General features: G+C 34.7%; 55 protein-coding genes, 3 pseudogenes, 1 CRISPR repeat array and 1 riboswitch (1 of these 60 running past the window's edge). Of the genes and pseudogenes, 15 read left to right on the top strand and 43 right to left on the bottom strand.

Going from position 1 to position 57,671, the window contains the following annotated elements:
- Window positions 1-320 (top strand): annotated as a pseudogene (locus tag BVF91_RS13465) (transposase); the annotation flags it as partial.
- 512 nt (window positions 321-832) lie between these two features.
- Here BVF91_RS13465 and BVF91_RS13600 read toward each other — a convergent pair.
- Window positions 833-958, bottom strand: a complete 126-nt coding sequence (locus BVF91_RS13600; RefSeq protein WP_350353825.1) for a putative holin-like toxin — start codon at window positions 956-958, stop codon at window positions 833-835.
- A 309-nt stretch (window positions 959-1,267) separates the two neighbouring features.
- A CRISPR array of direct repeats spans window positions 1,268-1,696; the repeat unit is 30 nt; unit sequence GTTTCAATTCCTCGTAGGTAGGCTAAAAAC.
- 342 nt (window positions 1,697-2,038) lie between these two features.
- Here BVF91_RS13600 and BVF91_RS13650 point away from each other — a divergent pair.
- Window positions 2,039-2,176, top strand: a pseudogene (locus tag BVF91_RS13650) (IS701 family transposase); the annotation flags it as partial.
- Window positions 2,177-2,222: 46 nt separating this feature from the next.
- On the opposite strand, the gene BVF91_RS05025 reads toward BVF91_RS13650, so the two are convergent.
- The 4 genes from BVF91_RS05025 to yabQ form a co-directional block, all read right to left on the bottom strand.
- On the bottom strand, window positions 2,223-3,128 hold the full coding sequence (locus tag BVF91_RS05025) for a Ppx/GppA phosphatase family protein (RefSeq protein WP_085112385.1): 906 nt from the start codon (window positions 3,126-3,128) through the stop codon (window positions 2,223-2,225).
- A 41-nt stretch (window positions 3,129-3,169) separates the two neighbouring features.
- Window positions 3,170-3,592, bottom strand: a complete 423-nt coding sequence (locus BVF91_RS05030) for a S1 domain-containing RNA-binding protein (protein ID WP_085112386.1) — start codon at window positions 3,590-3,592, stop codon at window positions 3,170-3,172.
- A 95-nt stretch (window positions 3,593-3,687) separates the two neighbouring features.
- The gene (locus tag BVF91_RS05035; RefSeq protein WP_085112387.1) at window positions 3,688-3,987 is read right to left on the bottom strand and encodes an FtsB family cell division protein; all 300 of its coding nucleotides are present in this window, start codon (window positions 3,985-3,987) and stop codon (window positions 3,688-3,690) included.
- A gap of 65 nt (window positions 3,988-4,052) precedes the next feature.
- Window positions 4,053-4,529, bottom strand: a complete 477-nt coding sequence (gene yabQ, locus BVF91_RS05040) for a spore cortex biosynthesis protein YabQ (RefSeq protein ID WP_085112388.1) — start codon at window positions 4,527-4,529, stop codon at window positions 4,053-4,055.
- A gap of 153 nt (window positions 4,530-4,682) precedes the next feature.
- On the opposite strand from yabQ, the gene BVF91_RS05045 reads away from it, so the two are divergent.
- Window positions 4,683-6,302, top strand: a complete 1,620-nt coding sequence (locus tag BVF91_RS05045; protein ID WP_085112389.1) for a putative manganese-dependent inorganic diphosphatase — start codon at window positions 4,683-4,685, stop codon at window positions 6,300-6,302.
- On the opposite strand, the gene BVF91_RS05050 is transcribed toward BVF91_RS05045, so the two are convergent.
- From BVF91_RS05050 to yabN, 6 genes are all read right to left on the bottom strand, one after another.
- Complete coding sequence (locus BVF91_RS05050; RefSeq protein WP_085112390.1) at window positions 6,294-6,935, bottom strand: MtnX-like HAD-IB family phosphatase; 642 nt, start codon at window positions 6,933-6,935, stop codon at window positions 6,294-6,296. The genes BVF91_RS05045 and BVF91_RS05050 overlap by 9 nt on opposite strands.
- A 69-nt stretch (window positions 6,936-7,004) precedes the next feature.
- Complete coding sequence (yabP, locus tag BVF91_RS05055; protein WP_085112391.1) at window positions 7,005-7,298, bottom strand: sporulation protein YabP; 294 nt, start codon at window positions 7,296-7,298, stop codon at window positions 7,005-7,007.
- A gap of 78 nt (window positions 7,299-7,376) precedes the next feature.
- Window positions 7,377-8,351: a SpoIID/LytB domain-containing protein gene (locus BVF91_RS05060; RefSeq protein ID WP_085112392.1), complete on the bottom strand. Its 975-nt coding sequence runs from the start codon at window positions 8,349-8,351 to the stop codon at window positions 7,377-7,379.
- A 70-nt stretch (window positions 8,352-8,421) separates the two neighbouring features.
- Entirely contained in the window at window positions 8,422-8,661 is a 240-nt protein-coding gene (locus BVF91_RS05065) for an RNA-binding S4 domain-containing protein (RefSeq protein ID WP_085112393.1), read from the bottom strand.
- A gap of 44 nt (window positions 8,662-8,705) precedes the next feature.
- Entirely contained in the window at window positions 8,706-8,981 is a 276-nt protein-coding gene (gene hbs / locus BVF91_RS05070) for a non-specific DNA-binding protein Hbs (protein ID WP_013296814.1), read from the bottom strand.
- 74 nt (window positions 8,982-9,055) lie between these two features.
- Complete coding sequence (gene yabN / locus BVF91_RS05075) at window positions 9,056-10,543, bottom strand: bifunctional methyltransferase/pyrophosphohydrolase YabN (protein WP_085112394.1); 1,488 nt, start codon at window positions 10,541-10,543, stop codon at window positions 9,056-9,058.
- Between the two features lie 196 nt (window positions 10,544-10,739).
- Here yabN and BVF91_RS05080 point away from each other — a divergent pair, with 196 nt between their 5' ends.
- Both BVF91_RS05080 and BVF91_RS05085 read left to right on the top strand, forming a co-directional pair.
- The gene (locus BVF91_RS05080) at window positions 10,740-12,056 is read left to right on the top strand and encodes a tetratricopeptide repeat protein (RefSeq protein ID WP_085112395.1); all 1,317 of its coding nucleotides are present in this window, start codon (window positions 10,740-10,742) and stop codon (window positions 12,054-12,056) included.
- A 12-nt stretch (window positions 12,057-12,068) separates the two neighbouring features.
- A complete protein-coding gene (locus BVF91_RS05085; protein ID WP_085112396.1) occupies window positions 12,069-13,334 on the top strand; it encodes an MFS transporter in 1,266 nt (421 codons plus the stop codon).
- Between the two features lie 13 nt (window positions 13,335-13,347).
- Here the strand turns inward: BVF91_RS05085 and hydF are convergent, their stop codons facing one another.
- Together hydF and BVF91_RS05095 are read right to left on the bottom strand one after the other, a co-directional pair.
- On the bottom strand, window positions 13,348-14,583 hold the full coding sequence (hydF, locus tag BVF91_RS05090; RefSeq protein ID WP_085112397.1) for a [FeFe] hydrogenase H-cluster maturation GTPase HydF: 1,236 nt from the start codon (window positions 14,581-14,583) through the stop codon (window positions 13,348-13,350).
- On the bottom strand, window positions 14,580-15,995 hold the full coding sequence (locus BVF91_RS05095) for an aspartate ammonia-lyase (RefSeq protein WP_085112398.1): 1,416 nt from the start codon (window positions 15,993-15,995) through the stop codon (window positions 14,580-14,582). Before BVF91_RS05095 ends, hydF begins: the two co-directional genes overlap by 4 nt.
- Window positions 15,996-16,183: 188 nt before the next feature.
- On the opposite strand from BVF91_RS05095, the gene BVF91_RS05100 reads away from it, so the two are divergent.
- Window positions 16,184-16,564, top strand: coding sequence for a desulfoferrodoxin (locus tag BVF91_RS05100; protein ID WP_085112399.1), 381 nt, complete (start codon window positions 16,184-16,186; stop codon window positions 16,562-16,564).
- Window positions 16,565-16,636: 72 nt separating this feature from the next.
- On the opposite strand, the gene BVF91_RS05105 is transcribed toward BVF91_RS05100, so the two are convergent.
- On the bottom strand, window positions 16,637-17,926 hold the full coding sequence (locus BVF91_RS05105; protein ID WP_085112400.1) for an Nramp family divalent metal transporter: 1,290 nt from the start codon (window positions 17,924-17,926) through the stop codon (window positions 16,637-16,639).
- A 110-nt stretch (window positions 17,927-18,036) separates the two neighbouring features.
- On the opposite strand from BVF91_RS05105, the gene BVF91_RS05110 reads away from it, so the two are divergent.
- From BVF91_RS05110 to BVF91_RS05125, 4 genes are all read left to right on the top strand, one after another.
- Window positions 18,037-18,516 carry a metal-dependent transcriptional regulator gene (locus BVF91_RS05110; RefSeq protein WP_240495815.1) on the top strand — a complete coding sequence of 160 codons (480 nt, stop codon included), beginning with the start codon at window positions 18,037-18,039 and terminating at the stop codon, window positions 18,514-18,516.
- A 96-nt stretch (window positions 18,517-18,612) separates the two neighbouring features.
- Window positions 18,613-19,242, top strand: a complete 630-nt coding sequence (locus BVF91_RS05115; protein WP_085112402.1) for a VTT domain-containing protein — start codon at window positions 18,613-18,615, stop codon at window positions 19,240-19,242.
- A 152-nt stretch (window positions 19,243-19,394) separates the two neighbouring features.
- Window positions 19,395-21,863, top strand: a complete 2,469-nt coding sequence (locus BVF91_RS05120; protein ID WP_085112403.1) for a CoA-disulfide reductase — start codon at window positions 19,395-19,397, stop codon at window positions 21,861-21,863.
- 3 nt (window positions 21,864-21,866) lie between these two features.
- Window positions 21,867-22,181 carry an ArsR/SmtB family transcription factor gene (locus tag BVF91_RS05125; protein WP_085112404.1) on the top strand — a complete coding sequence of 105 codons (315 nt, stop codon included), beginning with the start codon at window positions 21,867-21,869 and terminating at the stop codon, window positions 22,179-22,181.
- Window positions 22,182-22,225: 44 nt separating this feature from the next.
- On the opposite strand, the gene argH is transcribed toward BVF91_RS05125, so the two are convergent.
- From argH to argC, 8 genes are read right to left on the bottom strand one after another with little or no spacing between them, the layout of a single operon-like run.
- Window positions 22,226-23,554, bottom strand: a complete 1,329-nt coding sequence (gene argH / locus BVF91_RS05130) for an argininosuccinate lyase (protein WP_085112405.1) — start codon at window positions 23,552-23,554, stop codon at window positions 22,226-22,228.
- Entirely contained in the window at window positions 23,535-24,773 is a 1,239-nt protein-coding gene (locus BVF91_RS05135; protein WP_085112406.1) for an argininosuccinate synthase, read from the bottom strand. Before BVF91_RS05135 ends, argH begins: the two co-directional genes overlap by 20 nt.
- A 25-nt stretch (window positions 24,774-24,798) precedes the next feature.
- On the bottom strand, window positions 24,799-28,020 hold the full coding sequence (carB, locus tag BVF91_RS05140) for a carbamoyl-phosphate synthase large subunit (RefSeq protein WP_085112407.1): 3,222 nt from the start codon (window positions 28,018-28,020) through the stop codon (window positions 24,799-24,801).
- Window positions 28,007-29,077 carry a glutamine-hydrolyzing carbamoyl-phosphate synthase small subunit gene (gene carA / locus BVF91_RS05145; protein ID WP_085112408.1) on the bottom strand — a complete coding sequence of 357 codons (1,071 nt, stop codon included), beginning with the start codon at window positions 29,075-29,077 and terminating at the stop codon, window positions 28,007-28,009. The genes carB and carA overlap by 14 nt, the downstream gene beginning before the upstream one ends.
- Window position 29,078: 1 nt before the next feature.
- Entirely contained in the window at window positions 29,079-30,263 is a 1,185-nt protein-coding gene (locus BVF91_RS05150) for an acetylornithine transaminase (RefSeq protein ID WP_085112409.1), read from the bottom strand.
- Window positions 30,250-31,149 carry an acetylglutamate kinase gene (gene argB / locus BVF91_RS05155; RefSeq protein WP_085112410.1) on the bottom strand — a complete coding sequence of 300 codons (900 nt, stop codon included), beginning with the start codon at window positions 31,147-31,149 and terminating at the stop codon, window positions 30,250-30,252. The genes BVF91_RS05150 and argB overlap by 14 nt, the downstream gene beginning before the upstream one ends.
- A complete protein-coding gene (argJ, locus tag BVF91_RS05160; RefSeq protein WP_085112411.1) occupies window positions 31,146-32,366 on the bottom strand; it encodes a bifunctional ornithine acetyltransferase/N-acetylglutamate synthase in 1,221 nt (406 codons plus the stop codon). Before argJ ends, argB begins: the two co-directional genes overlap by 4 nt.
- 25 nt (window positions 32,367-32,391) lie before the next feature.
- Window positions 32,392-33,426, bottom strand: coding sequence for an N-acetyl-gamma-glutamyl-phosphate reductase (gene argC / locus BVF91_RS05165; protein WP_085112412.1), 1,035 nt, complete (start codon window positions 33,424-33,426; stop codon window positions 32,392-32,394).
- 241 nt (window positions 33,427-33,667) lie between these two features.
- On the opposite strand from argC, the gene BVF91_RS05170 reads away from it, so the two are divergent.
- The gene (locus BVF91_RS05170; RefSeq protein ID WP_085112413.1) at window positions 33,668-34,168 is read left to right on the top strand and encodes a LiaF transmembrane domain-containing protein; all 501 of its coding nucleotides are present in this window, start codon (window positions 33,668-33,670) and stop codon (window positions 34,166-34,168) included.
- A gap of 12 nt (window positions 34,169-34,180) precedes the next feature.
- On the opposite strand, the gene BVF91_RS05175 is transcribed toward BVF91_RS05170, so the two are convergent.
- The 11 genes and pseudogenes from BVF91_RS05175 to BVF91_RS05225 form a co-directional block, all read right to left on the bottom strand.
- Window positions 34,181-34,843: a hypothetical protein gene (locus tag BVF91_RS05175; protein ID WP_085112414.1), complete on the bottom strand. Its 663-nt coding sequence runs from the start codon at window positions 34,841-34,843 to the stop codon at window positions 34,181-34,183.
- A gap of 214 nt (window positions 34,844-35,057) precedes the next feature.
- A complete protein-coding gene (locus BVF91_RS05180; protein ID WP_085112415.1) occupies window positions 35,058-36,164 on the bottom strand; it encodes a hypothetical protein in 1,107 nt (368 codons plus the stop codon).
- Window positions 36,165-36,202: 38 nt separating this feature from the next.
- On the bottom strand, window positions 36,203-36,763 hold the full coding sequence (locus BVF91_RS05185; protein WP_085112416.1) for a hypothetical protein: 561 nt from the start codon (window positions 36,761-36,763) through the stop codon (window positions 36,203-36,205).
- A 543-nt stretch (window positions 36,764-37,306) separates the two neighbouring features.
- The gene (locus BVF91_RS05190; RefSeq protein WP_085112417.1) at window positions 37,307-37,984 is read right to left on the bottom strand and encodes a hypothetical protein; all 678 of its coding nucleotides are present in this window, start codon (window positions 37,982-37,984) and stop codon (window positions 37,307-37,309) included.
- 23 nt (window positions 37,985-38,007) lie between these two features.
- Window positions 38,008-38,409 (bottom strand): annotated as a pseudogene (locus BVF91_RS05195) (C39 family peptidase); the annotation flags it as partial.
- 136 nt (window positions 38,410-38,545) lie between these two features.
- Window positions 38,546-38,746 carry a helix-turn-helix domain-containing protein gene (locus BVF91_RS05200; protein ID WP_085112419.1) on the bottom strand — a complete coding sequence of 67 codons (201 nt, stop codon included), beginning with the start codon at window positions 38,744-38,746 and terminating at the stop codon, window positions 38,546-38,548.
- Between the two features lie 4 nt (window positions 38,747-38,750).
- Window positions 38,751-39,152, bottom strand: a complete 402-nt coding sequence (locus BVF91_RS05205; protein ID WP_085112420.1) for a sigma factor-like helix-turn-helix DNA-binding protein — start codon at window positions 39,150-39,152, stop codon at window positions 38,751-38,753.
- Window positions 39,153-39,305: 153 nt separating this feature from the next.
- Window positions 39,306-39,629, bottom strand: coding sequence for a hypothetical protein (locus tag BVF91_RS05210; RefSeq protein WP_240495816.1), 324 nt, complete (start codon window positions 39,627-39,629; stop codon window positions 39,306-39,308).
- A 42-nt stretch (window positions 39,630-39,671) separates the two neighbouring features.
- Window positions 39,672-40,751, bottom strand: coding sequence for a hypothetical protein (locus BVF91_RS05215; RefSeq protein ID WP_085112421.1), 1,080 nt, complete (start codon window positions 40,749-40,751; stop codon window positions 39,672-39,674).
- 80 nt (window positions 40,752-40,831) lie between these two features.
- Window positions 40,832-41,569 carry a C39 family peptidase gene (locus BVF91_RS05220; RefSeq protein ID WP_240495817.1) on the bottom strand — a complete coding sequence of 246 codons (738 nt, stop codon included), beginning with the start codon at window positions 41,567-41,569 and terminating at the stop codon, window positions 40,832-40,834.
- 288 nt (window positions 41,570-41,857) lie between these two features.
- Window positions 41,858-45,055, bottom strand: coding sequence for a DEAD/DEAH box helicase (locus BVF91_RS05225; protein ID WP_085112422.1), 3,198 nt, complete (start codon window positions 45,053-45,055; stop codon window positions 41,858-41,860).
- A gap of 356 nt (window positions 45,056-45,411) precedes the next feature.
- Here BVF91_RS05225 and BVF91_RS05230 point away from each other — a divergent pair, with 356 nt between their 5' ends.
- Window positions 45,412-46,386 carry a phosphodiester glycosidase family protein gene (locus BVF91_RS05230; RefSeq protein WP_085112423.1) on the top strand — a complete coding sequence of 325 codons (975 nt, stop codon included), beginning with the start codon at window positions 45,412-45,414 and terminating at the stop codon, window positions 46,384-46,386.
- Window positions 46,387-47,020: 634 nt separating this feature from the next.
- Here BVF91_RS05230 and BVF91_RS05235 read toward each other — a convergent pair.
- From BVF91_RS05235 to BVF91_RS05250, 3 genes are all read right to left on the bottom strand, one after another.
- A complete protein-coding gene (locus BVF91_RS05235; RefSeq protein ID WP_085112424.1) occupies window positions 47,021-47,356 on the bottom strand; it encodes a hypothetical protein in 336 nt (111 codons plus the stop codon).
- Window positions 47,357-47,568: 212 nt separating this feature from the next.
- The gene (locus BVF91_RS05240; RefSeq protein ID WP_085112425.1) at window positions 47,569-48,378 is read right to left on the bottom strand and encodes an AsnC family protein; all 810 of its coding nucleotides are present in this window, start codon (window positions 48,376-48,378) and stop codon (window positions 47,569-47,571) included.
- A gap of 470 nt (window positions 48,379-48,848) precedes the next feature.
- Window positions 48,849-49,355: a ferritin-like domain-containing protein gene (locus BVF91_RS05250; protein WP_085112427.1), complete on the bottom strand. Its 507-nt coding sequence runs from the start codon at window positions 49,353-49,355 to the stop codon at window positions 48,849-48,851.
- Window positions 49,356-49,483: 128 nt separating this feature from the next.
- Between BVF91_RS05250 and BVF91_RS05255 the strand changes: the two genes are divergently transcribed.
- A complete protein-coding gene (locus tag BVF91_RS05255) occupies window positions 49,484-49,921 on the top strand; it encodes a CBO0543 family protein (protein ID WP_085112428.1) in 438 nt (145 codons plus the stop codon).
- Here the strand turns inward: BVF91_RS05255 and BVF91_RS05260 are convergent.
- From BVF91_RS05260 to BVF91_RS05280, 5 genes are all read right to left on the bottom strand, one after another.
- A complete protein-coding gene (locus BVF91_RS05260) occupies window positions 49,911-50,453 on the bottom strand; it encodes a phosphatase PAP2 family protein (RefSeq protein WP_085112429.1) in 543 nt (180 codons plus the stop codon). The two genes, BVF91_RS05255 and BVF91_RS05260, sit on opposite strands and share 11 nt — an antisense overlap.
- A 13-nt stretch (window positions 50,454-50,466) precedes the next feature.
- Window positions 50,467-51,582: an MGDG synthase family glycosyltransferase gene (locus tag BVF91_RS05265; RefSeq protein WP_085112430.1), complete on the bottom strand. Its 1,116-nt coding sequence runs from the start codon at window positions 51,580-51,582 to the stop codon at window positions 50,467-50,469.
- Between the two features lie 201 nt (window positions 51,583-51,783).
- On the bottom strand, window positions 51,784-52,422 hold the full coding sequence (gene thiT / locus BVF91_RS05270; protein WP_085112431.1) for an energy-coupled thiamine transporter ThiT: 639 nt from the start codon (window positions 52,420-52,422) through the stop codon (window positions 51,784-51,786).
- A 57-nt stretch (window positions 52,423-52,479) separates the two neighbouring features.
- A riboswitch (TPP riboswitch) is annotated at window positions 52,480-52,578 on the bottom strand.
- A gap of 36 nt (window positions 52,579-52,614) precedes the next feature.
- Complete coding sequence (locus BVF91_RS05275; RefSeq protein ID WP_085112432.1) at window positions 52,615-53,082, bottom strand: methylated-DNA--[protein]-cysteine S-methyltransferase; 468 nt, start codon at window positions 53,080-53,082, stop codon at window positions 52,615-52,617.
- Between the two features lie 22 nt (window positions 53,083-53,104).
- Window positions 53,105-53,353 (bottom strand): hypothetical protein, encoded by a 249-nt coding sequence (locus BVF91_RS05280; RefSeq protein ID WP_085112433.1) that lies wholly within the window; start codon window positions 53,351-53,353, stop codon window positions 53,105-53,107.
- Window positions 53,354-53,494: 141 nt separating this feature from the next.
- Here BVF91_RS05280 and BVF91_RS05285 point away from each other — a divergent pair, with 141 nt between their 5' ends.
- Window positions 53,495-53,806 (top strand): hypothetical protein, encoded by a 312-nt coding sequence (locus BVF91_RS05285; RefSeq protein WP_085112434.1) that lies wholly within the window; start codon window positions 53,495-53,497, stop codon window positions 53,804-53,806.
- Between the two features lie 43 nt (window positions 53,807-53,849).
- On the opposite strand, the gene BVF91_RS05290 is transcribed toward BVF91_RS05285, so the two are convergent.
- Window positions 53,850-54,989 carry an aldo/keto reductase gene (locus BVF91_RS05290; RefSeq protein ID WP_085112435.1) on the bottom strand — a complete coding sequence of 380 codons (1,140 nt, stop codon included), beginning with the start codon at window positions 54,987-54,989 and terminating at the stop codon, window positions 53,850-53,852.
- A gap of 149 nt (window positions 54,990-55,138) precedes the next feature.
- Between BVF91_RS05290 and ltaE the strand changes: the two genes are divergently transcribed.
- Window positions 55,139-56,176, top strand: a complete 1,038-nt coding sequence (gene ltaE / locus BVF91_RS05295) for a low-specificity L-threonine aldolase (protein ID WP_085112436.1) — start codon at window positions 55,139-55,141, stop codon at window positions 56,174-56,176.
- A 3-nt stretch (window positions 56,177-56,179) separates the two neighbouring features.
- On the opposite strand, the gene BVF91_RS05300 is transcribed toward ltaE, so the two are convergent.
- Window positions 56,180-57,671: the 3' portion of an APC family permease gene (locus BVF91_RS05300; protein ID WP_085112437.1), read on the bottom strand. It continues 374 nt past the right edge of the window; only the last 1,492 of its 1,866 coding nucleotides appear in the window; the start codon falls outside the window, past its right edge — the gene reads right to left on this strand; it ends in the stop codon at window positions 56,180-56,182.

Here is a 57,671-nt window from a genome sequence, read left to right on the forward strand (position 1 = left end):
TATTATCAATAGGGATGGATGCAGTAGTAAGAGTTAAAGACGAAAGATTAAATATAGTTAAAGATGCTCTTGGTTTATTCAAGTGTCGAGAAGCAGATAAAGAATGGACTGTTAAGAAAGAAAGTAACAATTATATTAAAATAAAGGCCTGGGACGAAGACAATTTTCAAATGCCTAATTCCAACATAGAAGTAAGGTTTATAAAATTTATAGAGGAGATACATAGCTCAAGCAAAGTAGAAATAAAAGAATCATGGATAATAACTACCTCTAAAGTTACTTCAGTAGAAACCCTATGGAAAATAATACATAAAAGATAGGAAATTGAAAACAATGCTTTTCATCAATTAAAAACAGAATGGCATTTAAATCACTGTTTTCTGCACAGTCCTGAGGGCGTAGAAACTGTGTTAATGTTTATAATAATAGCATTTAATTTGATGCAATTATATTTCTTCAGGTGTATAAGAAATTTTAGAGAAAAGCATATGTTTCAAATAGATATTATTGAAGATATAAAAGATGAGATATTTATCATAGAAACTGGATGGAGTAATCCACTGTTTGTGAAGACATAATTTGAAACAAAACTGGAAATTCATTATTAAAATTCATGGGGTAAGGGGAAAGTGCAACTTTTTTAGCATCTAAACGGATTTACTATTACCATATATTCAACTAGATGTAAAATATAAAAATTCTTGTAAAGATAAATTTTTTGCTGGAATTTTGATGCGAAATCTCTGGTTAAAATGCTGTTTACTTTTATTCTTATGTGTTATAATATAAGTAAGAGTAATCGGCGCCGCAAAGTGCGGTCGCCCAGCGTAAGTTATAAAGTTATAACCACTCTGGTTGCAGCAGGGTGGTTATTATTTTTTTTGTTAAAACTAAGAATTGCTATGACGAACATTCCAAACATTATCATCAAAGATAATGTTTCATATGTATTCATCATAAGCAACCACCTCCCTTCGTGGGAAAGTGCGACCACACCCTGCTATATCCGATTACTCTATCCATATAATACCACAATTATATAAATATCTACAATATAGAAAAATAGAATATCTAATCTGCTTCTAAACCAGTAACTTTCCAAATAAAACTCTCTTTCTCCGTCTATTGGGCAATACCGGCTTAAGTAGCTCTAAAATAATCGAATCAATATCTTTACCAAAAGATCCTATCATAAGAAATTTTTGAACCAGAATAAAATACATCTTTTTCAGCATAATCTTTTGTTTTTTCCCATATCGAAGGCATATATTAAATTCCTCATAGGTAGGCCAAAAACTGCCTTCTGTTCCTAATATTACTCAAGTTCAAGTTTAGTTTCAATTCCTCGTAGGTAGGCTAAAAACAGCGATGATGTTGCCAAAATTCTTGCGAAAGACGAGTGTTTCAATTCCTCGTAGGTAGGCTAAAAACCTTGCTTATCTAACCCAGACGACATAAAATATATTGGTTTCAATTCCTCGTAGGTAGGCTAAAAACTTTAAAAGTAGCCTCACAAAAAGACGTAGATTGCTGTTTCAATTCCTCGTAGGTAGGCTAAAAACCTGCGACGACTGCTATCGTCGTTATAGTACAATACAGTTTCAATTCCTCGTAGGTAGGCTAAAAACAAATCATGAAACAAGATTTTTAGAAATTGAAGAAAATAGTTTCAATTCCTCGTAGGTAGGCTAAAAACACGTTCACTTCCTCTTATAAAGCCATTCTCTTTTTGCAAGAAAACATATCAATGTCAATCTCTCTTGCTTAATAATTTAATAATCTCTCATTCTTCCTGATAAAAGCTAAAACGTAAATTCCTATATTGCCGTCGATGTCCTGCACTTTTTGCATTATCTAAGGTAGACGACAATTTACTACACAATCTAACAACTTTATATAATATAATTCTACATAATTCTTCAAATTCCTCCTTGCATTTTAACTTTTTATACCTATATTGTATATTTTTATTTTGTTCACAATTTGTTTACAATTTTGTAGTACAATTTAAAAAATATGTATAGATGAGAAAATTCGCATCAGAATTCAGATAAAAGACTTTGCCCAATATATTGAAAAGGACGAAGTTTGCCTCGTTACAGTAAACGGTTTTAATTACTGGGCATATCGTTACGGAGTAGCCTTAAATGGCATAGATAATGCTGTAGTAATATTGTGATGGGCTAAGAAAGCTTTTAAAAATGGAAATGCTCTATATGCATTTATAGTACTGATATATATTTTTCTACTAAAGCACCTTCCAGATTGTCCCATTCGCTTACGGTAATTGAAGTACAGTTCAAAAGTTTTAAAATTGTATAGACTATTATTGTGCCAGCAATGATAATATCAGCTCTTTCAGGCTGCAAGCCATTTAAAAGTTTTCTCTCATCCAAGCTCAACGACATCATTAAATCCAGCAATCTTTTTATTTCGCTTTTACTAAGTACATATCCATGAACTAATTCTCTCGAGTAGATTTCTAAACCCTGTGACATGGCAGCAAGTGTTGTTATTGTACCACCTATGCCAACTATATCTGTAGGTATTTCTTGATTTTCGCTTATAAATGGCGTAAGCATATCTGTTATATAAAGACTTATATTGTTGTACTCATCGATCGTAATAGGATCATTCTTTATAAATTTCTCAGTAAGCCTTAAAGCACCTATATCAAAGCTTTTTTTCACAAGGTTTCCGTTAAGATAAGAAAATTCTGTACTCCCTCCACCAACATCCAAAACCAATACATTTTCTCTTTTTATTCCGTATGAGACACCAATATATCCATAAAGACTTTCAGTTTCACCATCTATTATATCAACGTTTATGCCAAGTTTTGAAAGTTCATTTATAAAGCTGTCAGCATTTTTAGCATCTCTCACTGCAGATGTAGCAAAAGCATATATCTCTTGTACCTTGAGATTTTCAGCATCGTCTAAAAAAGCTTTTATTGCACTTGCTGTTCGTTCAATAGCATCGCTGGCCAATCTCCCATTTTTTGATACAGAATCACCAAGCCTCGTTACTTTAACATCCTTCTTTATGTGTTTAATTTCTTTCCCATCTACATCACACATAAGATAGCGGACAGAATTTGTTCCTATATCGATAACAGAACACCTCATAATAGTCCTCCCATAAAAAATCTTCGGGCTTGCCCGAAGTTTTAATAACTAGCGTTTCTTTTGTAGCCGCCGCCTCTTCTTTTTGAATCAAAATTCTTTTTAAGCTGCTGCTGCCTTTCATCAGAATCCTTTAAAAATTTTGATATCCTTTCTTCAAAAGATATATTATTATTCCGATTGCTATAATTGTCACTGTCATAGCCTTTGTTGCTTTTTGCTTGTTTTGGCTTTGGCAAAGCCTTTTTTATTGATAGGCTTATCCTTCCGCCCTTATCCATAGAAAGAATCTTTACCTTCACCTTGTCGTTTTCTTTCAAAAACTCGTTTATGTCTTTTACATACGTATTAGCAACTTCTGATATATGGACTAGCCCTGTTTTGCCTTCTGGTAATTGAACAAACGCTCCAAAATCTGTGATATTTAGAACAGTTCCTTCAACTACCTCTCCTACCTGAAATGGCATATAAATGTTTATCCTCCCTCTTCTTATTTGATTACTAATATGTTTAATTATATATTAAAAAGTCATTTCTATCAAGCATATTAAAAAAATTCGCCTTAATTCGAGGAATTTTGTGCATCCTTAGCAGTATCTATAAACATTATCTCTCCTTTTTTGATAAGCCCTAATTTTTGCCTGGCTTCATTTTCGATAAATTCATCTGTCTTTATATATTTTATCTGATTGTTTAATTTTTTATTCTCCTCTTCAGCAGCATTTACCTGTGTAATAGCTGCATTCAATTTTTTATCCAACACATTTAATGTTATTTGTTGCTTTACAAGAGTAAATAATATGTACACAACAAAAAGAATCAAAAGAGCAGGTTTTAACTTCATTTTTCTCCTTTGTTTCATGGTTAACATACCTCTCACACATTTTTAGTCTTTTAAATATATTCGACATTTATTAGAAAAATCCTTTATTTTTTTCTCTTAAAAATATTAAAATGTGATATTGTATTATTGATTAACTTACCAGGAATACCCAGTATCCTTGAAATATATCTTACCGGTACCGATAAAATTTTATAAATAGCAACAAATGGATATGACCCAATTTTATATACCCATATCACAGTATTTCTCATGACCTTATAAAAAAATAGCAACAATTTCATCACAATAGGACTTAGAAATATGTTGTACAAAAGTATTCCAATTAAAAGTCCAAGAAATGAGTAAAACCTTATTTCAGCATAATTGCTTACATACAAAAAAAATATAAATACGATTGTAGCCAATATCCAATATATTATATCCCCTATGTCAGTTCCAATCCTCTTTGGTCTTAGTATAAATCTAAACAATTTATATACATCGTATAAAATAGCGATTATTATGCCACCATATAACATGACAAGAAAAGAATAAAGTTGACTCTCAACATTCATTACCATTTACATTATACCTCCTCATATTATATTATATTTATGTAGGAAATTGATATGATTCATTTAATGCGCCAACCGATATTCATTGATAATCTTACACAATCTTCCGTATTAAACTATTTACGAAGTTTAAAAATCTAAACAAAGGAGAAATTGAATATGAGTATTGTATTTGTTTCAGGCCATAAAAATCCAGATACTGATTCCATTTGTTCAGCAATTGCATACGCTAATTTAAAGAGAATAGCCGACAAAATAAATGCGGTACCAGTAAGGCTTGGTCCTATTAACAGAGAAACGCAATTTGTTTTAGACTATTTTAATGTAAATGAACCACTATTGATAGACAATGTATATACTCAGGTTGGCGATATCGCTTATGACAAGCCACTTACTATAAGTGAAAAAGCACCAATGTATGAAGCTTGGAATATTTTATTAAACAACAATTCCAAGACGATTGTGGTAGTAGACGATGAAAATAAATTAAAAGGCATCGCTACTATGGGAGACCTTGCAAAAGCATACCTGACATCATCACACGAGCTGTCAAATTACACTATTCCCGTTGAAAACATCATAAAGACATTAAACGGAAAGCTAATATTAAAAAATGAAGAATTTGTAAGAGGCGACATAATTGTTGCCGCCATGCAAACACAAAGCGTAGTAAGCAGAATAGAACCCGGTATGACGTTAATCGTAGGCAACAGAGAAAACATACAATTAGAATCGATAAAAAAAGGCGCAAAGACTATAATAATCACCGGCGGCGAAGACCCATCTTCCGCAGTCATAGAAGAAGCGAAAAAGTTTGGCTCGACTTTGATAGTAGTACCTTGCGACACTTTTGATACCATAAAGCTTATAAATCAGTGCTTACCTGTGTCATTGATAATGATCAAGGATGACATTGTCACATTTAAAGACAGTGATTACATAGATGATGTAAGACAGACGATGTTAAAATACAGATATAGAAATTTCCCTGTAGTTGATGATGAAGGAAAAATATTGGGTCTATTGGCAAGACGCCACATATTGGACTATGAAAGAAAGAAAATAATACTTGTTGATCACAACGAATTGTCTCAAGCTGTTGACGGGATAGAAGATGCTACTATCCTTGAAATCATTGACCACCACCGAGTTGGCGGCATTGAAACAAATCAACCTATACTGTTTAGAAATCAGCCTGTAGGATGTTCTTCTACAATAATCAATAAGATCTATGAAGAGAGAGGTATAACGCCAGACAAGCGTATTGCAGGACTCATGTGTGCAGCCATATTATCAGACACCCTTGTATTCAAATCTCCAACATGCACACCAGAAGATATAAGGGCAGCAAAAAAATTGGCTGAAATAGCTGAGATAGACATAGAGTCTTTTGGCAAAAAGATGTTTGAAGCTGGCACATCTTTAAAAGGCAAGACAGTTGAAGAGATATTTTACACCGACTTTAAAGAATTTTTAATCGGCAACTTAAGAGTTGGTATAGGACAAGTCAATACACTGTCAAGCATTGGAAATCTTAAAGATGATCTTCTCAAATTTATGGAGGAGGAAAGAAAAAACAAAAGCTTTGATATGCTTTTGCTGATGCTGACAGATATAATCAACGAAGGTTCTTTGTTTTTGTTCGCAGGCAATCACAAGGAGTTATTAGAAAGGGCATTTAACATAAATATCGATGACAATCATTTTTACCTGCCATACGTCATATCGAGGAAAAAGCAAGTTGTGCCTCCAATAGCAAAAGCGATAAACTTAAAATAGTTTATCGCTTTTTTCTAAATATTCTATGATATCTTTAAAATCTTCAAATGGAACGAATGGAATGCCATTGTCTTCACAGTATTTTAATAGCACACCTTTCGCAAACAGCAAATCGGCATATTTTGAAATGCAAATATCGGAGTAACCATCACCAATATAGATAATACGCGTGTTTTTATTCTTATATTTTTTTAAGATGTCCAGCTTGCAAGAACCACATTTATCGCAATCATCAGATGTATTAAATGATGCCACAATTTTGCCGTCGCGAAAATCAAGCTTATTGCTAAAATACTCTATGTCAATATTGTATTTATCTAGGACAGTCCTTATGTTGAAGTCATAACCATCGCTGGCTATTATAACTTTATAGCCTCTATCTTTGCAAAACTCCATGAAATCTTTAAAATATAAATCTATTTCCATCGTCAAAAGCAATGATTTCAATTTTTCTTCATCCATGTCCATAAGCTTAAATGTCTCTAATGCACATTCTTCTGTAGTTATCTTCCCTTCTTCCCAATCTTTCTCTATCTCTTGCCAGCCATCTTTAGCAAAAGCCTTTACCATCGCATAGCACGTATCTTCTTTTGTTATTGTTCCATCAAAGTCTACAAGTACATAAGTATCCATAAAGCATATCCCCTTTAAATCATCTACTATTATAATACACGATTTAAAGGGACACATCAATTCTCAAATTCACCTAAACATCCTGCTTAAAAAACCGCCAGATTTACCCATTAATCCACCTTTATCGCTGTAAACAATACTTATAAGTTCTCCATCTATTGATACATTTCCATCGTCCAAATTCAGCTTATTTATGTGAAGTTCTTGACCTTTAATCGTGAGAATCCCCATTGATGTTTCCAGCACAACAGTTTCATCATCAAAACTTACAACGTTGTCTACGCCTGTTATTTGCATCTTTTCCCTATTTTGAACAGAGATATTTTGCGGTTTATTGATGTTTGTCCCTTTTCTATCATCCATCATAACACCTCCTTTTTTAGAATAATTTTATGTCCACATCAATTTTTTAGAACAAAAAAAGAGAGCTTTTGGCTCTCTTTAATCCCAGAGTTTCACAATATTTATATTTTTGAAATAATGCATTATTATGTCACTGGCTTTAGCTCCATTTTTAGCCATCTGATATGCACCCCATTGAGACATGCCGACACCGTGCCCAAATCCCCTGCCCTTTATTGTAAGATTATTTCCATCGTATTTGACGCTGTCTAACATTGTAGACTTCATCTTTTCACTTCCAATGGCAATCCTGAAATCTGGCGCATTTACAGGTATTTTATCAAAGTTCAGAAGTACCGTCCTGCCAGATATTCCTTTTGCTCCTATCTTCACTGTTTTAAAATCGCTTATTTCTATGCCCATCTTGTTTAAAGCACTTAAAACTTCCTGTTTTGTAAAAGTATATGACCAATTTCTTATATTAGGAGGAGCTACTTTAATATCATCTGATTTTACACTTTCTGTATACGGCGGTTCACTTTTTTTATAATTAAGCCCTTCTTTAGCCAATGCCGTTCTACCTGCGGCATCTGAATGAAACCATGCTTCGATGTATTTTCCATCGTATACGGCTACTAATCCTCTCGTATCATTTACTGCTTTCTTTATATTAGAATTGATATTTGATGGATTCCACGCTTGTGCTTCTTCGAAATCGGTTGATATATCAGCGTTTGTGTATTTTGATTTTTCATTATCGACAAAATTTAAAACATAGCTTCTCGCCAATATTGCTTGTGCCTTTAAAGCCTCCATAGGCCAATTGTTTTTTATCTCACCTGCGACTGTCCCCATGACATATTGTTCCAAAGGCATTGTCTCTATTTTCCCCGTCTGTGTAATGTAGACTTTCAAGACAGGCTCTTTATTATATCCACGGCTTATTTTATCAGGTATCTTTGGAATCATTGTTTTCTCCTTTGTTGACTGCATAGGCTTTTTGGCTGGAGTGCCACATGACGTAGAAACCAACATAAAGATAAGAAAAATTAAGATCCACTTTGTCTTATTCATAAAAAAATCCCTCCCATTCAAAATTCATTCCTTATCTTAGTATGGGAAGGATTGTCGTATTTAATTCTTTTTATAGTAGCCTGTACATTTTATTAGCGTCATCTTTAAGGGCATGATCTTTTATATCTAAAACTTCTGCTTTTATTACTCTATTTCCAAAATTAATCTCTACGATATCTCCTACTTTTAAAATATCGCCTGCTTTTGCCACTTTTCCATTTACAAATACCATTCCCTTGTCACAAGCTTCTTTTGCCACTGTCCTTCTTTTTATAAGCCTGGACACTTTCAAAAACTTATCAAGCCGCATGTCCATCGTCCTCCAAAAAAACAATCAGGTCATACGACCTGATCTTATGCATTTACTAAATCTTTTAATGCCTTTCCTGCTTTAAATACTGGTGCTTTTGAAGCAGGAATCGTAATTTCCTCTTTTGTCTGTGGATTTCTGCCCTTTCTTTCTGCTCTTTCCCTTACTTCGAATGTTCCAAAACCTACTAATTGAACTTTGTCTCCTTGTTTTAAAGCTTCTTGAACTGCATCAACAAATGCATTTAATGCCTTTTCTGCATCCTTTTTTGTTAACTCACTTTTTTCTGCAATCTTAGTAACAAGATCTGCCTTATTCACCATAATACCTCCTTAGTAATTTATACTACACTTATTTATTCTTCACAAATCTTAAAAATCCTGCTAGTTTAAGCTTATTTTTGTGCTTTTTTATTAAATTTATTCATTTTTGCCTCATTCCAGAGGCTATCCATCTCAGATAATGTCATGTCTTCCAATTTATGTCCAGATTTCTCTGCTGCATTTTCTATGTAATTGAACCTCTGGATGAATTTTTCAATGGTCTTATGAACAGCAATTTCGGGGTCTATTTTCAAAAATCTAGCAACATTTACGACAGCAAAAATCAAATCACCTAATTCTTCTACTTTATCATTTTCGTCTTCCCCTTTATACACCTCCTTAAATTCATTTAATTCTTCATAGACTTTTGCCATTGCGTCGTCTACATTGTCCCAGTCAAAGCCTACTTTTGCCGCTTTTTCTTGCACTTTATAACCCCTAATCAATGCTGGCATAGACCTTGGAACACTTTTTAACTCATTTGTGTGGGATTTATAGCCTTTTTCATCTTTCTTTATCTCATCCCACCTTTTTAGAACATCTGCTGAAGTAGCTATTTCCTCCACTCCAAACACATGAGGGTGCCTGTAAATCATCTTTTTACACTCGGCATCACATACATCATGAAAGTTGAATGCCTTTCTCTCATCAGCTATTTGAGAGTGAAAAACCACCTGCAGCAAAACGTCTCCAAGCTCTTCCAATAAACTTTCGTCTGAATTGTTCTCTATTGCATCGATTACTTCATAGCATTCTTCAATCAAATATCTTTTTAATGTGCTGTGATCCTGCTCTTTATCCCAAGGACATCCACTCTCACCTCTGAGCTTTGCCATTATGTCCAGCAAGTCATCTACATCGTACCTTGCTTTAAAAGTGCCTTCGACAGGCGGTATAAATATAGATGTAAGGTAATCGATCCAATCTATCATGTCAATTTCATACAAAGGCATGGTTTCGATTCGCTGTTCACCTTTTACACCAGCACTTTTTACAACCGTCACCAGAAATTCGTCGCCGTAAATGTCCATAAGCTTAAGCTTTACTTCTGAAGCCACCCTTTTATTGTAAACCTGTGTTACTAAATTATTGCACCTTTTGTCAGGTTTTATACTATCAAGAGACAGTCCATCGATGATTTTCAATCCATAAATAGGATCTATTTTTAATTCATTCACGACAACATCGACAAAGCTCATAGCAGGAACAACTTCTACTTTTATATCGTCACTGTCATTTAAAAACTTTAACAGATACTCAACAGTTTTTTCCGCAACTAAAGGATTGCCTGGAACAGCATAGACTACATTATCGTATTTTTCGGCAATTTCTACTATTTCCCGAGTAATATTATCATAAACTTCCTCAAATGTCGAGCCCGTTTCATAAATTTTATCGAAAGTTTCAAAAGACAATCCCATATCCATTAAATATTTTACAACAGGGTGCTTTTCCGTCCTTAAATACAACTTGTCTGCATTCTTCATCTTTTCAATAGTTTCAATTGTCATGTGTTCAAACCCGCCAGGTCCAAGCCCTACTATGGTTAATTTGCCCATTTTTACACCTCCGACTATTTAATTAATATTATACCATTGAATTCACACAAAAAAACAAATTTCTACAATATTAAACCAGCAAAAATTTCACTTTGCTTAAAATATATTAATAGCACAAATAAAAGCGATTGAAAATTTCAACTAGTTAAATTATAATATATTTTATAATAAAAAGGGGGAGGGAGGCCAATTTCTGATGGATGTAGTTAAATTAGGGAAGAAAATCAGAGATGAAAGAAAAAAACTCCTTTTAAAACAGGGTGATATTTCGGGTGATGAATTTTCAAAAGGCTATATAAGTTTGATAGAAAAGGGGAAGATAAATCCTTCGCTAAAGGCTTTAGATTTTATTGCAAAGAAATTGAACAAACCGCTGGTGTACTTTCTTGATGACGATTACAAAGACAAAGCAGAACTTATAGATGAGATAAATACTTACAAAAAAGTATTGAAATTAGTGATAGAAGGAAGAAAGTCGCTTGACAGTGGAAATTTAGCCGATGCCATATCTTATTATCAAAAAGCTTTAGAGCTTAATGTAGATGAATACACTTTAAATATAATAAGCTTTTATTTAGGCAGGACGTACACAAAAATTGAAGATTACAAGTCTGCTTTAGATTCATTCAATAGGTGTTTGACTTACTTTTCTCAAAATTCTTTACACGAAATTCTCGTTGAAATATACTACAACATAGGTTTGTGTCATGAAAAATTGCAAAATCCTGATGCTGCGCTGACTTTTTATTTGAAAGCTATCGACGAATTCGAAAAAAGCAGTATAATTAATTATGAACTTAAATGTAAGATGCTTTATAGCATCGGCGATCTTTACAATAAGCTAGGAGAACTCATAAAATCGAGGGATTACTATTTAAATTGTTTAAACTATGCCACGATGACAAACACTGTTAACTACATTGCAAAGTGCAACAATGGTCTTGGACTTATAAATTACAAATTAAAAGAATACAACGATGCACTAAATTACATAAGAAAGTCTTTAGTAATAAGTAAGGCATTAAACATAAAAGGCGACATTGCCAGCGAATACAACTTATTGGGATTTGTCTATACAGATCTTAGGAAATACAATATAGCAAAAAGATATTTCCTCAAAAGCTACTCTATGTACAAAGATTTAGGCAACAAAACAGGCATGGCATGTAATCTGACTGAATTAGGCAGAATAGAATTTTACTTAGAAAATTATGATAAAGCTCTTGAACACATAAATTCATCTATGAATATATTGAAAGAGTTAAATGCGGAAGAAGAGATTGGCAGGTTGTACACTTTGCTGGGCACTATACATTTAAAACTTAAGGATTTTAAACAATCTGCATCAGAACTGAATAAATCATTGGAAATATTAAAAAAGCTGGGGCTTAAAAGGGAACTTTCAGATGCTTACAAAGCTTTAGGCAACCTGTATATATCGATTGGCAAGCCTGATTTAGCCAGTGAAAATTTCAATAAATCCATTGAACTTTTATGTGACTATTACAAATAGGAGGCATTTTAATTGAACTCATTCTATATTTTTCTTGATAAACTGACTGACAGTGTTTTTCCTGCATTAAGGCATAGAAATTTCAGATTGTTTTGGTTTGGACAAATGATATCCCTCATAGGCACATGGATGCAAAATATTGGTCAAGATTGGCTAGTCCTTAAACTGACCAATTCTGCATTCTTGTTGGGTGTTGTAAGCGCCCTTCAATTTCTGCCTATGCTTTTTTTATCTCTGTTTGCTGGTGTCGTAATAGATAGGTTTCCAAAGAGAAAGATCCTTATATTTACTCAGACAAGCCTGCTGGTGACAGCTTTGGCTCTTGCAACGCTAACTGCATTAAACATAATAAACTACTGGGAAATACTCGTTTTAGCAACCATCGTCGGTTTCATAAACACCATCGACAATCCTGCAAGGCAATCATTTATAATCGATTTAGTTGGCAAAGAAGACTTGATGAATGCAATATCACTTAATTCTTCCATATTCAATGCAGCCAGAATCATAGGACCTGGCATAGCAGGCGTACTTATAGGCCTTTTAGGTTATGCACTGTGCTTTTACCTCAACGCATTAAGCTTTATTGCAGTAATCACTGGTTTAATCCTTATTGATGTGAAAGTAAGCAAATCAAGAGCAATGTTAAAAAAGGAAGATGTGATATCAGATATAAAAGAAGGGCTTCTCTACATCAAAAATACTCCGATAATATTCGCTACTATACTTATGATGGCGGTTTTAAGCACGTTCGCCATAAATTTCAATGTTTTAGTGCCTGTGTTTGCAAAAAACATCTTAAATCAAAATTCCACGGGATACGGCTTTCTCATGTCATCTATGGGCGTTGGCGCATTAATAGGTGCTCTAATACTGGCATCATTAAGCAAGAAAGGTGCGAAACCTTTCTATCTCATATTAGGTGGAGTGGGATTGTGTGTCTTCCAAATCTTAATCGGTTTTCAAAGCTACTATTGGCTTACAACGATTCTCCTCGCTTTATCTGGATTTTCTATGATTACTTTCTCTGCATCGGCAAACACCACCGTACAGCTTAACTCCAGCAACAGATTTAGAGGGAGAGTCATGAGCGTATACTCTTTAGTGTTTGGAGGCGTCACGCCTATAGGTGCCCTTTACGCAGGAAGTCTTGCCGAAAAAGTTGGCGCACACATGACATTTATAATAAGTGGTATTATAGGCATCGCATATATACTGTATGTAGTATTATTCAAGTACAAAAAGAGCTTTTCTTTAGACATTGTAGAAGACGAGTAAAAAAGGACCAGCTTCAATATTGCTGGTCCTCGTCATATATAAGCTTCGCAGACGGAAACATCTCAATTGCCCGCGGCAAAATCCCTTGCACGTATGCAATTAAAAGCCCATAATTTACAATCGGAATTTCTTTGCCTTTTGCATAGGATATTCTGTACATCATTTCTCTCTTGTTAAGCATACACCCACCGCAATGAACAATAAGCTTGTACTGGTCAAGATTGTCTGGAAACGTCATTCCACTGGAAAAATCAAATTGAATATCACCGCCTACAATTTGGCGTATCCACCTGGGTATTTTTACTTTCCCTATATCATCAGATTGCCTGTGGTGTGTACATCCTTCGGCTATAAGAACCTTGTCACCGGGTTTAAGTCTTTCTAATACTTTAAGCCCTTTTGTCAATTCGTCAAGGTCGCCTTTGTACCTTGCAAAAAGAATCGAAAAAGATGTTAAAGGTATGTCCCGAGGTGTATCTGCACTTACTTTTGAGAAAACCTGCGAATCAGTGATAACTAATGCCGGTTTCTTCCCTAAATTCTCCAACGTCTCTTTCAGCTCGTATTCCTTTGTGACAATAGCGATAGCATCACTTTCAATCACATCTCTTATCACCTGTTGCTGCGGCAGTATAAGCCTTCCCTTAGGTGCAGCCTTATCTATCGGCACTACCAGCACCACGAAATCACCAGGATTTATCAGATCAGACACCAAAGAAAGCTCTTTATCATCGTATGGAGCCTTTTTTATTATTTGCCTTTTAAGCTCTTCTATGCCATAACCATTATTGGCAGACGTCTCAACAAGCTCTAATTTCAACTTCTTTTCCCAATCAGCTTTTTGATTGAAATGAAATTGAGCTAAATCCGCCTTGTTTAAAACACCTACAACCGGAATATTTTTCTCTCTGATCTTATCTAAAATTTCCTCCTCAAACTCTGACGGCCCCACCATGCCATCTATCACAAGCAAAGCAAGATCCGTCCTGTTTAGCACTTCATACGTTTTTTTGACCCTTAGTTCTCCCAGCTCCCCTGTATCGTCAAGTCCTGCAGTATCTGTTATCACTACAGGGCCTATCGGCAGTATCTCCATCGCTTTCTGCACAGGGTCTGTTGTAGTACCTGCTACATCGGAGACAATAGCGATGTTTTGATTAGTAAGTGCATTTATTATGCTTGATTTTCCTGCGTTTCTTCTGCCAAATATTGATATATGCAATCTCGATGCATTTGGCGTCGTATTCATCTATTTTCCCCTCTCAATCTTTTTAAACCAGGTATGCCTGGTTTTGTCATTTCGTATTCATTAAGTATGGCATCAAGCTGTTCTTCTTTAAAATATTTTTTAGCAACTTCTCTTATCGTCTTTCCTTTCTCTTTAGCTTCTTTTGCTATCATAGATGCTTTTTCGTATCCCAAATGAGGGCTTAAAACAATCGCATAAGATAGGCTGTTTTCCACCATTTCTTCAAGGTGATGCCGATTAGCCTCTATGCCTTTTATACATTTATATATAAACATGTCTACTGCATTTTTAAGAAGATCAATCTCATTGAAAAGATTATAGGCAATAAGCGGCAATGTGAAATTAAGCTCAAATTCCCCAGATTGCGCTCCTAATGTTATAGCATAATCGCAGGACAATACTTGATATGCTGCCTGTTTTACTGCCTCAGGTATTACTGGATTTATCTTGCCCGGCATTATAGACGAACCAGCTTGTACTTCCGGTATGGTTATCTCCATAAGTCCACATCTTGGACCTGATGACATAAGCCTAATATCATTAGATATCTTGATAAGATTTGTAGCTGCAGCTTTCAACATACCTGATACTTCCACAAAAACATCGTTATTTTGAGTAGGATCCATCATGTACTCAGCTCTGGCAAGTCCAATTCCTGTTATGTCTCTTAAAATCTCAATGACGCTGTAGATATACCTTATGTCAGCATTTAACCCTGTGCCGACAGCAGTCCCACCTATATTCACCTGCCTTAGCCTTTCCTCCACCTTGTATATCCTCCACCTATCCCTTGCGATTGCCTGTGCATATGCTCCAAACTCCTGACCCAGCATCACAGGCACAGCATCCTGCAGTTCCGTCCTACCCATCTTAATTACGTCTTTAAACTCGTCTTCCTTTTCTTGAAGTGCTACTTGTAGATTAGCAAAACTCTCACTTAAAGGCTTTAAAAGTTTAATAGCTGCTATTCTTACAGCAGTAGGAAAAACATCGTTTGTGGATTGGCTTAAGTTTACATGATCAACAGGACTTACTAAATCATAATTTCCTTTTTCGCCGCCAAGCAGCTCTATCGCCCTATTTGCTATGACTTCATTCATATTCATATTTGCAGATGTACCTGCTCCACCCTGAAGTGCATCAACAATGAATTGGTCGTGAAATTTACCTTCGATTATTTCATCACATGCAATAATTATAGCATCTGCAATTTTTTTATCAAGCAATTTTATGTTTCTATTGGCTATAGCAGCCGCCTTTTTTACTTGTGCCAGTGCTATTATAAGCTCTCTATGAATTGGTTGACCTGACAAATTGAAATTTTCATGAGCTCTTAAACTGTGAATGCCATAATAAGCATCATTAGGCACTTCCATATATCCTAAAATATCGTGTTCTATCCTGTAGCTCATCTTTTTCACCTTCTTAACATGTATTCCAAAAACATCAAAGCTTTCATACAATATATTAGCATATTTTTATCAAAAATATATTATCATAATACTACTTGATTTTAATTTATATGAGGTGTATAATATTTACAAAAGATAATTTTTATCAAAAGAAATAAATTATCTTTAAATTAAAAGGAGGTTTTCTTATGGCAAATTTATTTGGAGTTTACAAATGCAAGGAGTGCGGAAATGTTGTAGAAGTTTTAAACGCTGGTGATGGAACATTGACATGCTGTGAAAAACCAATGGAAGAGCAAATAGTAAATACAGTTGATGCCAGCAAAGAAAAACACGTTCCTGTGATATTAAAAGACGGTGACACAGTAACAGTAAAAGTTGGCAGCGTAGAACATCCTATGGAGGAAAAACACTACATAGAGTGGATTTCAATTTTAGCCGACGGAATTTACATGAGGAAGATGTTAAAACCAGGAGATAAACCTGAAGCAACATTCAAGACAGATGCAGCAAAGATTCAAGCTTGGGCATATTGCAATTTGCACGGCTTGTGGACTGCAGAGATTTAAACTTTACTCCTCCTATTTTTGCATTTGTTTATGCATAAAAGATGTCCTAATGAGGACATCTTTTTGTTTTGTTCACAACATTCCTTGAAAGGTTGTATACAAAAGTATTCCGTTTAAAAGTATTATAAAAATCGAAATTCCCCATCCTACAATTGTAACAGCCAAATTGTTTACAAATTCACCCATGTATTCTCTTTTAGAAGTTATTAAAAGCAGTGGTATTATAGCAAATGGAAGAGCAAAGCTTAAAACGACTTGGCTTAAAATAAGAGCATTCATTGGATTTACACCCAAGAAAAGGACTGCCATTGACGGTATTATCGTAATAAGCCTTTTTAAAAGCGGTGGAAAAGTTTTATTTAAAAATCCATCCATAACCGTCTCACCTGCCATAGTCCCAACTGCAGACGACGAAAATCCCGATGATAAAAGGGCCAATGCAAAAGCTATACCTGAAAAAGAACCCAAAAGAGGTTCTAATGATTTATGAGCATCTTCTATAGAATCAACATAAATACCATTTTTAAAGAAAACTGCCGCTGACACAATTACCATAGCTGCATTGACAATAAAAGCGATATTCATGGCTATCACAATGTCCAGCCTTTCCATCCATAAATGGTGCCTTTTCTCTTTTAAGCTTAAACCCTTGTTTCTACTTTGAACTAATTGAGAATGCAAAAATATGACATGCGGCATTACTGTAGCGCCCAGCATACCAACTGCTATATACAAAGCATCTCTATTTGCAATCGTTGGAGTCAAAGTGCTGAGTCCAACCTTCAGCCATTCTGGCTTTGCTAAAAACATTTCGAATCCGTATGCTAAGCATATTACACCTATTAATATTTCAATGACTGACTCCACCGCTTTCTGCCCAAATCTCTGTAGATGCGTTATGAAAAGTGTCACAATTCCAGTTATGACACCTGCATAGGCCAATGGAATCTTAAAAAGAAGGTATATTCCTACAGCACCACCTAAAAATTCTGCCATCGTGGTTGCAATAGCTGCAATCTCAGATACGACAAAAAGCAATACATTAATCTTTTTTGAAAATACAGCTCCACACATTTGGGACAAATTTTTTTCAGTAGCTATACCCAATTTAGCCGATAAATACTGGAGAAAGATTGCAATCATATTGCTCCACAAGATGACCCACAAAAGGCTGTAATTGTACTTAGCACCTCCAGTTATATTTGTGGCAAAATTGCCAGGATCTATATAAGCAACGCTTACTACAAATGCTGGACCTAAGTACTTTAAAAAATCAGCAATCTTCTTTACAATCAGGTTTCCTGAGGCTTTTTTGTTTGTTTCAGCGAAATCTGCCACAGCCACACTATTTAAATCTTTCATATTATGTCACACCCTTTTTCACATTGGCAACATTATTAGCCAATCCTAAAATTTAAAATTCTAACATAGAATATGTTAAACGGATGTATTTCGTTACATTTAAAAAGAAGGTGAATAAATTGCAGGATAAATTTCGCACTTTTAGCGAATACATGAAAAAAGAGAATAACTCATTGACAGCGTCTATGGAAGACTATCTTGAAATGATATGTAGATTATCAGCCAAATCAGGCTATGTAAGGCTGCATGAATTGGCAGATGCATTGAATGTCCAGCCACCATCCGCCACAAAGATGGTTCAAAAGCTTTCTGAGCTTAATCTCATAGACTATGAAAAGTACGGCATCATAACTTTAAGCAATGAAGGCAAATCAATCGGAGAAGCTCTTATAAAAAGGCATAATACAATCTTAGAACTTCTAAAAACACTTGGAATAGCAGAAAATAATCTTCTTGAAGAAACAGAAAAAATAGAACACACTGTAAGTACAGAAACACTCCATTGTTTCTTACGTTTTATGGACTTTTTAGAACAAAATAATGACATTAAAGAAAAATTAACTCAGTACATGAAATCAAAAAGAGATTAAAAGTGGATTAAAATTTACAATTCTGTAATAATTGCAATTTTTAATATGCTATAATTATAAATGTACACTATTTTGCAAAAAGGAATGGGGATTTTAATGTCATTATTGAAATTGGGAATTGATGTAGTTCTTCATCTCGACAAGTATTTAGGCACCATAATACAAACGTATGGTACCGCCACATATTTACTTATATTTCTCATATTGTTTTTTGAGACAGGCATCGTCATAACGCCATTTTTGCCTGGTGACTCGCTAATATTTGCTGCAGGTGCGTTTGCTGCCATAGGTTCGCTAAATGTATTCACCTTATTTATAGTAGTCGCGTCGGCTGCAATATTAGGTGACACTGTAAACTACCACATAGGAAAATTTATAGGCGAAAAAATATACGAAGCTGAAAACCTAAAATTGATAAAGAAAGAACACCTTTTAGAAGCCAGAAACTTCTATGATAAATACGGCAATATGACAATAGTATTAGGAAGATTTATACCTATCATAAGGACGTTTGTGCCGTTTGTGGCAGGCATAGGTGAGATGAATTATATCCACTTCCTCACCTACAACGCATTAGGCGGTATAATCTGGGCAGCATTGTTCTCGTTTGGCGGCTACTACTTTGGAAACCTCGAGATTGTCAAAACACATTTTGGATTCGTCACAATAGCCATAATCGTGATTTCTTTGATACCTGCTTTAGTGACTTTCTTGAAAAAGAAGTAAGCGAGATATAATCTCGCTTTTTTTATGACTTTATTTGATAAGGCTTTATCATAATTCTTTAATTGAAAAATATTTTTAGTTAAATTATTGACAATAAAATTAATATATTGTAATATTAAGATATAATAATAATTTTAATAGGAGGAAGAATCATGAAAGTTGTAATTGTCGGGGGCGTTGCTGGCGGCGCATCTGCTGCGGCAAGATTGAGAAGACTTGATGAAGACGCTGAAATAATACTCTTTGAAAAGGGAGAATATATATCTTATGCCAACTGTGGTCTGCCGTATTATATAGGTGAAGTCATAAAAGAACGTGAAAAATTAGTCGTTCAAACACCAGAAGCTATGTCAAAGCGCTTCAACATCGACATAAGGACTCTATCAGAAGTCACAAAGATAAATCCTGATGAAAAAACCGTAGTCGTTCATGATATAAAAAATGACAGAACCTATACAGAAAGCTACGATAAATTGATACTATCACCTGGCGCAGAACCTATAAAACCACCAATGCCAGGCATAGATGGCAAAAATATTTTTACGCTTAGAACTATTCCAGATACTTATAGGATAAAAGACTTTATCGACAACAACAAACCTAAAAAGGCTGTTGTAGTAGGAGGAGGCTTTATTGGTCTTGAAGTAGCAGAAAATTTAAAAGAAGCAGGACTTGATGTGACAATCGTAGAATTAGCTGACCATGTAATGGCACCTCTTGATTACGAAATGGCTGCAATTGTACATCAACGCCTTAAAGATAAAGGTGTAAATCTCATATTAAAAGATGGTGTAAAAGAGTTTCATCACAAAGAAGGCATAACGACTGTCGTATTGAATAGCGGCAATACGTTAATCACTGACATGGTCGTATTAGGCATAGGCGTAAGGCCAGACACAAAATTAGCAAAAGACGCAGGCCTCGCAATCGGCGAAAGAGGCGGCATAAAGGTCAATGAATACATGCAGACATCAAATCCTGATATATACGCTGTAGGCGATGCTATAGAAGTAAAAGACTATATAAACGGAAGCAATACTTTGATACCATTAGCCGGACCTGCAAACAAACAAGGCCGTATCGCTGCAGACAATATTTGCGGAAGAAAAAGCAAATACGATGGTACGCAAGGTACTTCTGTTGCAAAAATTTTCGACTTAACTGTGGCAGCAACAGGAAACAATGAAACAATCTTAAAAAGAGCTGGGATAGATTATGAAAAAGTCATAATACATCCAAATTCACATGCCAGCTACTATCCTGATGCACTGCCTATGACCATTAAACTCATATTCAAAAAAGATGATGGAAAAATCTTAGGCGCTCAAATAGTTGGATTTGACGGCGTTGATAAGAGAATAGATGTCATCGCTACTGCAATACGCAGCAATATGACAGTTTACGACTTAGAAGAACTTGAATTGGCATACGCTCCACCATATTCATCAGCAAAAGACCCTGTAAACATGGCTGGTTTTGCAGCTTCTAATATATTAAAAGGTGATATAAGCGTATTCCACTGGGACGAAGTTAAAGATATAGATTTGTCTAAGTCTTTAATACTTGACGTAAGAACGGATCTTGAGTATCAGCTTGGAAACATTAATGGTTCTATAAACATACCTGTAGATGAGCTAAGAGAAAATCTTCACAAGATTCCAAAAGACAAAGATATATACGTATACTGTCAAGTAGGCTTAAGAGGATATATAGCTTGTAGAATATTGATGCAAAATGGCTTTAAATCTGTCAAAAATCTAAGTGGCGGTTATAAAATATACGAAACCGCAACATCGGATTTCACAGATATAACAGTAAGGTACGACGATGAACAGACAGAGTGCGGCATGTGCGTTACAGATAAAAAAAAATCAGATGACACAGTGGCAGCGGCAACATTAGAGATTGATGCGTGTGGACTTCAATGTCCTGGTCCTATAATGCAGACATTCAACGCAATAAAAAATCTAAAAGATGGAGACATACTAAAGATAAAGGCTTCAGATCCTGGATTTGAAAATGACATTAAGACATGGTGCCAAAGAACTGGAAATGCGCTTCTTAACTTATATCACGAAGGAAAAATCATTGTAGCAGAGATAAGGAAAAATGCAGCTACAAAAGCAGTTGAAACAAAAACATCTTCTGATAAAAACGACAAGGCTATCATAGTATTCAGTGGAGACTTAGACAAAGCCATAGCAGCATTCATAATAGCAAATGGCGCTGCTGCAATGGGAAGAAAGGTAACACTCTTCTTCACATTCTGGGGTCTTAATATACTGAGAAAGCCAGAAAAAGTGTCAATCAAGAAAGACTTCTTCAGTAAGATGTTTGGCATGATGATGCCAAGGGGTTCCAAGAAGCTAAAGCTTTCGAAGATGAACATGTTTGGCATAGGACCTAAAATGATAAGGTACATCATGAACAAGAAAAACGTATCTTCGCTGGAAGATTTAATACAGCAAGCGCTTAAAAATGGCGTAAGGATTGTGGCATGTAACATGTCGTCTGATATAATGGGTATAACTAAAGATGAACTTATAGATGGTGTTGAGTTAGGCGGTGTGGCATCATTTATAGGTGCAGCAGAGCAGTCAGACACCACACTCTTTATATAAAATTTGGAGGGATTTCCGCTGAAAAACAGTGCTATAGACATCGAAAAAGATTTTAAAAAGTATGAAGCGATAGCAGAAAAATTAAAAGCCATAGCGCATCCGTACAGGCTTTGCATCGTAAGAGGACTTCTATCAGGAGAGTGCAACGTGACTACAATACAAGAATGCTTAAACTTACCTCAATCAACAGTGTCGCAGCACATATCAAAGCTAAAATCTGCCGGCATAATAGAGGGAAAGCGAAACGGACTTGAAATCTGCTATCGAGTTGTAGACGACGACATAATAAATGTAGTCAAGCTTTTATTTAATGATTAAGAGATAGGAAAAACATCCTATCTCTTTTTTTGCGTCTAACTGTACTATTCTTCATCAAACAGTTTCGGAGATCCTATAGTTTTCTTATTTTTTATGCTGTTCCTCAAATCAATTGCTTTATAAACATCTACATCTATCACATCGCAAAACGATTTTAAATCTTTAATTGATAGCTCTTCTATGGCACAATTTTTATCTATGGCGTACAACACGACTTTTCCGGTTATCTCGTGGGCTTTTCTAAATGGAATTCCCTTAGATACAAGATAATCAGCAAAATCTGTAGCATTCATATAGCCATATTTTGCTGCACTTGCCATGTTATCACTTTTTACCTTCATTGTTTTTACCATGCCATTAAAAACCGCAATTGCCATTTTCAAAGTGTCTATTGCATCAAAAAGCGCTTCTTTGTCCTCCTGCATATCTTTGTTGTATGCCAATGGAAGTCCCTTCATGACTGTAAGCAAAGTCATTAAATTCCCATACACTCGCCCTGTCTTACCCCGTATAAGCTCTGCAGCATCTGGATTTTTCTTCTGAGGCATCATGCTGCTTCCTGTAGAATACCTATCATCTAACTCTATAAAGTCAAATTCTTTGCTGGACCAAAGGACTATTTCCTCGCAAAAGCGGCTTAAGTGCATCATCATAATTGAAGAAAAGCTTAAAAACTCTATCACAAAATCCCTATCGCTAACTGCATCGAGGCTATTTTTAGTTATATCGTCAAACCCAAGAAGCTTTGCCACGTACATTCTATCTATATTGTACGATGTACCTGCTAATGCACCCGATCCTAATGGCATCACATTTACCCTTTTTGCCATATCATTAAGCCTTGATAAATCCCTTTTAAACATCTCCACATACGCCATCATATGGTGCCCAAAAGTGACAGGCTGAGCCCTTTGCAAATGGGTATAACCTGGCATGATCGCATTCTTGTGTTCAAAAGCCTTATTTTTAAGCGTATCAATTAGAGTTTCAATGCTGCTTTCAATTTCATTTATAGCATCTCTTAAATAAAGCCTCACATCTGTCGCTACTTGATCATTGCGGCTTCTTCCAGTATGAAGCTTTTTACCAACATCGCCTATTTTTTCAGTCAAAAGCCTTTCAACGTACGTGTGTACATCTTCATCATTGGGTATAAAACCCGTATCGGTTTCCTTTAAAATCTCATTTAGCCCATCTACAATAAGCTTTGTTTCATCGTCCTTTAATACACCCGCTTTATTTAAACCCTTTGCATGGGCTATGGAACCTTCTACATCGTATTTGAAAAGTCGTATATCGAAAGAAATGGAGGAATTAAAATCCTCCATAAGTTTGTCTGTATCTTCTTTAAACCTACCGCCCCACAGCTTCATTAAAATCTTCCTTTCTGCTTATATCCATAAGCGCTTTTATTTTAAGCGGCAATCCGAATAAGTTTATGAACCCTTCTGCATCCTTTTGATTGTAAACTTCATCTTCGCCAAATGTAGCAAATTCTTCACTGTATAGTGAATATGGGGACTTTGAGCCTGCATTTATCAAGTTTCCTTTGTAAAGTTTAAGCCTTACAGTACCAGTCACATTCTGCTGTGTCACATCAACAAACGCATCTAAAGACTCTCTAAGCGGTGAAAACCACAATCCATTGTAGACAAGATCCGCGTACTTTTGCGCCACTAAATCTTTAAACCTCATGGTTTCTTTGTCCAAAACCAAATACTCCAATTCCTTGTGGGCTGCGTAAAGAACCGTTCCTGCAGGTGTTTCATATACACCGCGAGACTTAATGCCTACAAGCCTATTTTCTACAATATCAGCTATGCCTATACCATTTCTTCCGGCAATCAAATTAAGCTCTTCTATCATCTTCGAAGGACTTGCGTATGACTTTCCATTTACTTTTACAGGTATCCCCTTTTCAAACTCTAAAACGACGTACTCTGGCTCATCTGGCGCATCCTCCGGTGGAACTACCATATCGTACAAGCTGTTTTTAGGCTCATTCCATGGATCTTCCAAATCACCGCCTTCATGGCTTATGTGCCATAAATTGTTGTCAACACTGTATATCTTTTCCTTTGTTACAGGCACAGGAATGCCTTTTTTCTTAGCATAATCTATTTCCTGTTCCCTTGACTTAAAGTCCCATATCCTCCACGGCGCTATTATCTCTATTGATGGATCAAGGGCCTTTATTGACACTTCAAACCTTACTTGGTCATTTCCTTTTCCAGTAGCGCCGTGCACTATCGCCTTTGCACCTTCCTTGTGAGCTATCTCCACAAGCTTTTTAGCAATGAGGGGCCTTGCAAATGAAGTACCTAATAGATACTTACCTTCATACACAGCTCCTGCTTTTAATGTAGGAAAAATATAATCCTCCACAAATTCATCTTTTACATCTTCAACGTATATCTTGCTGGCGCCGCTTAATAATGCCTTTTCTTTTATGCTGCTAAGCTCGCTTCCCTGTCCTACATCTATACACGCAGCTATTATCTCACATTCGTAATTTTCTTTAAGCCATGGTATTATGACAGACGTATCTAAACCGCCTGAATACGCCAAAACCACTTTTTCTCCTTTTAACATATAAATCTTCCTTTCCAAGTTAATTTTATAAAGCAGATTTCTTTAAGTTTTTAGACTGCAGCTCATGATACTCATTTAACGACAGATAATTAAGTCCGCTTATTTTCACCTTCTGCACCGCTTGGAGAGCTGCCTTTGCCGTATCAAGGGATGTAAACAGCGGAACTCTGTATTCACATGCAGTTCTCCTCAGTATAAATCCATCATTGTCTACTTTCTTGCCATGATTTGGTATATTGATGACTAATGAAAAATACCCTTCTTTTAATAGCCTTATGGCATCTTTTATATTCACATGTTTCACACTGATTCCAGCAGAATTAAAATGTCTGGCTGTACCGGATGTGCCAAATAGCTCATATCCAGCATCATGATACTTTTTTACCGTACCCATTGCATCGTTTATGCTTCCACTGGCTATGGAAATTAAAACCCTTCCACTTGCAGGTATATCTAAGTTGGCTCCTGCCATAGCCTTGTAAAGAGCTCCTTCGTAGCTTAAATCTATGCCCATTATTTCTCCAGTAGATTTCATCTCAGGTCCCAACATCACTTCAACATTGGTAAGTTTCTCTGTTGAAAATACAGGTGCCTTTACGATTGTGTGTGTCGTCTTAGGCCATAAAACATCTTCGTAGCCTAAGCTCTTTAATGTGTCGCCTAATGCGATTTTTACGGCTATGTCTATCATAGGGACTCCTGTTGCCTTGCTTATTACAGGTACTGTCCTTGAAGCCCTTGGATTTACCTCCAAGACGTAGACGATGCCATCTTTAACTACAAATTGAATATTGATAAGCCCTTTTACTTTTAAGGCACACGATATTTTCTTTGTGTACTCTACAATTGTAGATATTTCATGATCAGATAAATTTCTCGCAGGGTACATGGAAAAACTGTCACCAGAATGTACGCCCGCTCTTTCTATATGCTCCATTATCCCAGGAATCAATACATCAATTCCGTCGGATATGGCATCTACTTCAACTTCTCTTCCCTCAATGTACTTATCAATCAAGACAGGCTTCCCTGGAGATACCTTCATGGCATTTGAAACATAATCTATTATCTCTTGAAGTGTATTTACTTTTTCCATTGACTGGCCACCTATTACGTATGAAGGTCTTACTAAAAGAGGGAATCCTATTGTCAGCGCTACATCTTTTGCATCACCTACTGATAGCGCATATCCGCCTTTGGGCTGGTTTATATTTAGCTTTTTAAGAAGCTTAGAAAACTTTTCTCTGTCTTCACTTTCATCAATGCTTTCAAATGAAGTGCCCAATATATTTACACCATTATCAGATAGTCCTTGTGCCAAGTTTATAGCTGTTTGACCTCCAAACATCACCAAAACGCCAAGAGGTTTTTCCTTTTCGATGATATTCAATACATCTTCCAGCGTCAGTGGTTCAAAGTACAGCCTATCGCCTGTATCAAAATCTGTGCTTACTGTCTCAGGATTGTTATTTATTATGATTGATTTGATTCCCTTGCTTTTAAGAGCCCAAAGTGCTTTTACTGAGCAATAATCAAATTCTACGCCCTGCCCTATTCTAATAGGTCCTGAGCCTAAAACTATGACTTTCTTTATGTCGTGATGAATAGGCACTTCATCGTATTCTCCGTACGTTGAATAAATATACTGCGTAACAGATTCAAACTCTGCCGCACATGTGTCCACCATTTTATATGCTGGCACTATTCCGTAGCTTTTCCTTAATTCCCTGACATCTTTCTCATCTATCCCTTTGATATTGGCAATTTCTCTATCTGAAAAGCCCATTCGCTTTGCTTTTTCTAAAACCTCTTTTGCCAAGTCGTTTATAAATATCTCTTTTTCCATTTTTACTATATCTAAGAGCTTATTTATAAACCACTTATCTATCTTGGATATTTCATTTATATGATTCACAGTGACACCGCGGCGAAGTGCCTCAGCTATATAAAATAGCCTCATGTCATTTGGCTTTTTAATGTTATCGATGATCTCCTCATCGCTTAATTTTTTTATGCTCTCATTTGTAAGTCCATAGGCTTTTATCTCTAAAGACCTTACGGCCTTTAAGAGTGATGCTTCAAAGCATCTGTCTATTGCCATCGTCTCTCCTGTAGCCTTCATCTGTGTGCCAATCTTTCTGTCTGTCTCATAAAATTTGTCAAATGGCCACCTTGGAATCTTTGTAACCACATAATCAAGTGATGGCTCAAACAAGGCTGTAGTCTTTCCTGTGACAGGATTTTTTATCTCATCAAGCGTAAAGCCAACAGCTATTTTAGCAGCTATCTTGGCTATAGGATAACCTGTAGCTTTTGACGCTAAAGCACTTGAGCGGCTAACCCTCGGATTTACCTCTATAACGTAATACTGATGGCTATTAGGGTCCAGAGCAAACTGAACATTGCAACCGCCTTCAATCTTCAATGCCTTTATGATTTTCAAACTGGCAGTCCTCAACATCTGATACTCGTAATCTGTCAATGTCTGTGACGGTGCTACGACGATGCTGTCACCTGTGTGGACGCCAACAGGATCAAAGTTTTCCATATTGCATATTGTTATGCAATTGTCGTTGCTGTCCCTCATGACTTCGTATTCTATCTCTTTATAGCCATAAAGAGACTTTTCTATCAACACCTCATGTGCCATGCTTTTCTTTAAGCCTAAGTCAACTATAACCTTAAGCTCATCTACATTGTTTGCTATGCCGCCGCCAGTTCCACCTAATGTAAAGGCAGGCCTGACTATAAGTGGATAGCCACACTTTTCTGCAAATTTAATCGCATCATCTACATTATTTACAGTGGTGCTTTCTGCTATAGGTTCTCCTATTTCTTCCATCTTCTTTTTAAACAATTCCCTGTCTTCAGCCGTTTTTATTGATTCAATAGAAGTTCCCAATACCTTTAGATTGTACTTATCGATTATTCCACTTTCTTTAAGTTTTACAACTACATTAAGCCCTGTCTGACCACCGATTGTCCCTAATATCCCATCTGGCCTTTCTTTGTCTATGATGGCTTCCAGTACATCGACTTCTGGGTTTTCTATATACACCACATCGGCGATCTCTGTATCTGTCATTATTGTAGCAGGATTGTTATTCACTAAGATAACTTTTAATCCTTCTTCTTTCAATGATTTGCATGCTTGTGTTCCGGAATAGTCAAACTCTGCAGCTTGACCTATTACGATAGGCCCTGAGCCTATAACAAGCACTTTATTCACTCCTTCATATTTCGGCAAGATAAGACCTCCTCCTATAAACACAAGTTATATCCATGAATTTATCAAAAATGTACATCGAATCATGTGGTCCAGGACACGCTTCTGGGTGATATTGGACGGAAAATACCGGCAGGTATTTATGTTTTATTCCTTCCACCGTATTATCATTTAAGTTTACATGAGTGATCACTATTTCATCGCTATTTATAGAGCTTTCTTCTACAGCGTATCCATGGTTTTGAGATGTTACAAATGACTTTCCTATCATCAAGTCCTTCACAGGCTGGTTTGAGCCTCTGTGACCAAATTTCATCTTTATGGTATTGCAACCCATGGCAAGAGCGATTATTTGATGTCCTAAGCATATACCTAAAACTGGTATCTTGCCTATAAAAAACTTTGCCAGCTCTATGGCAGAAGTTGCATCTTTTGGATCCCCTGGACCATTTGAAAAGAATACGGCTTCAGGCTCAATCGCCATTACATCTTCTGCGCAAACATCGTAAGGAAACACGTATATATCAAATCCTACATTTCTCAGCATGTTTAAAATATTCTTTTTGGTACCAAGATCTATAAACGCCAATTTTGGCCCTTCCCCTTGTATGTGATACGGCTTTTTTGTGGATACTTCTTTAAGCAAATCCACTTTGATATCAGGCACTAAAGCATTGGCATCGTCAGTTATGATGCCTCTCATGGTACCATTTGATCTCAATTTTTTAGTCAATTCCCTCGTATCAACACCTACCAAAACCGGTATGTTATTTCTGTCAAGGTAGTCAATCAATGAAGAGTCTGAGAGAAAATTGCTGGGGATATCGCAGTACTCCCTTACAACATACCCTCTAATATATGGCTTTTCTGATTGAAAGTCGTACTTATTGATGCCGTAATTTCCAATAAGCGGATATGTCATGACAACGATCTGCCCCGCATAAGATGGATCAGTGATGATTTCCTGATATCCTGTCATGCCTGTATTAAAGACAACTTCCCCAAAACCTTGAAAATTCTTGCTTATAATATTGCCTTCAAAAATGCTGCCATCTTCCAGCTTCAAGTACCCTTTCATCTTAAAACCCCATTTCATGTAATACATCGTCAAGAATTATCGTAGCAGTATCAATTTCATCTTTATTAACGATAAGTGGCGGTACAAACCGCAAAACATTATGGTTTACACAGTTTATGAGAAGTCCTTTTTCCAAGGCTTTTAGCACTATCTCACCTGCATCATCCAAATCAACTTCGCATCCTATCATAAGACCTTTTCCTCTTACCTCTTTTATGATTTTATATCTATCTTTTAATCCATTAAGCTTTTCCTTAAAATACTCTCCTTTTTTTACCACATCATCAAGAAAACCTTCTTTTGTAATCTCCTTCATGACTGCAATTCCAGCAGCACATGCAAGAGGGTTTCCCCCAAACGTTGATGCGTGATCGCCAGGTTTAAATACTGCCACATTTTCTTTTGCCACAATCGCACCTATTGGCACACCGCCACCCAATGCCTTCGCCAATGTCATAATGTCTGGTTCTATGCCAATGTGCTCATATGCAAAAAGCTTTCCTGTCCGTCCAATGCCTGTCTGGACTTCATCTACAATCAATAGAATGTCATTTTCATCGCATACTTCCCTAACCTTTTTTAAATACTCAAGACTCCCCTCATGTATGCCGCCTTCCCCTTGTATGATTTCTATCATGATTGCGCATACATCATCATCTAAAGCACTGTAAATATCGTCAATGTCGTTGTACTTTACGTACTTAAATCCCTCCAATAGCGGTCCAAAACCTTCATGGTATTTCATCTGACCTGTTGCTGTAAGAGCACCAAATGTCCTTCCATGAAATGAATTTTTCGCGCTGATGATTTTATACCTTTTGTCACCGTATTTAATCGATGCGTATTTTCTTGCAAGCTTAATTGCTCCCTCATTGGCTTCTGCACCGCTGTTGGCAAAAAACACTTTATCGCCAAACGAGTTTTCCGCAATAAGTTTAGCCAGTTCAATCTGATTTTCATTCCAGTAAAGATTTGAACAGTGTATCAAAGTCTCCGCTTGACTCTTGATGGCATCTACTATTGGTGGATAACAGTGACCAAATGCGTTTACAGCGATGCCTGCCACAAAATCGAGATACATATTTCCATCTGTATCCCAAACTTTTGTGCCGTTGCCTTTTGATAGTGTAATGGGATAGCGTCCGTAAGTATTCATCACATACTTTTTGTCATCAGAGATTGTCATCGTCAAAGCACTCCTTTCCTATCATAGTTCCAATCCCTTCGTCAGTGAATATTTCTAAGAGAAGCGAATGTGTCAATCTTCCATCGATTATGTGTGCCCTTTTAACACCATTTTCTACTGCTTGAATGCAGCATCTTAATTTAGGTATCATGCCACCTGTAATCTTTCCTGTCGTCATAAGCTCTTTAGCCGCATCTAAATCAATTCTCGATATAACGCTACTTTTATCATTCACATCCGACAGTATGCCTTCCACATCTGTTAAAAGTATGAATTTCTCGGCTTTTAAAGCTTCTGCTATTCTACCTGCTGCTGTATCAGCATTTACATTGTAAGTCTTCCCATCTTTGCCTACAGCACATGGAGCGATAACTGGTATAAATCCTTTATCAAGCATCATCTTTATCACATCAATATTGACTTCTTCAATCTTTCCAACATAGCCAATATCTCCATTTGCAGTATCTTTCTGGGCTACAAGAAGCTTCCCATCTTTTCCGCTTATCCCTATAGCTTTACCGCCTATCTCGTTTAGCATTGAAACTATCTCTTTATTTATCTTGCCTGTAAGGACCATCTCAACTACTTCCATTGTCTTTTCATCTGTAACTCTCAAACCGTTTATAAATTTTGACTCAATATTGAGGCTTTCAAGCATCTTGTTTATGTCTGGGCCGCCTCCATGTACGACAACTGGATTTAGCCCAACGTATTTTAGCAAAACTATATCCTGCATTACCATCTTCTTTATATCGGAATCTATCATGGCATTGCCACCGTACTTTATCACAACAGTAGCACCGGAAAACTTTTTAATATAAGGTAGGGCCTCTATTAATATTTTAGCTTTTGCGATTTCATCGCCGTATTTTTGCCTCTTTATCATGTTCTGTAGCTCCCGTTTATTTTTACATAATCGTAGCTTAAATCACAGCCCCACGCTAAAGCTTCATGTTTTCCGGCATTTAAATCAACTACTATCGAAATCTCTTTTTCACTTAATATCTCTTTCGCTTTGTCTTCGCTAAAAGGAACATAACCGCCATTTTCACAAACTTTTATAATTCCCTTGTTGCTTTTCAAATATATATCAACGGCGTCTTGCGAAAAATTAGCTCCTGAATAACCCAAAGCTGCAATGATTCTCCCCCAATTGGCGTCTTCTCCAAATATAGCCGTCTTAACCAAATTTGAATTGACAATAGACTTAGAAGCTAAAATCGCATCATCTTCCGTAGGTGCATTGACTACACTTACCTCCATGAACTTAGTAGCACCTTCGCCATCTTTGGCTATTTGCTTTGCCAAATGCTTATTTACATATAAAAGGGCGTTGTAAAAAATCTCATACTCATGTGTATCTTCCTCTATCGTAGGATTGCCTGCCATACCGTTAGCCAGCATTATGGCAGTATCATTTGTGCTCATATCTCCATCGACAGATATCATGTTGTAGGACCTCTTTACAGTCTCTTTCAATGCCTTATCTAAAGCCTTTTTCGATATGTCTGCATCTGTCGTGATAAAAGACAGCATTGTAGCCATATTTGGAGAAATCATGCCAGACCCTTTAGCAATACCACCTATATAAACTTCATAGCCTTTTATGTTCAACTTTACGGCAACTTCTTTTGTAAATGTATCTGTGGTAAGAATCGCTTCTGCAGCCTCTTTTCCGCCATCCTTCGACAGTCCTTGAGAAGCCAATTCTATTCCTTTGGCAATTTTGTCCATAGGAAGTGTCACACCGATAACACCTGTTGAGCAGACAAGCACATCGCTGCTATCTATATTTAGATACTTGGCCGCCATATTAGCCGTAGATGAAGCATCTTCATATCCTTTCTGTCCTGTGCACGCATTGGCATTGCCACTATTTACGACTATTGCCTGCGCTTCACCATTTTTTATTTTCTCCATGTCTAAAATCACTGGAGCCGCTTTCACCTTATTTGTAGTAAATACTGCAGCAGCATTGGCCTTTTTCTCAGAGTATATCATGGCAAAATCCTTTTTCGCTTTCTTTATGCCTGCAAACACACCTGAGGCTAAAAATCCTTTAGGAGATGTGACATTTCCTTCAATCACCTCAAAATCCTCCATTATCATATCCTCCTTAAGCTTATCATTATGGAAAAACTGGCACCATCTTTAATCCTTTAGCTTCATTGATGCCAAACATTATATTCATGTTTTGGACAGCCTGCCCAGATGCACCTTTCACCAAATTATCAATGACAGACATGATTATCAATGTATTAGAATGTCCATCAATTTCTAATCCGATATGGCAAAAGTTTGAACCATATACGCTTTTTGTAGATGGATATTCACCGATATCCAATACTTTCACAAAATATTCATCTTTATAGAACTCACTGTAAATCTCGTGAATGCTTTCTATCGAAATATCTTTTTTCAATCGGCAGTACATAGTGCTTAATATTCCTCTTGTCATAGGCGTCAAATGTGGTGTAAAAACGACTTTTGCATCTTCGTGATTTAACTTTGAAAGCTCTTGCTCTATTTCTGGTATGTGTCTGTGCTTTGCCACGTTGTAAGGCTTTATGCTTTCATTGCACTCTGCATACATATTTCCCTGCTTTGGACTGTGGCCTGCGCCAGATACGCCGGATTTGGAATCTATTATTATATGATTTTCTATTATTCCACTTTTTAAAGCTGGCGCCAAGCCGAGAATTGCAGATGTAGGATAGCATCCTGGATTTCCTACAACCATCGCGTTTTTAATCTCCTGCCTATGAATCTCTGGAAGCCCATAAACTCTGCTTACGCTGCCGTAAACATCGCTACTTACCCCATACCACTCCTTGTAAGTTTTGAAATCATCAAATCTAAAATCCGCACCAAGGTCAATTAGCTTTACTCCACTTTTGCATAATTTTTCAGCCATATTCATTGCATATCCAGATGGAAGTGCTGTAAATACCACATCACAGCTTTCAACAATATCGTCAATATTCAGTTCCTGAAGCTCTACTTTACAAAATCCTTTTAAAGAGTGATACACATCTTCAATTTTTTTACCATTGAAATTTTGAGATGATAAGTATTTTATCTGGACATCTTCGTGATTTGATAAGATTCTAATGAGCTCTACGCCTGTATAGCCTGTAGCTCCTAATATGCCGACCTTCACCATTGAGATCCCACCTTCAATATTTTATATATATTAATTTTGATTTATATTTATGCATTAAACATTAAAAAAATAATGTGAAATATGTATAAATAGTATTTATTTTTTATATTTATTCGTTGTTTTTATTATTATATCACCTTCTGAAATTTTTTCAAGTATTTTTTTGCAAAAATATAGTTAAATTTTCATCCATTTATAGTAAAATATAAATGAAAGCCAAAACTTTTCGGGAGGTTTAATCATGGGAAAGAAAATAATCGGAATCGTACTTATATTGTTAGGGCTTATCTATCTAAATGATAACCTGGGCTTACTATCAAGATACGGAATAACATTGGATATGTCTAATATATGGCCTCTTTTCATATTGATACCAGGAATCATGATGGAAGTAAGTTACTTAAAGCAAAGAAAAAATCCTGAAATCTTAGTTCCAGGCGGAATACTTACATCAATGGGCATCATTTTTTACTTTGACATCTTCACAAACTGGATTTACTCTGAATACACATGGCCTCTATACATTCTATCTGTTGCAATAGGTCTTTTTCAGCTTTACATCGTAAGCAGGGATTTTGTACTGATGGGCTTAGTCATGGTAATTACCGCTGCTGTAATATTAAGCTATGTGTCCATTTTGTACAACCAATTTTCCATTGTATGGCTAAATCCAAACTTGATAATCTCAATCATGATAATCTTATTGGGACTTGCTTTAGTCATAAGAAGCCGGAAAAAGTAGTAGTAAAAAAGACTATTTTTCACTTGCAGCAATATTATCAATAACCGCACCTTTCATGTTCATTATTTGCCCTTTTTTATCAAGAGTACTTTCGATTTTAGCAGCAATATTTTCGTCATCTGAATTAAATCCATTGCCAGTATCTTTTAAGTATTCTATAGATGGGACTGATAGCCTTACTATTTTCCAGATTCCATCTTCTTTTGTGACAACAATAACACGATGGTTTGTACCATTATATAGCCATTTATCTTCTTTATCCACTTTGAAGTTAATTTCGGCATAAAAAACACGTGTATCATCCAAATTTAAGTTTTCTCCAGATGAAATACCTGCAGCTACTACACCTACTTCCTTTGGAAGCTCTTTAATTTGAATCAACTTAGCCTCTTTCTCTTTAAAGAATGATTCTGATTTATTACTTGAAAGAAATTGTGTCATGGCTGTGCGATTAGAATTGGTAAAATAGTTCATATACTCATAAGGATCCTGATCGTTAATTGCTTGAATCATCCCTTTAATTACTGCAATAGGGTCATCAAAATTTGTTGTATTGCTCAGACTAACCGATTCTTTTGCGCTTGCTTTCGGTATTGAAGTAAACCCTGTAATCACTATACCTATTAAAAACGCCGTTATAAGCAGTACTGCTGTTAATCTTGTTTGATGCTTCATAAAAACTCTCCCTCCCTCATATTTAAGGGGAATATTTCATAATCCTTTTCCTCACCTCCAATTTCCGTATTTCCCCTTCTACTTATATAAAAGCTAAATTATTCTAAAAATATTCCACATCATAAAAATTATTTTTATCATTTTGCATATTATGCTCTTAACCTCCCATGTTTCACCTCTATTATAAAATTAGGAATTATAAATTTATCTATCATCAATCCATGCCGTTCACATTTGGAAAATAGACATCATCTTCGCCGATTAAAGTTTTCGCTTTAGGCATATTATATTTTGATGCAACATTTCCTGCCGTATCAATTATTTCAATATCATTTATCGTTCTGTGCATAATCCCTATAAGTTTATCATCCTTCACAGCAAATACATACAATTCTGTCCCTTCATTTTTATGCACTGGTATACTTAAAAACAAAATATCATTATAGCTTCCTAAGATATCTATATATTCAGGAAATTCACTATTTAATGTTTCAGGTGCGTATTTCTTACGAAAATCAGATATGTTATTTATTATCTTATAACCTACTTTTTCGGTATACACTTCTATAGGATTAGTCTGCGTTCTTACGATAAAATTTTCTCCGATAGTAGCTGTACGATTAGCCAATGGTGGAAAGCTTGGTGATAACTCTATACCTTTAATAGGTCCAACCTCTTGCCATTTAATGCTTTCTGATGCGTTATCATATTTTAAAATAAATAATTTTCCGCCACCTAATGTGAAACAAGGATAGAGCATAGCTGCACCATAACTTGTCTTAACTACCGATGTTACTGTTCCGCATTTTGTTGCTTCATACTCTTTACCATCATCTCCTTTAAAAGTATGAAGAGGAATCGTTATTTCATTCTCCTCAGTCTTACCGTCAACTGTTAATGTTAACTTATACCTATTTTCTTCATCGCTTTTTACCAACTTTACTTCTTGTCCCCATATCGTCTTTGGTTGAAAATAAAAATCTGCTTTTTCTACAAAGTCATTGAATTTGTCCGATGCTTCTAAATAAGAAGGCAAAACCACATGATTATGCCCATCCCAAGCTATAGGAAATATCGTATACGATTCTTTATTTGCTATCATCTTTTGTGGAATTTTATATAAGTTTTCATTTGTTTCTTTTATTTTATTATTTATCACATTCCAGTAATATATATCCGCCTTAAAGCTTCCAGCATCATTATTTAAAACAACAAATGGCACTTCAGTATTATTTTTCATTGTGTCAGAACAGCCAGAGAATACAACAGATATAAGTAGCAAAAATATAAAAGCTAATGAAGCTTTAAACAATTTAATCACATTATCTACCTCCCGTATATAGCTTTTCTTAAAAAAATTTATGGTGATGAAGCAATATAACTTATACACCAGCCACCATATAAAGGCGATTTAGAAACTGTAATAAATCTGGTGAAGTACCCTTCCTCAGGAAATTTTTTAATATCATTCGATTTTTGCATATAATAAACGCAGTAAAGCTTAGAAGATTTTCCTATACTTTCGCTGTCATTCTTTTTTATCGTATCTGGATATACTTCTATTGATTTGATGTCAATTTTCTTTATATTTTTCAAATATTCTATATGTTCATTATACACATAACTGATATCTTCAGATGATTTATTTGCTGCATTATTTAAAAAATTGGAAGCACAAACAACGGCGAGATTATAATTCTTATCATTTATGCTATTATAATAGATATTTATTATTTCTTCCGGAGACGCCTTTGAAATTTTAATTTTATCTTCCTTAGTCAGCATATTAAAGTACTTTTGCGCTATTGAATTATTTCCCTTTTCTTTAATGACACTATTATTGCTTTTAGATGAACATCCTACCACGATAAAGGCAATAAATATCAAAAAACACAAAACAATTTTTTTAAATAATACCATTACCAATCACCTCTATTTTCTGTATTACCCCTTCTATATATATAAAAGCTAAATTTTTCTAAAAATATTCCACATCATAAAAATTATTTTTACCATTTTTGCATATTATGCTCTTAACTCCCCATGGCCCACCTCTATTATAAAATTAAAAATTATAAATTTTATTAATTATTCCTTAATTTTCTATTACAATCTTGTAACATAGTTAGCATAAAAATTTTTTACAAAAAATTTACTAATTCACCAAACTTGCCAGATAAATACCTACATCCTGATTGCATATGCAAAATAAAAAATAAAAGACACCAACTATTTTTGATTGTGTCTAACATAGAATTTTAATATTTCACCTTAGATTCGCTTTATAACTGTATTTTCGTTTTGATTTAACAAAGTAAAAAATTGTTATAAAAGCAATAAAAATTGTCAACGCAATTAAATAGTATACTTGATTGCCAAGATATTTCCCATTAAGCAACGGACGGCCTGTTGTCATTCCTGTATCATTCAAACCGGCTTTAAGAGTAGGACCAACAGCGGAAATTATCTCATTTTTTGTATATATTTTTTGTTTTTAAGGCCATAAAGTTCACTTTTACCTTCGCCGTGAATAATAGGGATAAAATATTCCCCACTATTTGCTTCAATATAAAGAAAATCGGAATGCAACGAAGGTACTCTGAAATGGATAAATGTTTTTGCCTCTTTTAAATTATTGTCATCAAGATATGAAGTTATACCATCAGGGTTACTTACAAAATCAATGGAATCAGGCGAAAGATAGCCGCCAATTTCACCAACATTCCATCTATTGTCCAAAAAAGATACCGTAATTGATGCTACACTTTTATTATTAAATTTTACAGGCACTTCCCACTCATAAGGTGCATTTAACAGAGCATTAGAAATATTTTTCCCTTCTATTAGATCTTGAACAACTTCTTTATTAGCAATATATACTTTATATGCTTTCCCGTATATTAAATCGTCAGGATTACTTACATCCATTAACTCTTTACGTCCCAGCTCATGTTTGTTATCGACTAAAAATTTTTTAGGATTTGACTGGCTATCGCTAATTGCACGTTCTACTTGATCTTTTTCTTTAGCTAAATCTAATTGTTGTTGAACCAGAGTATTTATTGGAGTAGCTGCAAAAGCCGGAAAAGTTGATATTAATATCAGCATGACAATCACAACGAAAGTAAGAACCCTTTTCAAAATAATTCACCTCATCATTCATACTATTCCCAAAATAGAGAATCTGTCCAATACCAGCTACTGTTACTTACATAATATGAGTAAGTTGCGCCGTGCCCATATCCATCCCAAGGATCGTTATAAATAACATAGTTTGTGCTGGTATCATAACCTTTAATAACCATAGCGTGTCCTCCTCCGGAAGTCCACTGTATTCTCGTATAGATAGGTCCTCCGTGATTTATTTGATATTGCACCGCTGTATACGACAATGAATTATATTGTATAGAACCTGCTTTACTGGTGTATTTCTTTACGTAGTATTCTGCATCAGTTGTATATCCTGGTTGATTAAAGTTCGTACCATACTTATCTTTTGCAATTTCAATTGTACGATCTGTTGTGTCACCTTTAAAATATGAAATTATCATAGAAGTACTAGTAGCCCAACAAAGATTGTCATAGCTTCATTTTTTCTCACCTCCATTTCCCGTATTTCCCCTTCTACATATATAAAAGCCAAATTTTTCTAAAAATATTCCACATCATAAAATTAATTTTATCATTTTCGAATGTTATGCTTCATTTTATATCAAATTTCTTGATCGCTTTTATTATTACCTCAACAATATCCTGACTTATATCATCTTTTATGTCCATATCAACATTCCTCATGTTTTTCTTTATAAGAGGCTGAAATCGCAATATTATCTCTTGTATAGCATCTTTATCCCCTTCTTTAGCCTTTAAAATAATTTCAAAAAGGCTTTTATCTTTGCTCATACTTTCAAGAACCCTCCATAAACTTTTTTATTTTCTTAAGGGCTTTTTTCTTAATCTTGCTTATAGATGATTGTGATTTATTTAACATTTTAGCTACCTCTTTTTGTGGTATATCTTGTATTATATTTAGCGTTACAACATTAAATTCTTCTATTTCCAGTAGTTCCTTACATTTTGAAATCATTAATCTATCTATTATTTCATCTTCAATTAACACATTATCGTATATCGTACTGTCAATAATTTTCCCATCATTTTCGATATTGCCATTGTAATCTGCTAAGTCTAATGTCAAAAGCTCTTTCTTTTTAATGTTATTATATTTTTTTATTGCTTTTACTGTTTCATAATTAATAGACTTTTCAATAAACTTAATGAATGCAAATTCTACATCGCTCTCTCCCATGCTCTTAACCTCCCATGTTTCACCTCTATTATAAAATTAAAAATTATAAATTTTATTAATTATTCCTTAATTTTCTATTACAATCTTGTAACATAAAAAAAACATGGCAAACGCAAATGCCATGATAAATTTGATAAAGACTATCTTTCATTTTTAACATAATAAATGTCGGGTTTTTTTATAATTTACATATACAGTTAAGGACTTTCCTTCTTTGTCAATACCCTTTATTATCCAGTAAACGGAGCAAGGAGATTTTTCCATAAGTTTTGGATCATCAAAAAATTTGTCCAGATCAACTTCTAAATTTTTAAGTTCTTCTGATTTTACTTTAGTAATTTCCGCTTTTTCTTTAGCCACTTTCAAAGCTTCATTATCAGATATTCCCCCAACCACATCTCCTTGTTTTTTTATATTTGAACATCCTGTGAGAGCCAAAATAAGTAACATGGTTATTATCCATTTTTTTAATATCATAAATATCACTCCAATATGCTTAAAAAGCATTTAGCAATTTATTTAATCTAAAATAATCCACTCTGATTTGCACTTTTCTCCTTTGACGTACCACCACAGTATATTGCCTGAAATATTACCACCGCTTGTAATACCTGAATCTTTTAACTTCAATGTCTCTCCATTTTCTATAGAGTAAATGTATAAACCATCACCGTTAGTATTCCATGAAATAAATTTATCATTAAGTGAGCTATTCCAAACGCCTGTCATACCCCAATTTACAATAGTTTTTTCTTCTTTTGTCTTTATATTGTATAATTTTAGAATAGAATCGCCTGAATTCCATACTACATATGGAAATTTAATTGATGCACCACTAACTCTTAATCCTTCATCTAATATTCTTTTTTCGTTATTTTTAAGATTTACAAGAACCAATTTCCCATTTCTTGCCAGTGCTTTCATATCGATCTTCCCAATATCATATACAAGCCAATCCCCATCTAATCCTGGCTGCCCGAATTCTCCATCTTCAACATTTAATCTATCAATAATTTTATAAGTATTGTTTTCAATATCGTATAATTTGACAATTGCATTAACAGATTTCTCATCTTTTTCAAAAGCTGTCCATACAATTTTGTCGTTAGATGCAGATATCAGCGCTCCTAACAAAGTAGGCGTTCTTACTTTTGCATTTACAACATTTCCTTTATCAATTTCTATGCGACGATTGTCATCTATATTTTTGGCATACAAAGCCCAATCGCTTTTTGTCATATCGTTGCTGGATTCAACATACACGATCCAATTTCCCATTACTTTTGCATCATAAATATTTTTAGAAATTCCAGCATTAATTTTAAACATTATTGAGCCATCAATTGAAGTGATAAAAATGCTGTTGTCTACTTCAGGATTAACCTGCAAAAACACTTTTCTGCCATCATCAAGCACAGCTATTGGATGTGCATTTTCAATCGATGAGGTCTTTTTAGCCTCTAACTCATCAAGTATATTACCATTTGTTTTATCAATAATTATATTCTCATTGCTTAAGTCTGTATTTGTACTTTTAATACTACAGCCACCAATTATTAAGATTACGATAATTAATAAACATAGTTTCACTTTATTCATAATAGCCTCCCAGACAAAGTGACTTTTATCAATATAGATTATGGTATTCCCTAAGTAAACACTTAAGGAATACCATGAAATCACCAAACTATTCCTCTTTCTGATACTAATTTCACCCATTTAGGTAGTTCCAAAGAATGCTGGCCAAAAGTACCCACACGTCCATCATATGGATCAAAGTATACTCCATATTTACTATTATCTGAATTTAAATTATAGCCACTATATCCAATTCCTGTTACATAATGCCACCATGTTGATCCAGAATAACCTTCAAGATAACCATTTTCAGACGACATATGTGTATCTAATATAAATGGGTGTCCATCAATTGTGTCCCCAACGAAAGCATTCCAAATTGTTGTCTGACTAGGGCTCCAAGTAATTACATAATAAGTTGAATTTGTATAATTATTAAGCGTCGTTTTCCATGCATCTCCAAAAGGAGTTTGCCCATTGTATCCCAAATCTTTCTTTAGTGTATCTATAGATATATTTTTACCCCAGTTTAAGAGCAGATTATGAGCAGAAGTAGGTCCACATGTACTATTATCAGGTTGTGCAATATATCCGGAAGTACTTAATATTTTGCTTGGTGGTATTTGTGGATCACTCATAGGATTTACTTGTCCATTAGAAACTTTTTTGTTTAACACTTCTAACCGCTTTGCCGTTTCAACTATTTTTTGATCAGAAAGTTTTTTTGACTCAGCTGATACTTCACCTATTGATTGTTCATTAGTAGAAAGATCTGCATAAGCGATTGTCACAGATAAAGCTAGAGATAAGCATAAAATGAGCGATACTAACCTTTTCATTTAAATCCAATCCTCCCTCATATTTAAGGGGAATATTTCATAATTCTTTTCCTCACCTCCATTTTCTGCATTTCCCCTTCTACTTATATAAAAGCTAAATTTTTCTAAAAATATTCCACATCATAAAAATTATTTTTATCATTTTCAAATGTTATGCTCTTAACCTCCCATGCCTCACCTCTATTATAAAATTTAAAATTATAAATTTTATTAATTATTCCTTAATTTTCTATTACAATCTTGTAACATAAAAAAAGCAACTGCCTTGGCCGGCAATTGCAAATTCAATTACATTGCAAAAAGCTCTTTTACTTCTTCTTCACTCAACTTAGTTATAAATGTCTCACCTGGATTTATAACAGAATTTATCATCTCTTTTTTTCTCTCTTGCAGCTTTACAATTTTTTCTTCAATTGTACCTTGCGTTATAAGCTTTATGACTTGTACTGTATTCACCTGCCCAATCCTGTGGGCTCTATCTGTCGCCTGATCTTCTATAGCTGGATTCCACCACGGGTCAAAGTGTATGACAGTGTCTGCGCCTACTAAGTTTAGTCCAGTTCCACCTGCTTTTAACGAAATCAAAAAGACATCCGAGTCACCTTCATTGAAGGCTTTGACTAATTCCCCTCTCTCTTTCGTTTTTGTATCTCCGTCTAAATACAAGTATGAAATTTTTTCTCTTTTTAAGTTGTCTTCTATAAGCTTAAGCGCTGTTGTAAATTGGGAAAAAATCAGGGCCCTGTGTCCGCTTTCTTTCAATTCTTGAATCAGTTCCATCAAAAGCTCCATCTTGCCGCTGGTGCCTTTGTAATTTTCTACAAACATTGATGGATGGCAGCATATCTGCCTTAACCTCGTTAAAGCAGTTATTATCTTTATCTGGCTCCTTTCAAAGCCTTTACTTCGTATCTCTTCCTCTATTTCAGTCTTTGCATTCTCCAGATACGCCATGTAAAGCTCCTTTTGCTCTTTCGTAAGTTCAGCAAATGATGTGGTTTCTATCTTATTTGGTAACTCCCTCAAAACATCCTTTTTTAACCTTCGCAGTATAAATGGCCTTATATGCTTGCTTAAGTCATTAAGCGCCTCTTCATTTTTGTATCTTACAATTGGCTTCTCATACTTCTCCGCAAATTTTCTATGAGACAAAAGGTATCCAGGCATTAAGAAGTCAAATATAGACCACAATTCAGTCAAAGAATTTTCTATGGGCGTACCAGTAAGCGCAAAATATCCTTTGGCTTTTATCCTTTTGACAGATTCTGCATTCTGAGACTTTGGATTTTTTATATGCTGCGCTTCATCCAAAATACAATAGCTAAATTCAATATTTTCATAGCTTTCTATGTCCCTTCTGATCAACGGATATGAAGTTATGACGACGTCAGATTCCTCTATGCTTTTAATAAGACTTCCTCTTTCGCTTTTACTGCCAGATACCACTAAAGTCTTAAGAGTCGGTGCAAACCTTTGTATTTCACTTTCCCAATTATAGATAAGAGTTGTCGGACAGATGACTATTGCAGGTTCTTTATGCTTTTCTTTTTCATCCAGCAAAAATGCTATAGTCTGTATCGTCTTTCCTAATCCCATGTCATCTGCCAGTATTCCACCAAAACCATACGATGACAATGTTTTAAGCCATTTAAACCCCACTTCCTGATATTTTCTCAGGACACCATTTAACTTCTTAGGCACTTCAAATTCAGTCTCCATTGGATTTTTTATGGCTTTGACTAAACTATCTAATTTTTCATCTTTATCAATCTTTAATCGATCACTTTCAAGTTTTTCATCAATATAAAGGGCTTTGTATTTTGGAATCTTTACGATTTCTTTCTTTAAATCTTTGCTACTTAAGTCCAATGAATCGACGAAATTTGCTATTTTCACCAATTCATCATCAATAGGCAGAAAAGAACCATCAGGCAGCTTGAAAAATTTCTTCTTCATTTTTATCGAATCAAATATCTTTGGAATAAGATCTCTATCTATATCGTCAATAGAAAAGCTAAATTCCAATAAATCATCGTCTTGAATCCTAATGCTGCTGCTATACGATCTTTTGTAGAATTTCATCCTTTTAAATGATTCAGAATAGTACACATCAGCGTATTTTTGAAGCACTGGCAAATAATTTGATACGAAGTTAAATATGGAGTCTTCATCATCTAAGTAAACCGATTTATCTTTTACCTTAAATTCACACTTTTCAAAGATATCCAATATGCGTTTTTCTGCAGCTTCGTCCCTAATTAAAATGCAGTCATGCATAATCTTCGTCTTTCCATCATCGTACAGATTTATGTTATACTCACCATAAGTAAAATTTATATCAGCAGTTATTCTTTCTCCTTCTCTGTCAAGGTAGATTTTCGTCTTAAGTGGTTCGTTATAAAATTCTGATTTTACATCGTCATCAATCACGACGCTTCCTGCTTTATCTATATTCGGAAGTATTACTTCTGCAAACTTCTGTTTATCCTTCTCAGTAAATACAACACTATTTGTGCTATTGGTAATGTACACATTGTAAAATGGCGCTAAAGCAAAACGCTGCTTATCAGAAACCTTGTATATTTTCCCATCATACACAAAAAAATTACCTCTGCTGTCTAACGCCTTTACTTTTTCAATTCCCTCAACGGTAAGTCTAATGTTTTTGTCGTTATTTGCTTTCTCAAGTTTGAAGCTAATAGGAAGATCATCAAAAACCACGTCTATATCATAATAAGTTTTTCCATCCAAAACTAAATTAAAGTGACTATCCTTCATAATTTCAATAAATTTTTCTAAATTCGATGGCGTAAGCCTTACACACTTTCCAGAAATAACCGAGTCAACTCTGTAATAAGAATTTTCAGTATTGATTTTGTCAATCTCATATATCTCCCTCAAAAACCTTATAAGCTTCATATCTTCTTCTTTAAAAGTATTTACGCTTGGATCAAATGAAAATCCTTTACCAAATTCAACGACCATTCCTTCATCAATATCGTCAAAAAACTTCTTTATGCTTTTAACTACGTACAATTTGTCAATGCCCATTCTAAGGCTTAAAGATGTATTAAATTGATAAGATTCTAATGTAACCTCTATGTTGACAGGCTGCTTTAATTCGTCAGGTATGTATTCTCTTTTTTGAAATTCTTCAAATAAATCATAGGCAACTTTATTTCTTAGATTGTCCTCTATCTCAGCTTGATTATTTTTTATATACATTAAAACTGCCGAAATATGTTTGCAATCGCCGCCGTATCTTGCCTTTGCAGGGCATGTACAGCTTGTGTACAATTCACCATGATACTTTTGTATCAGCACCCTGTACAACGATGTACCCATTACAAAAGCTTGAAATACAGTACCGTCTTTGTTATACGTAAAATTGTGTATCCTACCTGACAAGTAATACTCAAGGCCTTTTCTATAGACGCTATCATTTTCGCACCTGCTTTTAATCTCCGCATCAGTTAACTGAATCATAACTACCATCCCAATCAATATAACTTTTGTTATTAATAATTATAGACAAATAAATGTTTAAAACGACACTATATATAATTACATATATATATTAAGCTAAAATGTGATTTTTTACAATACATTACAATACTTTTAGTAAATAATAAGCAATACTATGTTATTTAATATAATGAGGTTTACCTATAAAGTCAACATATTTTTTGAAAATTTTTTAAATTCTATTGATACCCGAATATTATTTATGTTAATATATTACAGAGGATACTATGGATAACCACCATGTACGGCATGAAACACCCGAAAAACTTAAAGTAAAAATAAATGCTGTTTATAAATGAAAGGAATGAGAGTTATTTATGAGAAATATGATTTTGACGAAAAGAATTATTGTATATTTGGTTTTTGAATTCATATTATCAATTATTGTTATTCCTGTATTGATATTTTATGGACCATTCGCAAATATAAGAAATACTTTAGTTACATCTGCAATGACAACTTTTAGTCATAAATATATAGTTACATTATTCTTGCCTCAGAGTAAAATAGATGAAATCATGAAAAATTCTAATAATATCGCTACAGGAAGTAGCAATAAAAATATATTAAATTTTGCAAATTCTCATGATAACACAATTGAAGTATACGACATATCAAGCAATAGATTTAAAGGCAAAGTAATATTAATACATGATCCAACAAGGATACAAGTTGGTATATCAAGCAAATTGCCTAAAGAAGGTGAAACAGTAAGTACGATTGCTAAAGAAAATAATGCTGTAGTTGCAATTAATGCAGGCGGTTTTATCGGATATGTAAATGGAGCATGGACAGGCAGTGGTGGAATACCAGGCGGCATTATTATTCATAATGGGAAAATTTTATATGATAATGCATACAGTACAGATGGTAAAATAGATCTTATAGGATTTACCGATGATGGTAAATTGCTTGTTGGTAAATACACATTAGATGAAATAAAAAATGCTGGAATAAAAGAAGGAGTTAGTTTTAGACCTGCACTTATTATTAACGGAGAGCCTATGATTAAAAAAGGCGATGGTGGATGGGGTTCAACATCAAGAACAGCTATAGGGCAAAGAAAAGATGGTACAGTAATATTCTTAGTAATTGATGGAACGTTTATCAGAGGTTTAACTGGTGCAACTTTAAAAGATGTTCAGAATATAATGCTAGATTATGGAGCAGTTAATGCCGCAAACCTTGATGGTGGTTCTTCAACAACACTCTATTATAAGGGAAAAGTAATAAATAATCCAATAAATCCACTTGGTGAAAGAATGGTTCCAACAATCTTTTATGCCAAGTAAGTAATTATTATGGTTAAAATAATTTTACGAAAAACAAAAGTTATAAACATCTGATACAATATGTAAGAGAGATGATTTACGCATTGCTAAACTTAACTATTACTTAGCTAAACAAGTGGTAATTGAATAGTTTAAACATTTTTTGTGTATAAAAAGTCCTGATTAGACCATGGATTTAATAAAACTTTAGCAATGCGGCCCACAAAAATAACTTTCAGTGATAAAATAAACTTATGATCTGTTAACAACAAATTAAAAATTACTAATGGTTATTAGCGTTAATAATTCTATTTATTAGTTTATCACATAATAAATAGAATTATTAATACCATATAATATTTACTCAAAAACATAGAAAAAAGTTTTACAGAGTAAATGATTGGAAACAAGAGCGACTTTTAGAGAATTATGTAATTGGAAAAGAGTAAATCATGACCATACGTAAAACAGATGGTCATGATTCTAACAGATTTAAGATTAATCACTATGGAATATAGGTATGGGGATTAATTCCATCTTGAATAGCATATATAGCTGTCCATGTTTGAGTACCAGCGATACCATCTATAGACATTGTAGAACAACCATATTTATTTTTAACATATTGTTGAAATATCTTAACAGCTTGTACAGTTTATGGACCATATATTCCATCTACAGATATACTAATATTTGCTCCTCTAATTGCGTTTAAGTCGCTTTGTAATGCCGAAACTGCGCCAGGACCATTTGGATCAGCACTGTCAGTACAACCTTCTTCAAGAAATTCTGCATAGCCTAATGGTGTAGAAATTATTGTATATGGAGCTATATAACTTGCTTCAAAAGTACCGCTTGTAGTAAAAACAGTTTTAGAATTAAGCATTTTTGGGGCTGATGTTTGTGCAAAAGTTATTTGAGAAGCAAAAGCTTGAGATGTCAAAAGTATTACAAAGAGACACGCTACAACCGATAATACTTTTTTAAACATATTAATATCCTCCTTTGCTGACTCCAAACGGCCGTTTTTTGTCAATTTTAAAATATACCATGGTAAATGTTATAGCAAATTGATTTATTTGACATTATTATAGGTCTTAATCTAAGATTTGTGAAGTTCCTAAATTCGGCATATTTTTCATTAGTATTTGCCAAAATGATTCCGGTTCATGGTACATCAAAATTTTAACATTTACAAAAATTTTATAATATATTTCCATCAATATCTATAATTCCGATTTTTATAGCAGACCTAACTATTTCTAAATCATTATCTACGTTAAATAAATTGCTAAGTTTATTTAAATGTTTTCTCAACGTTCGATCTGATATGCCTATATCTGATGTTACTAATTTTCTTACCCCATTACGTACTAAAGATGATAAAATTAACTTATCTATATCATCAAGTTTAGAACTTATTATTGGTAGATTTTTATTTCTATATGATAAATATTCTTCAATATAGATAGCTATATTTTTAAGAATAGCACTTTGGTCTTTAATGCTTGGAACATTAATCCGCGACACATCAAGATATGCGACTACTTCTCCACAATAATAATCAATTATTGGTATAGCATTGCAATACCAATCTTTGAACAATTTACAATAGTGATCTTTACCACATAATTCAATCTGATTTTTATATTTCATAGCCATACTAATCGCATTTGTACCACAATCCTCAAGCCTTAAGCTACTACCTTCTGCAAAATGCAATGTGTTGAAATAATTATTAAGTTTATCATCGCAGATAAGTTTGATTATATAGCCGTTTTTATCACATAGAATAAAAAAGTATCCTTCCAAAAGAAGACATTTATACCTTAGACTTTTATCTATGAGACTATTAAACAATGACAATAAAAAACTGTTTTCTTTTTTTATGTTTATTAGCTTTTCATCACTAATTGCTTTATTAAAAATTTTCTTATTTGGATTAGCATTTATAAGTAATGATTCCCCATGTGATTCAGCAATTTCTTTTTTAATGGTCAATATATTACTCATAAATACCAACACCTTCATTAAAACTTTATTATTTATCCAATAACATTTCTTAATATATTTTCTGCAAAAATATAGAAATTCCTTTTAATTTCAAAATTTTCTATAAAACTTTGAAAAACAAAAATAAAATGCACCCAAGATTTAGACAAAAGTCTAATATTCAAGGGTGCATTTTTATTGATAGAATTGAATAAGAAATATCGCCTGAATATTTTGCGTATATAGTTAAATATCCCCGAACCCACAACATGTGTCAATTTTACAAAGATTATTATAAAACTTAAAATCAAAACACATCCTACAATAACAGTTAGCATAACAACACCTCATATACTTTTATTTACATCAATAACTTTTCAACTGTGTGCTAATAAATTCCATGATAAATCTAAATATTTCATAAAATGCGCTGAGTGATCTTCAAAATTTCAATCTTGGCTTTGTAAAACTTTAGATTAATTTTCTTAATACTATATCGCTTTTACCATATTGCTTAGATCTATGAAGTGTTTTATCTCTTCATTCAACAATGTTATTGCAACTTTTTTAGTAGAGTCAAATTTAGCATCTTTGACTATTTCATCGTAAAATATTATAGAATCTTTTTCTGCTCTTATTGCCAATTCTACAGCATCTTCAAATTTATTTATTTTCTCTAATACTTCGTCAACAGCATCTTTTGATGGAAATATAGATGTATTGTAAAGCAAAGTTAAATAAATAGATGCCTCTATGTCAAAGTACAGGCTATCATCGCCTTTTTTCTCATTTAAAAGCTTATTATAAAGCTCTTCAAATTTAGATTTATGTATAATCTCCTCCTGTGCCATGTCATCAAAAAACTTTCTCAATTTTTCGTCACTTGAAAATTTCTCTGAAGCCTTTATATAAAATTCGTATCCTCTTTCTTCTATATCTATAGCAAGCCTTGCAACTTCTAAATCAGTCAAATATTTTTTCTCAATATTGTTTAACATAACAACACCTCCCGAAAATTATTATCTTCTACTAATCATTTTATCATTACAAAATTTTCTAGTCAATTGGCTTTTAAAAACTTTAATAATTTGTTTTTGTAAAAGCCAAAATAATTCAAGGTGATGTTATGTGGTACATAATTTTTTCAATTTTTACGGTAATTATATCGCTTTTTTTGATAGATAGAAAAAAGTTAAAAGTGCTGATACCTGCTTATCTGCTTTCATCTGTGATAGGTTTCTCTTTGGATGTGATATTTGACTTTACTTTGAAATGCTATTATTACACTGATGCACATATTCCAAACGGTGTTCTATCGTTCCTGATGGAAACATTTATAGGACCACCTTATGGCATGATTTTTATACAATACATGCCAAAAGGAAAAATACGCTACATCATATACATGGCTGCATGGATATTGTTTCTGACTGCCGTTGAAGCAGTATTTCACATAAATGGGCTTCTTATTTACAACAGATGGAATTATTTCTTTTCAGTCATAACGTACATCTTCACATTGTTAGCTATAACTGCTCAATATAAATACTTGTTTAAAGAATAGGCAGCATCAAACCATACATATGTGTTATATATGAAAATAAGATACCAACCGTAGAGCCTATTATGACATCTGAAGGATAGTGCAGCCCCATGTAAATCCTCGAAAGACTCACTAAAATAGCCAGACTGACTAAAACAATCGTCAAATCAGGAAAGAAGAATGAAAAAGAAACTGCCAAAGAAAATATAGCCGTGGCATGACCTGACGGGAAGGAATAATCTCTAAGCAAATATTTGAATGTATTAGCTTCAGGCAAAACCATGTAAGGCCTTGGCCTCGTGCATATTCTCTTTAAAATCTGCACAACCAAGTGGCTACTTGTCAAAGTAGTAAGGGCTTGAATGGCAGAAAGCTTAACGCTGTTTTTCCCAAACAAAATCAATAACAAACAAGATAAAATCGTAAAATACGGTCCTCCTATATGAGTTATTTTAGGCATGATCTTATCAAGAGTTTTGCACTTTATCCTTTCATTTAAAAGGAAAAATACATTTCTGTCCTCCGCAATAATCAATTTCTTCACTCCCGACACAAATGAAACCTCCTTACACCTTCAAAGCATCATTCTTTATATGATTTATTACTACGCTGCACACCTTGTCTGCTGAATTGTATATGCCGATTTCCTCCATACGCTCCTTCATCTCATCTATCTTTTTCTTATCAGACAAAAGATCCAATATCTTTTTATCTAATTTTTCTATGTCTTTAATTCTCAAGGCAATCCTCTTTTTAAGCAAAAATTCGAGATTTCTCTCTTCTTGTCCCGGTATGGGATCAAAAATTATCATAGGCAATTTCTTAATTATGGCTTCGGTGACAGTAAGACCACCGCTTTTAGTTACTAAGACATCAGCAGCCTCCATAAATTCATGCACGTTGTTTACATGACCATACACAAATACATTATCGTCTGATATCTCCTCTATTTTAGCCTTTAAATTCTTATTAAATCCGCATATTACAGCAATCTGCAAATCTTTATGCCTCTGTATAACATTGACGGCTTTTTTTATGTTTCCGAGTCCAAGTCCACCGCCCATCACCATCACTAATGGCCTGTCTACCTCAAAACCTAAATTTCGTCTCATCTCGTTTTTATCTTTTTTGATGTAAAATTCTTCATCAATAGGTATACCTGTCACATTTATCTTGTCATCAGAAACACCCATTAAGTTCATCTGGTTTTTCATCTCTTGTGAACCGACAAAATACCCATCTATCTGGTGATGTATCCAATACGCATGGACATCGTAATCAGTCAATATGGCAAATATTGGAATATTGAGATCTCTCTTTATATGAGACAGAATAGAACAAGAAAACGGATGGGTGCATATTACAGCGTTAGGCTTTAAGTTTAATACGTAATCTTTTATAAATGTATAAACAGATATGCCTACCAGCTTATTTATGCGCCTTTCTATCTTGTCCCTTTCCATCTCATAGAGATAACCCCATAATTCAGGCGTCAATTTTAACGTCTTTAGATAAATCCTCGTCGTTAAGTAAGACAAGCTGGGAAACTTCTCCCCAAGTGGATTTTCAACGAAGGCTTCAATGCCATCTCTTTTTTCGAAGGCTTTTTTTAAAGCCATCGCCGTTCTTTTATGTCCAGTTCCTATATCTTCATAAAGTATTAAAATCTTTATTTTATCCATCAAAAAGACCCTCACAATCACTATATTGATTATCGCATTTAAACATTAAATTTAAATTAAATTTGTATTAAAAATGCGTTAAAATCTATCCATCAATATAGTTTATTTTTATTTGCTATCTAATATTATACCATCAAAATCAATTTATTGTATAAAATTTATAAAAACCCTCTTCCATTAAAAAGAGGGCTTTAATAAATTTTACGCTAAAGCTTTTTTCTTTATCATCTCAATTGCATTTCTAACTTGCGGGATAATAGAAACTGCAAAACAAATCAAGACCTCCACACCCACTAATATACCATTAACAAGAAGCGAGTAGACGACAGGATTCATGCCTTTTGGCGCGTAGCTGGCAAAGAAGAAGACACCTGATAGAAAGTGTGAGAAAAATCTGCCAAAACCGCCAACCAAAACACCAATGCTTAAGTTTTTCTTGAAAAATCCTGCAAGTCCTAAGGCGCCAAACGCCAATGGATAATCTAAGAGAAGCTGTATCCAATGCACAACATAAGGGTCTTGTATTAGCTGAAGCATTCCATAAGCCATTCCCACCGCTATGCCTGGACCTGCACCGTAATAGTATGCAAAGACAAACAGCGGAAGCATACTGGCTGGCGTTATAGAACCACCTTGAGGCCAATGATAAAACCTTATATACGATAAGACAAATGATATAGCTATTGCCAATCCACCGTACACAAGCATCTTTGCGTTAAATTTCACACTGTTTCTTAAAATGTAAAACAAAAACGCAGCGAATAGAATCGCAATTATGATGGAAAGTGTGGCAGGCTTTATTTTTGTAAAGTCGGAAAAAATGCTTACAATGTAGGACATAAAAATAACCTCCTTTTGAGGCTATGTACCGCTTAAAACAAAAAAACCGCACACCGATGCGGTCTTTTGCCGCATTCCCTTCGTAGGTATTAACCCAATCAGGTTCTAGGGGTTTGGCATCTGCCATCTCAGCTAAAAGCACCCCCAGCGGACATAGTCTATTGATTAATTTATTATCTAATTATAATAAAATTACTTTTTAAATGCAATACCTTCATGTTGCAGCAGTAATGATTTGACATTAAGTCCTCCTGCAAAGCCTTTTAGTGTCATATCGGAGCCGATGACCCTATGACACGGTATGATAATCGGAATAGGATTTTTATTGAGGGCATTTCCTACAGCCCTTGACGCATTTGGCTTTCCTACTCTCCTTGCGATTTCACCGTATGTAGCATAAAAGCCATAGGGGATCTTCATAAGCTCTCGCCAAACAGATTTTTGAAAGTCTGTCCCTTCTAAATCTAACTTTACGCTAAATTCTTTCAAGCGACCCTTAAAGTACAATCTAAGCTGTTCTTTGCAATCTGCAATAAACGAGTTTGTACCCCTTAAACATTGCAGATGTTCTTCATTAGGAAAATCTATCCTCGCTATACCATTTTCGCTTGAATATATTCTTAGCGTTCCAATGGGTGTATCTAAGTCGTCCCACACCATATTACCACATCCTGATATTTTGTTATTTGACGACAATTTCTTCTTCGACTTCATCTTCAACTTCAAAATCTCCATTAGATTCGTAAGAAGACTCGCTTGATTCTAACTTGCCTGAAGCTGCTATTTTTGCTAAGCTTTTCTCTATTGAATCAATCTTTTTCATCTTTTTTAATGTATAAACTATGTAAAATACCAAAAAAATGACTGATACAATCGGTGTAGCTAAAGCCACAAAATACTGCAAAAATAGCATAAATCCACTTTGAACCATCCTTGACACTCCCTTCTAAATAAGATATTCACTATTTATTATTTCACAAGTAAACTATCAAAGCAAGTATTATAAAAAATATTATACGTTGCTTTTTTGTTCAACAAATTTTAAAATGAAATCAAGAAGGGGTGTAATAAGATGAATTGGCTAGGTATTGTATTAGTAATTGCCGGTGTCGTTTATTTGATGTATTCCATATTAAATAAAGATAAAGTCACTTATTATACGAGAAAGGCAAAAATAAGGCTTTTAAAATCAGATGAATTCTTAAAGTTGCAGCTTAAGTTTTCCATATTAAATTCCATATACCTTATAATCTTTGGGATACTTATAATGGTACTTAATTTAAATAGTATATTTATCGTGGCATCAGGTGTTATATTTTACTTCATAAACTTCTTACTATTTTTAGAAGCCAAGAAAAAGGGATATGTTGACTACCAAAAGTAAAGCCATATTGGTGAAACTTAAGTTTCATCAATATGGCTTATTTTTAAACAGCCTCTTTAAAGTATCTTCTTACATCCTTTAAATATTCAATTATCGTCAAGTGCTGAGGGCATTTCGTCTCGCACTCTCCACATTCTATGCAAGAGCTTGCTTTTCCTTCATTTAAGTTATTATAATTTCTAAGTGCTTCATCGTAGTTGTTGTACATGTGGGCTTCATTGTATATGGCAAAGTTCTTAGGTATGTTTACGCCATTGGGACATGGCATGCAGTAGTTACAAGCAGTGCATCCTACAGGCGAAAGCCTTTCATAAGTTTCTCTGACTTTATCTACAAGTTTTACCTCGTCCTCGGTTAAGCCATTTGCTTTTGATCTTGAGGCACTTTCTATATTTTGTTTCACTTGTTCCATCGTGCTCATTCCACTTAATACAAGCGAAACCTCTGGATGATTCCACACCCATTGCAGAGCCCATTCTGCAGGTGTCCTTTTTACACTTGCACTGTTCCAAAGCTCTTTGATAGCCTCTGGCGGATCTCCAGCAAGCTTACCTCCTCTTATTGGTTCCATTACAATAACGGCTAATCCTTTTGACGCAGCATACTTAAGCCCTTTTAAGCCCGCTTGATTGTTTATATCCATGTAGTTGTACTGTATCTGACAAAAATCCCATTTATCGTAATCATCGATTATGCCTTTAAAAACGTTGTATTCGTCATGGAAAGAAAAACCTATGAATTTGACTTTGCCTTCTTTCTTGACCTTTTCCATCCAGCTAAACACATCAAGTCTTTTGTACTTCTCCCATCTCTCTTTATCCAATGCGTGTAGAAGGTAAAAATCTATGTAGTCAACGTCCAGTTTTTTTAGTTGTTCATTCAGGTATTTATCCATATCTTCTTTTTCATTAACAAGCCATGACGGAAGTTTTGTAGCTAAATACGTCTTTTCTCTGTATCCGTCTTTCAAAGCTTTGCCTACCACAATCTCACTTTGCCCATTGTGGTACGGATATGCAGTATCAACGTAGTTAACGCCATTATCTATAGCATATCTTATCATCTTTATAGCTTCTTCTTCATCGATCTTGCTGTTGTCTCCGCCTATTGTAGGCAATCTCATTGCGCCAAAACCCAATGCTGAAACCTTAACACCTGTATTGCCAAATTCTCTATACTGCATACAACCCCTCCGTATCTTAAAATTTAAATTTCTTATTTGATTATAGCACCATTGCTTTAAATAACAAAATTCCCGTAATCCCATCTATTGCTTTAGCTTTTCAACAATGTTAATCTTAAATTAAGCTAATAGATAGGAGGTAATATTACATGGAATACATCGATTTAAGAAGCGACACAGTCACGTTGCCAACTCAGGAAATGAGAGATGCCATGTACAAAGCTTTAGTAGGCGATGACGTTTATGGTGAAGATCCAACTGTAAAGAAACTTGAAGAAATGGCAGCAGACATTATGGGAAAAGAAGATGCGATGTTTGTGACAAGCGGAACACAGGGAAATCAAGTATCCGTAATGACACATACACATCACGGTAATGAAGTAATACTGGAAGAAAAATGTCATATAATTACGTATGAAGTCGGTGGTATAGGGTACTTATCAGGGGTTCAAGCTAAAACTATACGAGGAATAAATGGTATTATGGATCCAAAAGATGTTTTAAACTCCATCAGGACAGATGACATCCATTTTCCAAAGACAGGTCTTATATGCCTTGAAAATACCCACAATAGAGCAGGCGGTACCGTTATACCACTAAGCAATATGAAGGAAATTTATGAGATAGCAAAAGAACACGATATACCTGTCCATTTAGACGGAGCAAGGATTTTCAACGCTGCTACATACCTAAATGTAGACGTAAAGGATATATCAAGATACGCTGACAGCGTAATGTTTTGTCTATCAAAAGGACTTTGTGCACCCGTAGGTTCCATTGTGGCCGGCAGTAAAGATTTCATTAAAAAGGCCAGAAAGTACCGCAAAATGTTGGGTGGTGGTTTAAGACAAGCTGGGATTTTAGCTGCTGCAGGAATTGTAGCACTTGAAAAGATGACAAAGAGATTAGCAGAAGATCACGAAAACGCAAGGCTTTTAGCAGAAGGCTTAAATAACATAAAAGGCATAAAAGTTGACATGTCGACAGTTCAAACAAATATCGTCATGTCTGACATATCTGCAACAGGTCTTACAGGAGCACAATTATCCTCAAAACTTTTAGATTACGGGATTAAGGTAAACGGCAGCAATGACTACACTGTAAGATTTGTAACACACTATTACATCAAAAAAGACCATATTGACAAGGTCCTTCACGCCATAAGCACAATATTAAAAGAGCAATAAAGATTATTGCTCTTTTTTGCATTTATCTTCAATATCATCATCATCGTGAAGCTGCAGCGGCATAGTCGCAACGACGATGTGTTTGTGTTTTAACAGTTCTTTTTCTATATAAACTCTCGTCTTATTATGAAGAATGTTGTGCCACCTTTTCCTAACTACAAACTGCGGCAGTATTACTGTTATCATATCTCCTTTTTTGTAGTTGTACTCTTCCGATTCTATAAATTTAAGAAGCGGCTCGACGATTCTCCTAAATGGCGAATATTTGACAATGAGCGGTATGTCCGTATTAAGCATGGCATACCTCTTTTTTATCTTTTCACCGCTTTCTTCATCTATCGATACATTAAAAGCTATAACATGCTCTGAGATCGTCCTGGCATACCTTAAGGCCCTGATACTGGCCTTATTGACGCTCTCTATGGGCACTATTACTCTGTTGCGATAGTGATTTTCAGAGATCTTTATACATTGAAGATCTTCTGGGCTTACTCTAAGCTGTACAGCCACAGCCCTGTAATGCTTATTTATCTTAAGCATCATAAATACCAAAACAGGTATGACTATTATTACGATCCAAGCGCCTTCTCTAAATTTGGTTATTCCTACAATTACGACAACTAAAGCTGTAACAATAGCGCCTGTACCATTTATAATCGCCTTTATTACCCAATTTTTGCTTCTCGTCGTTATCCATCTCTTTGCCATGCCTGTCTGCGACAAAGTAAATGATATGAAAACGCCAATTGCATAAAGTCCTATCAAGGAAGTGACATTAGCCTTGAATGCCACAATAAGAACAGTAGCCAAAACTGAAAGCAATATTATGCCGTTTGAATAGCTTAGCCTGTCGCCTCTTTTGTTAAGCTGTCTCGGCATGTGTCCTTCTTTTGCCATTATCGCAAGTAAGAGTGGAAATCCTGAATAAGCAGTATTAGATGCCATTACCAATATGATAAATGTTGTTGCTGTAATGTAGTAGAACATGAAGCCTCTACCAAATATTTCGTTTGCTAACTGTATAATTACAGCTTTGTCTCCTGCAGTAACGTGATACATGCTTATAAGGACAGATATGCCGCCAAATGAAATCAAGACAATAGAAGATAGCAAAATCAAGACAGTAATTGCTCGTTTAACAGATGGCTCTTTAAAATTCGGCACCGCATTGCTTACAGCTTCAACGCCAGTCAAAGCAGAACATCCATTTGAAAAAGCTCTTAAAAGTAAGAATAGTGTGACTGGTTCAACGGCTTTTAAAGGTGTCGTAGGAGGCACATATCCTCCTTTTATCTTTACAATGCCTGCAATAAGCATCGCAACTATGCCAAAAACAAAAGCATACGTTGGAACACCAAAAATTCTGGATGATTCACGTATACCTCTCAAATTGCCTATCATTAAAATCAGCACAATCGCGATACATATAAGTATTGAGTAAGGCCTTAAAAATAAAAATGCAGATGTTATCTGATCAACACCTGATGACACACTA

This window comes from Thermoanaerobacterium sp. PSU-2 (assembly GCF_002102475.1).
In the GTDB taxonomy this organism is placed as follows: Bacteria; Bacillota; Thermoanaerobacteria; order Thermoanaerobacterales; family Thermoanaerobacteraceae; genus Thermoanaerobacterium.

What these genes read in the sequence shown, in the direction of transcription:
- BVF91_RS05060 (WP_085112392.1), bottom strand. Translation starts at nt 8,351, where the DNA reads ATGAATAAGACAAAGTGGATCTTAATTTTTCTTATCTTTATGTTGGTT.
- BVF91_RS05095 (WP_085112398.1), bottom strand. Translation starts at nt 15,995, where the DNA reads ATGAGCTACAGGATAGAACACGATATTTTAGGATATATGGAAGTGCCT.
- ltaE (WP_085112436.1), top strand. Translation starts at nt 55,139, where the DNA reads ATGGAATACATCGATTTAAGAAGCGACACAGTCACGTTGCCAACTCAG.
- BVF91_RS05225 (WP_085112422.1), bottom strand. Translation starts at nt 45,055, where the DNA reads ATGATTCAGTTAACTGATGCGGAGATTAAAAGCAGGTGCGAAAATGAT.
- yabN (WP_085112394.1), bottom strand. Translation starts at nt 10,543, where the DNA reads ATGGGCAAATTAACCATAGTAGGGCTTGGACCTGGCGGGTTTGAACAC.
- BVF91_RS05100 (WP_085112399.1), top strand. Translation starts at nt 16,184, where the DNA reads ATGGCAAATTTATTTGGAGTTTACAAATGCAAGGAGTGCGGAAATGTT.
- BVF91_RS05035 (WP_085112387.1), bottom strand. Translation starts at nt 3,987, where the DNA reads ATGAAACAAAGGAGAAAAATGAAGTTAAAACCTGCTCTTTTGATTCTT.
- hydF (WP_085112397.1), bottom strand. Translation starts at nt 14,583, where the DNA reads ATGAATACGACGCCAAATGCATCGAGATTGCATATATCAATATTTGGC.
- argH (WP_085112405.1), bottom strand. Translation starts at nt 23,554, where the DNA reads ATGAAGCTGTGGGGCGGTAGGTTTAAAGAAGATACAGACAAACTTATG.
- yabP (WP_085112391.1), bottom strand. Translation starts at nt 7,298, where the DNA reads ATGGATGATAGAAAAGGGACAAACATCAATAAACCGCAAAATATCTCT.
- BVF91_RS05120 (WP_085112403.1), top strand. Translation starts at nt 19,395, where the DNA reads ATGAAAGTTGTAATTGTCGGGGGCGTTGCTGGCGGCGCATCTGCTGCG.
- BVF91_RS05030 (WP_085112386.1), bottom strand. Translation starts at nt 3,592, where the DNA reads ATGCCATTTCAGGTAGGAGAGGTAGTTGAAGGAACTGTTCTAAATATC.
- BVF91_RS05025 (WP_085112385.1), bottom strand. Translation starts at nt 3,128, where the DNA reads ATGAGGTGTTCTGTTATCGATATAGGAACAAATTCTGTCCGCTATCTT.
- BVF91_RS05290 (WP_085112435.1), bottom strand. Translation starts at nt 54,989, where the DNA reads ATGCAGTATAGAGAATTTGGCAATACAGGTGTTAAGGTTTCAGCATTG.
- BVF91_RS05265 (WP_085112430.1), bottom strand. Translation starts at nt 51,582, where the DNA reads ATGGATAAAATAAAGATTTTAATACTTTATGAAGATATAGGAACTGGA.
- argJ (WP_085112411.1), bottom strand. Translation starts at nt 32,366, where the DNA reads ATGGAGGATTTTGAGGTGATTGAAGGAAATGTCACATCTCCTAAAGGA.
- carA (WP_085112408.1), bottom strand. Translation starts at nt 29,077, where the DNA reads ATGAAAGGGTACTTGAAGCTGGAAGATGGCAGCATTTTTGAAGGCAAT.
- BVF91_RS05220 (WP_240495817.1), bottom strand. Translation starts at nt 41,569, where the DNA reads ATGAAAAGGTTAGTATCGCTCATTTTATGCTTATCTCTAGCTTTATCT.
- BVF91_RS13600 (WP_350353825.1), bottom strand. Translation starts at nt 958, where the DNA reads ATGATGAATACATATGAAACATTATCTTTGATGATAATGTTTGGAATG.
- BVF91_RS05205 (WP_085112420.1), bottom strand. Translation starts at nt 39,152, where the DNA reads ATGGGAGAGAGCGATGTAGAATTTGCATTCATTAAGTTTATTGAAAAG.
- BVF91_RS05115 (WP_085112402.1), top strand. Translation starts at nt 18,613, where the DNA reads ATGTCATTATTGAAATTGGGAATTGATGTAGTTCTTCATCTCGACAAG.
- BVF91_RS05280 (WP_085112433.1), bottom strand. Translation starts at nt 53,353, where the DNA reads ATGGTTCAAAGTGGATTTATGCTATTTTTGCAGTATTTTGTGGCTTTA.
- BVF91_RS05210 (WP_240495816.1), bottom strand. Translation starts at nt 39,629, where the DNA reads ATGATATTAAAAAAATGGATAATAACCATGTTACTTATTTTGGCTCTC.
- argC (WP_085112412.1), bottom strand. Translation starts at nt 33,426, where the DNA reads ATGGTGAAGGTCGGCATATTAGGAGCTACAGGCTATACAGGCGTAGAG.
- BVF91_RS05285 (WP_085112434.1), top strand. Translation starts at nt 53,495, where the DNA reads ATGAATTGGCTAGGTATTGTATTAGTAATTGCCGGTGTCGTTTATTTG.
- BVF91_RS05250 (WP_085112427.1), bottom strand. Translation starts at nt 49,355, where the DNA reads ATGTTAAACAATATTGAGAAAAAATATTTGACTGATTTAGAAGTTGCA.
- BVF91_RS05230 (WP_085112423.1), top strand. Translation starts at nt 45,412, where the DNA reads ATGAGAAATATGATTTTGACGAAAAGAATTATTGTATATTTGGTTTTT.
- BVF91_RS05185 (WP_085112416.1), bottom strand. Translation starts at nt 36,763, where the DNA reads ATGGTATTATTTAAAAAAATTGTTTTGTGTTTTTTGATATTTATTGCC.
- BVF91_RS05175 (WP_085112414.1), bottom strand. Translation starts at nt 34,843, where the DNA reads ATGAAGCATCAAACAAGATTAACAGCAGTACTGCTTATAACGGCGTTT.
- BVF91_RS05150 (WP_085112409.1), bottom strand. Translation starts at nt 30,263, where the DNA reads ATGACAATCTCTGATGACAAAAAGTATGTGATGAATACTTACGGACGC.
- BVF91_RS05240 (WP_085112425.1), bottom strand. Translation starts at nt 48,378, where the DNA reads ATGAGTAATATATTGACCATTAAAAAAGAAATTGCTGAATCACATGGG.
- BVF91_RS05235 (WP_085112424.1), bottom strand. Translation starts at nt 47,356, where the DNA reads ATGTTTAAAAAAGTATTATCGGTTGTAGCGTGTCTCTTTGTAATACTT.
- BVF91_RS05255 (WP_085112428.1), top strand. Translation starts at nt 49,484, where the DNA reads ATGTGGTACATAATTTTTTCAATTTTTACGGTAATTATATCGCTTTTT.
- BVF91_RS05170 (WP_085112413.1), top strand. Translation starts at nt 33,668, where the DNA reads ATGGGAAAGAAAATAATCGGAATCGTACTTATATTGTTAGGGCTTATC.
- yabQ (WP_085112388.1), bottom strand. Translation starts at nt 4,529, where the DNA reads ATGGTAATGAATGTTGAGAGTCAACTTTATTCTTTTCTTGTCATGTTA.
- BVF91_RS05065 (WP_085112393.1), bottom strand. Translation starts at nt 8,661, where the DNA reads ATGCGGCTTGATAAGTTTTTGAAAGTGTCCAGGCTTATAAAAAGAAGG.
- thiT (WP_085112431.1), bottom strand. Translation starts at nt 52,422, where the DNA reads ATGTCCTACATTGTAAGCATTTTTTCCGACTTTACAAAAATAAAGCCT.
- BVF91_RS05200 (WP_085112419.1), bottom strand. Translation starts at nt 38,746, where the DNA reads ATGAGCAAAGATAAAAGCCTTTTTGAAATTATTTTAAAGGCTAAAGAA.
- BVF91_RS05215 (WP_085112421.1), bottom strand. Translation starts at nt 40,751, where the DNA reads ATGAATAAAGTGAAACTATGTTTATTAATTATCGTAATCTTAATAATT.
- BVF91_RS05045 (WP_085112389.1), top strand. Translation starts at nt 4,683, where the DNA reads ATGAGTATTGTATTTGTTTCAGGCCATAAAAATCCAGATACTGATTCC.
- BVF91_RS05105 (WP_085112400.1), bottom strand. Translation starts at nt 17,926, where the DNA reads ATGAAAGATTTAAATAGTGTGGCTGTGGCAGATTTCGCTGAAACAAAC.
- BVF91_RS05050 (WP_085112390.1), bottom strand. Translation starts at nt 6,935, where the DNA reads ATGGATACTTATGTACTTGTAGACTTTGATGGAACAATAACAAAAGAA.
- BVF91_RS05275 (WP_085112432.1), bottom strand. Translation starts at nt 53,082, where the DNA reads ATGGTGTGGGACGACTTAGATACACCCATTGGAACGCTAAGAATATAT.
- BVF91_RS05080 (WP_085112395.1), top strand. Translation starts at nt 10,740, where the DNA reads ATGGATGTAGTTAAATTAGGGAAGAAAATCAGAGATGAAAGAAAAAAA.
- BVF91_RS05135 (WP_085112406.1), bottom strand. Translation starts at nt 24,773, where the DNA reads ATGTTAAAAGGAGAAAAAGTGGTTTTGGCGTATTCAGGCGGTTTAGAT.
- argB (WP_085112410.1), bottom strand. Translation starts at nt 31,149, where the DNA reads ATGATAAAGAGGCAAAAATACGGCGATGAAATCGCAAAAGCTAAAATA.